General features: G+C 72.8%; 42 protein-coding genes and 1 tRNA gene. 30 read left to right on the forward strand and 13 right to left on the reverse strand.

Features of this window, described 5'->3' with window-relative positions:
- Positions 1 to 136: 136 nt before the first annotated feature.
- Together acs and ACPA54_RS07160 are read right to left on the reverse strand one after the other, a co-directional pair.
- Positions 137 to 2,146, reverse strand: a complete 2,010-nt coding sequence (gene acs / locus ACPA54_RS07155) for an acetate--CoA ligase (RefSeq protein WP_423527844.1) — start codon at positions 2,144 to 2,146, stop codon at positions 137 to 139.
- Between the two features lie 248 nt (positions 2,147 to 2,394).
- Positions 2,395 to 4,818 (reverse strand): SulP family inorganic anion transporter, encoded by a 2,424-nt coding sequence (locus ACPA54_RS07160; RefSeq protein ID WP_423527845.1) that lies wholly within the window; start codon positions 4,816 to 4,818, stop codon positions 2,395 to 2,397.
- Between the two features lie 473 nt (positions 4,819 to 5,291).
- On the opposite strand from ACPA54_RS07160, the gene ACPA54_RS07165 reads away from it, so the two are divergent.
- Positions 5,292 to 6,605, forward strand: coding sequence for a polysaccharide deacetylase family protein (locus ACPA54_RS07165; RefSeq protein WP_423527846.1), 1,314 nt, complete (start codon positions 5,292 to 5,294; stop codon positions 6,603 to 6,605).
- 79 nt (positions 6,606 to 6,684) lie between these two features.
- Here the strand turns inward: ACPA54_RS07165 and ACPA54_RS07170 are convergent, their stop codons facing one another.
- Positions 6,685 to 7,686, reverse strand: coding sequence for an ATP-binding protein (locus ACPA54_RS07170; RefSeq protein WP_423527847.1), 1,002 nt, complete (start codon positions 7,684 to 7,686; stop codon positions 6,685 to 6,687).
- 311 nt (positions 7,687 to 7,997) lie between these two features.
- On the opposite strand from ACPA54_RS07170, the gene ACPA54_RS07175 reads away from it, so the two are divergent.
- Entirely contained in the window at positions 7,998 to 8,834 is an 837-nt protein-coding gene (locus ACPA54_RS07175; protein WP_423527848.1) for a Fic family protein, read from the forward strand.
- 481 nt (positions 8,835 to 9,315) lie between these two features.
- Here the strand turns inward: ACPA54_RS07175 and ACPA54_RS07180 are convergent, their stop codons facing one another.
- Entirely contained in the window at positions 9,316 to 10,134 is an 819-nt protein-coding gene (locus ACPA54_RS07180; protein WP_345678174.1) for an HAD family hydrolase, read from the reverse strand.
- Between the two features lie 935 nt (positions 10,135 to 11,069).
- Between ACPA54_RS07180 and ssd the strand changes: the two genes are divergently transcribed.
- The 7 genes from ssd (at position 11,070) to ACPA54_RS07215 (ending at position 16,836) form a co-directional block, all read left to right on the forward strand.
- Positions 11,070 to 12,176 carry a septum site-determining protein Ssd gene (gene ssd / locus ACPA54_RS07185; RefSeq protein WP_423527849.1) on the forward strand — a complete coding sequence of 369 codons (1,107 nt, stop codon included), beginning with the start codon at positions 11,070 to 11,072 and terminating at the stop codon, positions 12,174 to 12,176.
- A 685-nt stretch (positions 12,177 to 12,861) separates the two neighbouring features.
- Complete coding sequence (locus tag ACPA54_RS07190; protein ID WP_423527850.1) at positions 12,862 to 13,998, forward strand: TadA family conjugal transfer-associated ATPase; 1,137 nt, start codon at positions 12,862 to 12,864, stop codon at positions 13,996 to 13,998.
- Positions 13,999 to 14,003: 5 nt separating this feature from the next.
- Positions 14,004 to 14,882 carry a type II secretion system F family protein gene (locus tag ACPA54_RS07195; protein ID WP_423527851.1) on the forward strand — a complete coding sequence of 293 codons (879 nt, stop codon included), beginning with the start codon at positions 14,004 to 14,006 and terminating at the stop codon, positions 14,880 to 14,882.
- A complete protein-coding gene (locus ACPA54_RS07200) occupies positions 14,870 to 15,634 on the forward strand; it encodes a type II secretion system F family protein (RefSeq protein WP_423527852.1) in 765 nt (254 codons plus the stop codon). The genes ACPA54_RS07195 and ACPA54_RS07200 overlap by 13 nt, the downstream gene beginning before the upstream one ends.
- A gap of 56 nt (positions 15,635 to 15,690) precedes the next feature.
- Positions 15,691 to 16,080 (forward strand): DUF4244 domain-containing protein, encoded by a 390-nt coding sequence (locus ACPA54_RS07205; RefSeq protein WP_423527853.1) that lies wholly within the window; start codon positions 15,691 to 15,693, stop codon positions 16,078 to 16,080.
- Positions 16,067 to 16,468 carry a TadE family type IV pilus minor pilin gene (locus ACPA54_RS07210; RefSeq protein ID WP_423527854.1) on the forward strand — a complete coding sequence of 134 codons (402 nt, stop codon included), beginning with the start codon at positions 16,067 to 16,069 and terminating at the stop codon, positions 16,466 to 16,468. The genes ACPA54_RS07205 and ACPA54_RS07210 overlap by 14 nt, the downstream gene beginning before the upstream one ends.
- Positions 16,465 to 16,836: an Rv3654c family TadE-like protein gene (locus tag ACPA54_RS07215; RefSeq protein WP_423527855.1), complete on the forward strand. Its 372-nt coding sequence runs from the start codon at positions 16,465 to 16,467 to the stop codon at positions 16,834 to 16,836. Before ACPA54_RS07210 ends, ACPA54_RS07215 begins: the two co-directional genes overlap by 4 nt.
- A 526-nt stretch (positions 16,837 to 17,362) precedes the next feature.
- Here ACPA54_RS07215 and ACPA54_RS07220 read toward each other — a convergent pair.
- A complete protein-coding gene (locus ACPA54_RS07220; RefSeq protein WP_423527856.1) occupies positions 17,363 to 19,708 on the reverse strand; it encodes a DEAD/DEAH box helicase in 2,346 nt (781 codons plus the stop codon).
- Between the two features lie 126 nt (positions 19,709 to 19,834).
- Between ACPA54_RS07220 and ACPA54_RS07225 the strand changes: the two genes are divergently transcribed.
- The 5 genes from ACPA54_RS07225 (at position 19,835) to ACPA54_RS07245 (ending at position 26,126) form a co-directional block, all read left to right on the forward strand.
- Positions 19,835 to 20,176: an STAS domain-containing protein gene (locus ACPA54_RS07225; RefSeq protein WP_345678108.1), complete on the forward strand. Its 342-nt coding sequence runs from the start codon at positions 19,835 to 19,837 to the stop codon at positions 20,174 to 20,176.
- 124 nt (positions 20,177 to 20,300) lie between these two features.
- Positions 20,301 to 20,753, forward strand: coding sequence for an ATP-binding protein (locus tag ACPA54_RS07230; protein ID WP_345678107.1), 453 nt, complete (start codon positions 20,301 to 20,303; stop codon positions 20,751 to 20,753).
- 387 nt (positions 20,754 to 21,140) lie between these two features.
- Complete coding sequence (locus ACPA54_RS07235; protein ID WP_345678106.1) at positions 21,141 to 23,525, forward strand: sodium-translocating pyrophosphatase; 2,385 nt, start codon at positions 21,141 to 21,143, stop codon at positions 23,523 to 23,525.
- A 229-nt stretch (positions 23,526 to 23,754) separates the two neighbouring features.
- Positions 23,755 to 24,525, forward strand: coding sequence for a hypothetical protein (locus tag ACPA54_RS07240; RefSeq protein ID WP_423527857.1), 771 nt, complete (start codon positions 23,755 to 23,757; stop codon positions 24,523 to 24,525).
- A gap of 122 nt (positions 24,526 to 24,647) precedes the next feature.
- Positions 24,648 to 26,126 (forward strand): DUF7059 domain-containing protein, encoded by a 1,479-nt coding sequence (locus tag ACPA54_RS07245; RefSeq protein WP_423528294.1) that lies wholly within the window; start codon positions 24,648 to 24,650, stop codon positions 26,124 to 26,126.
- A gap of 93 nt (positions 26,127 to 26,219) precedes the next feature.
- Here ACPA54_RS07245 and ACPA54_RS07250 read toward each other — a convergent pair whose 3' ends face one another.
- Positions 26,220 to 27,887, reverse strand: a complete 1,668-nt coding sequence (locus ACPA54_RS07250; RefSeq protein ID WP_423527858.1) for an MDR family MFS transporter — start codon at positions 27,885 to 27,887, stop codon at positions 26,220 to 26,222.
- A 404-nt stretch (positions 27,888 to 28,291) separates the two neighbouring features.
- On the opposite strand from ACPA54_RS07250, the gene topA reads away from it, so the two are divergent.
- The 7 genes from topA (at position 28,292) to ACPA54_RS07285 (ending at position 41,272) form a co-directional block, all read left to right on the forward strand.
- Positions 28,292 to 31,105 (forward strand): type I DNA topoisomerase, encoded by a 2,814-nt coding sequence (gene topA / locus ACPA54_RS07255; RefSeq protein WP_423528295.1) that lies wholly within the window; start codon positions 28,292 to 28,294, stop codon positions 31,103 to 31,105.
- A 220-nt stretch (positions 31,106 to 31,325) separates the two neighbouring features.
- Positions 31,326 to 34,691 carry a dTMP kinase gene (gene tmk / locus ACPA54_RS07260; RefSeq protein WP_423527859.1) on the forward strand — a complete coding sequence of 1,122 codons (3,366 nt, stop codon included), beginning with the start codon at positions 31,326 to 31,328 and terminating at the stop codon, positions 34,689 to 34,691.
- 105 nt (positions 34,692 to 34,796) lie between these two features.
- Positions 34,797 to 35,984 carry a DNA polymerase III subunit delta' gene (locus tag ACPA54_RS07265; RefSeq protein ID WP_423527860.1) on the forward strand — a complete coding sequence of 396 codons (1,188 nt, stop codon included), beginning with the start codon at positions 34,797 to 34,799 and terminating at the stop codon, positions 35,982 to 35,984.
- A 281-nt stretch (positions 35,985 to 36,265) separates the two neighbouring features.
- Complete coding sequence (locus tag ACPA54_RS07270; RefSeq protein ID WP_423527861.1) at positions 36,266 to 37,696, forward strand: alpha/beta hydrolase; 1,431 nt, start codon at positions 36,266 to 36,268, stop codon at positions 37,694 to 37,696.
- A 107-nt stretch (positions 37,697 to 37,803) separates the two neighbouring features.
- Positions 37,804 to 39,456, forward strand: a complete 1,653-nt coding sequence (locus ACPA54_RS07275; protein ID WP_423527862.1) for an alpha/beta hydrolase — start codon at positions 37,804 to 37,806, stop codon at positions 39,454 to 39,456.
- A 155-nt stretch (positions 39,457 to 39,611) separates the two neighbouring features.
- A complete protein-coding gene (locus tag ACPA54_RS07280) occupies positions 39,612 to 41,144 on the forward strand; it encodes an alpha/beta hydrolase (protein WP_423527863.1) in 1,533 nt (510 codons plus the stop codon).
- Between the two features lie 54 nt (positions 41,145 to 41,198).
- Positions 41,199 to 41,272: transfer RNA gene (locus ACPA54_RS07285), tRNA-Thr, on the forward strand.
- Between the two features lie 78 nt (positions 41,273 to 41,350).
- Here the strand turns inward: ACPA54_RS07285 and ACPA54_RS07290 are convergent.
- The gene (locus ACPA54_RS07290; RefSeq protein ID WP_423527864.1) at positions 41,351 to 42,505 is read right to left on the reverse strand and encodes a YeiH family protein; all 1,155 of its coding nucleotides are present in this window, start codon (positions 42,503 to 42,505) and stop codon (positions 41,351 to 41,353) included.
- A 70-nt stretch (positions 42,506 to 42,575) separates the two neighbouring features.
- On the opposite strand from ACPA54_RS07290, the gene ACPA54_RS07295 reads away from it, so the two are divergent.
- Positions 42,576 to 43,499: a LysR substrate-binding domain-containing protein gene (locus ACPA54_RS07295; RefSeq protein WP_423527865.1), complete on the forward strand. Its 924-nt coding sequence runs from the start codon at positions 42,576 to 42,578 to the stop codon at positions 43,497 to 43,499.
- Between the two features lie 69 nt (positions 43,500 to 43,568).
- On the opposite strand, the gene ACPA54_RS07300 is transcribed toward ACPA54_RS07295, so the two are convergent.
- Entirely contained in the window at positions 43,569 to 43,949 is a 381-nt protein-coding gene (locus tag ACPA54_RS07300) for a hypothetical protein (RefSeq protein ID WP_423527866.1), read from the reverse strand.
- A 302-nt stretch (positions 43,950 to 44,251) separates the two neighbouring features.
- On the opposite strand from ACPA54_RS07300, the gene ACPA54_RS07305 reads away from it, so the two are divergent.
- Together ACPA54_RS07305 and ACPA54_RS07310 are read left to right on the forward strand one after the other, a co-directional pair.
- Positions 44,252 to 45,139 (forward strand): TIGR03854 family LLM class F420-dependent oxidoreductase, encoded by an 888-nt coding sequence (locus ACPA54_RS07305; protein ID WP_423527867.1) that lies wholly within the window; start codon positions 44,252 to 44,254, stop codon positions 45,137 to 45,139.
- A 221-nt stretch (positions 45,140 to 45,360) separates the two neighbouring features.
- Positions 45,361 to 46,035, forward strand: a complete 675-nt coding sequence (locus tag ACPA54_RS07310; RefSeq protein WP_423527868.1) for a L,D-transpeptidase — start codon at positions 45,361 to 45,363, stop codon at positions 46,033 to 46,035.
- A gap of 72 nt (positions 46,036 to 46,107) precedes the next feature.
- Here ACPA54_RS07310 and ACPA54_RS07315 read toward each other — a convergent pair whose 3' ends face one another.
- Complete coding sequence (locus ACPA54_RS07315; RefSeq protein ID WP_423527869.1) at positions 46,108 to 47,028, reverse strand: TIGR03619 family F420-dependent LLM class oxidoreductase; 921 nt, start codon at positions 47,026 to 47,028, stop codon at positions 46,108 to 46,110.
- Positions 47,029 to 47,125: 97 nt separating this feature from the next.
- Complete coding sequence (locus tag ACPA54_RS07320) at positions 47,126 to 47,995, reverse strand: SDR family NAD(P)-dependent oxidoreductase (protein WP_423527870.1); 870 nt, start codon at positions 47,993 to 47,995, stop codon at positions 47,126 to 47,128.
- Positions 47,996 to 48,113: 118 nt separating this feature from the next.
- Here ACPA54_RS07320 and ACPA54_RS07325 point away from each other — a divergent pair, with 118 nt between their 5' ends.
- Both ACPA54_RS07325 and ACPA54_RS07330 read left to right on the forward strand, forming a co-directional pair.
- On the forward strand, positions 48,114 to 48,599 hold the full coding sequence (locus ACPA54_RS07325; protein ID WP_423527871.1) for a MarR family winged helix-turn-helix transcriptional regulator: 486 nt from the start codon (positions 48,114 to 48,116) through the stop codon (positions 48,597 to 48,599).
- Positions 48,600 to 48,731: 132 nt separating this feature from the next.
- Positions 48,732 to 49,712 carry an LLM class flavin-dependent oxidoreductase gene (locus ACPA54_RS07330; RefSeq protein WP_345678088.1) on the forward strand — a complete coding sequence of 327 codons (981 nt, stop codon included), beginning with the start codon at positions 48,732 to 48,734 and terminating at the stop codon, positions 49,710 to 49,712.
- Positions 49,713 to 49,776: 64 nt separating this feature from the next.
- On the opposite strand, the gene ACPA54_RS07335 is transcribed toward ACPA54_RS07330, so the two are convergent.
- Positions 49,777 to 50,511 (reverse strand): hypothetical protein, encoded by a 735-nt coding sequence (locus ACPA54_RS07335; RefSeq protein WP_345678087.1) that lies wholly within the window; start codon positions 50,509 to 50,511, stop codon positions 49,777 to 49,779.
- A 110-nt stretch (positions 50,512 to 50,621) separates the two neighbouring features.
- Here ACPA54_RS07335 and ACPA54_RS07340 point away from each other — a divergent pair, with 110 nt between their 5' ends.
- Entirely contained in the window at positions 50,622 to 51,512 is an 891-nt protein-coding gene (locus tag ACPA54_RS07340; protein ID WP_423527872.1) for an alanyl-tRNA editing protein, read from the forward strand.
- A gap of 31 nt (positions 51,513 to 51,543) precedes the next feature.
- Positions 51,544 to 52,488, forward strand: a complete 945-nt coding sequence (locus tag ACPA54_RS07345; protein ID WP_423527873.1) for a YncE family protein — start codon at positions 51,544 to 51,546, stop codon at positions 52,486 to 52,488.
- A gap of 13 nt (positions 52,489 to 52,501) precedes the next feature.
- On the opposite strand, the gene ACPA54_RS07350 is transcribed toward ACPA54_RS07345, so the two are convergent.
- Both ACPA54_RS07350 and ACPA54_RS07355 read right to left on the reverse strand, forming a co-directional pair.
- A complete protein-coding gene (locus ACPA54_RS07350) occupies positions 52,502 to 53,743 on the reverse strand; it encodes a C40 family peptidase (protein WP_423527874.1) in 1,242 nt (413 codons plus the stop codon).
- Positions 53,744 to 53,978: 235 nt separating this feature from the next.
- Complete coding sequence (locus ACPA54_RS07355; RefSeq protein ID WP_281470982.1) at positions 53,979 to 54,470, reverse strand: inorganic diphosphatase; 492 nt, start codon at positions 54,468 to 54,470, stop codon at positions 53,979 to 53,981.
- Between the two features lie 312 nt (positions 54,471 to 54,782).
- Between ACPA54_RS07355 and dacB the strand changes: the two genes are divergently transcribed.
- Positions 54,783 to 56,249 (forward strand): D-alanyl-D-alanine carboxypeptidase/D-alanyl-D-alanine endopeptidase, encoded by a 1,467-nt coding sequence (dacB, locus tag ACPA54_RS07360; RefSeq protein WP_423527875.1) that lies wholly within the window; start codon positions 54,783 to 54,785, stop codon positions 56,247 to 56,249.
- A 233-nt stretch (positions 56,250 to 56,482) separates the two neighbouring features.
- Positions 56,483 to 57,616, forward strand: coding sequence for a zinc-dependent metalloprotease (locus tag ACPA54_RS07365; protein WP_345678081.1), 1,134 nt, complete (start codon positions 56,483 to 56,485; stop codon positions 57,614 to 57,616).
- Positions 57,617 to 57,671: the final 55 nt, after the last annotated feature.

The following is a 57,671-nucleotide window of genomic DNA, read 5'->3' on the forward strand; positions in this document are numbered from 1 at the left end:
CCCTCCCCGCCCCCCCCCCCCCAGTGGCCAACCCCCCCCCCCTCCCCCCCCTGGGCCCCGCCCCCCCCGCCCCCCCGCCCCGGCACACCCGGTCGGGGCCCGCGGCGGCCGGCCCGTGCGGCGGGCACGGGCCGGCTCAGTCCTCGGAGGCCGCCGTGGGCAGCTTGGCCTGGATCAGCGACATCACGGACGCATCGGTCAGTGTCTGGACGTCCCCCAGCTCACGGTTCTCCGCCACGTCGCGCAGCAGGCGGCGCATGATCTTGCCGGAGCGCGTCTTCGGCAGCTCCTCGACGATCATGACCTTCTTGGGCTTGGCGATCGGGCCGAGCGTGGCGCCGACGTGGTTGCGCAGCTCGTCGACGATTCCCGGCTCCTCCGCGGCCGACCCGCGCAGGATGACGAACGCGACGATGGCCTGGCCGGTGGTGGCGTCCGCGGCGCCGACGACCGCCGACTCGGCGACCTTCGGGTGCGACACGAGCGCGGACTCGACCTCGGTGGTCGAGATGTTGTGGCCGGACACCAGCATCACGTCGTCGACGCGGCCGAGCAGCCAGATGTCGCCGTCCTCGTCCTTCTTCGCGCCGTCGCCCGCGAAGTACAGGCCCGCCCAGCGCGACCAGTAGGTGTCCTTGAACCGCTCGTCGTCGCCCCAGATCGTGCGGAGCATCGACGGCCACGGCTCGTTCAGCACCAGGTAGCCGCCCCCGCCGTTCGGCACCGGCGCCGCGTTGTCGTCGACGACCTCGGCGGAGATGCCCGGCAGCGCGCGCTGCGCGGAGCCCGGCTTGGTCGCGGTGACGCCCGGCAGCGGGCTGATCATCATCGCGCCGGTCTCGGTCTGCCACCACGTGTCGACGATCGGGCAGCGGTCGCCGCCGATGTTCTTGCGGTACCAGATCCACGCCTCGGGGTTGATCGGCTCGCCGACCGAGCCGAGGACGCGCAGCGACGACAGGTCGAACTTCGCGGGGATGTCGTCGCCCCACTTCATGCAGGTGCGGATCGCGGTGGGGGCGGTGTAGAGGATCGACACGCCGTACTTCTGCACGACCTCCCACCAGCGGCCCTGGTGCGGGGTGTCCGGGGTGCCTTCGTACATGACCTGGGTGGCGCCGTTGGCGAGCGGCCCGTAGACGATGTACGAGTGGCCGGTGACCCAGCCGATGTCGGCGGTGCACCAGTAGACGTCGGTCTCCGGCTTGAGGTCGAAGACCGCCCAGTGCGTGTACGACGCCTGCGTGAGGTAGCCGCCGGAGGTGTGCAGGATGCCCTTCGGCTTCCCGGTGGTGCCCGAGGTGTAGAGGATGAACAGCGGGTGCTCGGCGTCGAACGCCTCGGGGGTGTGCGTGTCGGACGCGTTGCCGACGGCGTCGTGCCACCACACGTCGCGGCCCTCGGTCCACGCCACGTCCTCGCCGGTGCGGCGGACCACCAGGACGTTGCGCACGTCCGGGCAGGACGCGAGCGCGTCGTCGATCGCCGGCTTGAGCGCGGACGGCTTGCCGCGCCGGTAGCCGCCGTCCGCGGTGATGACCACGCGGGCGTCGGCGTCCTGGATGCGCGATGCGACGGCGTCCGCGGAGAACCCGCCGAAGACGACGGAGTGCGGGGCGCCGATGCGGGCGCACGCCAGCATCGAGACGACCGCCTCGGGGATCATCGGCAGGTAGATCGCGACCCGGTCGCCCGCCTGCACGCCCATCTCGGTGAGGGCGTTCGCGGCCCGGGAGACCTCACGCTGCAGCTCGGCGTAGGTGACCGCGCGGCTGTCGCCGGGCTCGCCCTCCCAGTGGATCGCCACGCGGTCGCCGAGGCCGGCTTCGACGTGCCGGTCGACGCAGTTGTACGCCACGTTGAGTTTGCCGTCGGCGAACCACTTGGCGAACGGCGCGTTCGACCAGTCGAGCGTCTCGGTGGGCTCGACGGCCCAGCTCAGCCGGTCGGCCTGGGTCTTCCAGAAGCCGAGCCGGTCGGCGTCGGCCTCGTCGTACGCGGCGGCCGTGACGTTCGCCGACGCCGCGACGGCAGGCGGCGGCGGGAACCGGCGCTCCTCCCGCAGCAGGTTGGACAGCGCGTCCCGGGTCTCGGGGGTCTCGTTGCTCACGCCATTTCCTCCGTCGTACAGGCTTTTGCGTGACATGTTCTATCGGCGTTCCGGTGCATCTTCTATCGCCTGTAGCGAATCAGTGACCCGGCGCGGCTGACAAGAGGGGTCCAAAAATTGGTTTAGACCTCTTGCGGGCGGCCGGCGGGCATGCGGCGAGAGGGCGAAAACGGGCGAAACGGCGCCGCGCCCGCCCCGGATCGGGACAGGCGCGGCGCCGTCGGCAAGGACCCCGTGGGACCCGTTGGTCCGCGTGGGACCGGGCAGGTCCGGGGCCCAGCGGGTCAGACCGGCACGGTCTCCGGGTGGCCCGGCTCGGGAGGCGCCGCCTCCGCGGCGGCGTCCCGGTCGGCAGCCTCCCCGGTCGGCGCGTCGACCGGCTCGAACCGGCCGGTCGCCGTGTCGTGCACGTACATCTGCGCCCCGGCCAGATCGAAGTACAGGCCGAACAACCGCAGTTGGCCGTCCTCCACGGCCCGGTGCACGACCGGGTGCCCGAGCAGGTTGTCGAGCTGCTGCAGCACGTTGGCCAGGCACAGCTGCTCGGCAGGCGGCGGCACGCGCCCGGACAGCGTCGGCGCGGGGCGCTCCGCGAAACGCGCCAGGCTCGGCACGCCGTGCGCGAGCCAGCGGCGCAGGTGCGGGGTGGGCTCCGGGAGCCCGTGGCCGTCCGCGGGCTCCGCGTCGGCGGGGTCCGCGTCGCGGCTGTCGAGCAGCGCCGCCATCGCGCCGCAGCCCGAGTGCCCGCACACGGTGATGCTGCGCACACCCAGGACCGAGACGGCGTACTCGATCGCGGCACCGACCGAATCGTCGGCACCGTCGCCGCCTGCCGCATCCGCACAGCACGCCCCTGCGCCGCCGCCCGTGGTGCGCGGCGGTACGAAGTTGCCGACGTTCCGCACGGTGAACAGGTCGCCGGGCCCGCTCGCGGTGATCAGGTTCGGCACGATCCGCGAGTCGGCACACGTGATGAACAGCTGAGCCGGGTTCTGGCCCTCGATGGCGAGCCGCTCCAGGAACGGCTGGACGAGCGGTGCCGTCCGCAGCTGGAACTCCCGGGTCCCGGCCACCAGCGGGTGCGCGGGCGGTCGGCCGCGCCGCGGCTGGAGGCGCTGCCAGTGCCACCACGGGGCGAACCAGCGCGGCGACGGGGTGGGGCCGACGCGTCCGGCGCCGGGCTGGCCTTCCGCGGCGCGCACGTAGTGGTCGTCGTGGATCTCCTCGATCTCCACCTGGCCGCCTCGGGCGATGTACCCGGTGCGCCAGTTGTGCACGGTGTCGAACGCGGCGTGGTCGAGGTGGTCGACGGTCAGGTCGAGGACGACGTGCTCGCCGGGCGGCAGCTTGTCGAGCGCGCGCGACAGGCGCGGCACCGACAGGAACGTCAGCGACCCGTGCACCTCGACGTGCAGCACGCCGTCGCGGACGGACGTCCGCACGGTGCTGCGGCTCAGCCGGAACAGCGCGGTCGCCGCGGCGACCAGCACGCCGAGCGCGACGCCTTCGAGGACCCCCGCGGCGACGACGCCGACGACCGTCGCGACGTACGCCGGGAACTCGCGGTGCCGGTGCACGTGCCGGATGTGCGCGCGGTTGACCATCTGCAGGCCGACCACCATGACCAGTGCGGCGAGTGCGGCCAGCGGGATACGTTCGACGACGCCCGCCAGCAGCCCGGCGAAGACCAGCACCCAGACGCCGTGCAGCACCGTCGAGGCCCGGCTTTCCGCGCCCGCGCGGATGTTCGCGGTCGTGCGGATCGCCCCGCCGGACACCGGGAAGCCGCCGAGCATGCCGGAGACCACGTTGCCGGCGCCCTGCGCGGTCAGTTCGCGGTCCAGGTCGGCGCGCTTGCGGTCGTGGAGCCGGTCGGTGGCCACCGCGGACAGCAGAGTCTCGACGCCGCTGACGACCGCGACCGTGACCACCGCGGTGATCAGGCCGGTCGTACCGAAGCCGGTCGGCAGCGCCGGCAACGTGACGGCCGCGTGCGGGAGTTCGACGCGGCTCACGTCGAGCCGGAATCCCGCGGCGAATGCCGTCGCCAAGGCCACCGCGGCGAGAGGCGCGGGCGGCTTGCGCACGGGGCCGAGGCGTTCCGGCACCCACGGCCACGCGGCCAGGACCGCCGCGGTCACCGCACCGACCGCCAGCTCCGGCGAATGCAAGGACGCCAGTTGCCCGGGGAGCTGGTGGAGGTTGGCGCGTGCGGTGCCGTCCGGCGACCCGCCCAGCACCACGTGGAACTGGGCGAGGGCGATGACGATTCCGATGCCGGCGAGCATGCCGTGCACGATCGCGGGCGACAGCGCGAGCGCTGCCCGGGCGACCCTGCTCAGCCCGAGCAGGATCTGCAGGACGCCGGCGAGCACCGTGATGGCGCACGTCACGCGCCACCCGTAGGTCGGGATCAATCCGGCGACGACGACGGTGAGTCCGGCGGCGGGTCCGCTGATCTGCAGCGGAGCGCCGCCGAGGGTGCCGACGACGATTCCGCCGACGACGGCTGCGACGATGCCCGAGGTCAGTGGGGCGCCGGCGGCCAGGGCGATGCCCAGCGACATGGGGATCGCGATGAGGAAGACGACGAACGAGGCGCCGAGGTCGGGGCGCAGCTTCCCGAGGCGGGAGCGGCGCGGAGGGGGTGCGGACGGCCGCAGGTCAGCGTGGTCCGCGGTGGGCGAAGGGGGCGCGGGGAGGGTCATATCCCGTCTCCTCGGTGGTCAGCCGCGGTCGCCGCAGGGCGGCGCGCGGTTGGTCAGGCGGGGACTGGCGGGGTGGCCGGAAGAGGGGTGCCTTGTGGGCAAAGCCCCAAGGTTGCGCTAAGTAGTCTTTACGCTACCTTCAGTTTCTCATCGAGAAACGGTAAAAAGCCCATCCGAATGGGTGAAACAAACGGTTTGAGGCAACCCGTGTCCTTCGCGGCGGGCGCGAGTTGACCATTGCGGCGGTGGGTGAGGCGCTTTCGAGCGGCAGCCGAGCATTGACTGAAAGACTGCTGCGGATGTGTGTCTCGCTTCACATGCCCTGTCCGCTATGGATCGCTTTGGTCCGGGTAGGTGGGCGTGGTCGTTGGGAGGCACATGCAACCGAGCGGCCCTGTGGTGCGTGTGTTTGGACAGGTAGTCGCACCACATCCGTCCCGGACCGTGCGGTCCCGTCTGCTTTGAGGTGAACTGTGCGTTCTGTCCGAGGTGCCGCCGTCCTGGTCGTCGTTGCGGTACTGGCAGCCATAGGCTTCGTGGTCTTCGCGAAGAGCGGTGACGACAAAGGCGCCTCGTCGAGCAAGAACCAGAGTTCGGCCTCCGGCGATCCCTCGGGCACACCGAGCGAGGGCAGCAAGCCGGGCAAGCCGATCGGCGACGGATCCACCAGCGATACCGGCCCGCAGCCGCACCAGCCCAAAGTCGAGAAGCTGAAGCCCGGTGAGAAGCCGCCGCAGTTCGTGGTGTTCTCTTGGGACGGCGCGGCGGAGATGGACGGGGTCAGCCTGGTCTCCCGGTTCCGCAAGGTGGCCCGCGAGAGCAACGCCAACATGACGTTCTTCCTCTCCGGCATCTACGTGCTCCCCGAGTCGCAGAAGGCCAAGTACCAGGGTCCGAAGCACGGACCCGGCGCCTCCGACATCGAGTTCCTCTACGACAAGAACGAGCGCGCCACCATCACCCAGCTCGGTCAGGCCTGGCTGGAAGGCGACGAGGTCGGCACGCACTTCAACGGCCACTTCTGCAACTCGTCCACCAGCGGCAAGAGCTGGTCGGTCGACGACTGGAAGAAGGAGATCGACCAGGCCTACTCGTTCGTCGAGAACTGGCGCACCAACTCCGGCTGGACCGACATCCCGTCGCTGCCCTTCGACTACAAGAAGGAACTCATCGGCGGCCGCGCCCCCTGCCTGGAAGGCCAGAAGAACCTGATCCAGGCGGCCAAGCAGTACGGCTGGCGCTACGACGCCAGCTCGCCGGGCGGCCTCCAGGTGTGGCCGCGCAAGATGGACGGCCTGTGGGACCTGCCGCTGCAGTCGCTCCCGTGGCCGGGCAGCGCGACCAAGTCCCAGCTGTCGATGGACTACAACATCATGGCCGAGCAGACCAACGCGAACTCCAAGGCGCCGCAGTCGCAGTGGCCCGCGCTGGAGAAGCAGGCGACGGACTTCTACATGGGCGGCTTCAACCGCGCCTACACGACCAACCGCGCCCCGCTGTTCATCGGCAACCACTTCGAGACGTGGAACGGCGGCGTCTACATGACCGCCGTCGAGAACACCATGCGCGCGGTGTGCAAGAAGGACGGCGTCCGCTGTGTCTCGTTCCGCCAGTTCGTCGACTGGATCGACGCGCAGGACCCGGCGGTCGTCGCCAAGCTCCAGGGCCTCAACGTCGGCACGGCGCCCGCCGACTGGGCGACCGTGACCGGCGGCGGCAACGCCCCGGTGCCGCCGGCCGGCTCGGCGCCCTACACGCAGCAGCCGCCGGTGCGGAAGGAAAACTGACCGGCCGTACGACAGCACCGGGCGGGCCCGCTTTCGCGGGCCCGCCCGGTGGCGTTTCCGGCGCCTGGCGCCGCGGTGGTCAGCCGCGCGGGGCCGCCGCTCCTTCGGCCTCCAGCGCCGCCGGGCCGAGCACGAACTCCGGGTCCACCTGCGCGGTCAGGTCCACACCCGCGCGGGCGTTCGCCCAGCTGTGCGCGTTCTTCACGTGGAACTCGACCATCTGCTCGGTGTAGCGGGCCCAGTCGCGGTTCTCGAACGTCGCGTCGACCGCCTCGCGCATCCGCTCCAACGCGGCGGTGTTGTCCGGCTCCAGCGCCGCGAAGTCCGGCGTACGGCCCTTCTCGACCTCGCGGACGAACTCCGACTGGCCCACCCAGGTCAGCAGGTCCGCACCCACGTGCTCGCGCAGGAACGCCAGGTCGTCCGGCCCCTGCACCTTGTTGCCCACCATCGCGAGGGCCACGCCCCAGTCGCGGGCGTAGTCGCGGTACTGCCGGTAGACGCTCACGCCCTTGCGGGTCGGCTCAGCGACCAGGAATGTCATGTCGAAGCGCGTGAACAGCCCGGACGCGAACGCGTCGGAGCCCGCGGTCATGTCCACGACGATGTACTCGTCGCGGTCGTCGACCAGGTGGTTGAGCAGGAGTTCGACCGCGCCGACCTTCGAGTGGTAGCACGCGACGCCCAGGTCGCCTTCCTGGAACGGGCCGGTCGCCATGATCCGCATACCGCTGCAGCAACTGCCGACCGGGCGGCGGCAGGCGTCGTAGACCGGGTTGTCCTCGTCCAGCCGCAGCAGCCGCGACCCGCGGCCGGGCGGCGTCGTCTTGACCATCTCGTCCGCGGAGCCGATCCGCGGGTTGGTGCCGCGCAGGTAGTCCTTGATCAGCCCGAGGTTGCCGCCGAGCGGCGGGATCGCCGCGGCCTTCTCCTCGCTGAAGCCCAGGGCCACCGCGAGGTGCTGGTTGATGTCCGCATCCACCGCCAGTACCGGCAGCTGTGCCGCGCCGAGGTGGCGCACGAAGAGCGAGGAGAGGGTGGTTTTGCCGCTGCCGCCCTTGCCGACGAACGCGATCTTCACCGGTGCCGTCCTTCCAGTTGCCGCTTGCCGCATCGCTGCCGCCTCCCGTCTTCTCGGGAGTGACAATCGTTTTCGACAAGGATCCTCCGTTGCGGTGCGTGTCCGCGTCAAGTCGGAGGGTGATCGGCGCGGCCTCGCGGTCGGCTTTCGCCTTGTGCGGTGCCGGGGCCGGGGGGGCACGCCAGACTCGGCTCCCGCCTCGCATCGCTCGGCGCGGCTGCTTCCCTGCTTCCGGCCGTGCCGTGTCCTGTCCGTCACCCTGGTGCGGGCCCGGCGGACCCCGGCGGTGCGGGGCGCGTAGGGTCGGCCGCGTGAGTACCGCATCCTCGGGTCAGGACCCGTTCGCCGCCGTCGCCGCGCTGCCCGGCGTGCCCGAAGCCGTCGAATCCGCCCGCAAGGCCGTCGACGGCCTGCTGCGGCACCGCACGATGCGCCGCAAGAGCCCGGAGATCAGCGCCGAGTCCGCCCTGCGCGGTGCCCGCGCGAGCGCCGCGCTGGAGGGCGCGGACTGGTCGCTGGAGGAACTCCGCCGCCGTACCGACTACTCGCGCGGCGCGGCCGACCGGGAGGCCGGCATCGTCGGCGGCGCGCTGCGGGTCTCCGCCGAGTACTCCACGCTCGTCGACGTGTGGCGGCGCAGCCCGCTCCAGGTCCTCGCCCGGCTGCACGTGGTGGCCGCCGCCGACGTGGTGGACCACGACGCGCTCGGCCGCCCCCGCCTCGCCGGCGAAGCCGTCGAGGTGCGCCCCGACCCGGGGCCGCTGCCCGCCGCCGACGAGGTCACCGCCCGACTCGACGGCCTCGCCCGGCTCCTGCTGGCCCCCAGCGACGCCCCCGCGCTGGTCGTCGCGGCGCTCGTGCACGGCGAGATCCTCGCGCTGCAGCCCTTCGTCTGGGGCAACGGCCTGGTCGCGCGCGCCGCGCAGCGTCTCGTGCTCATCACCCGCGGCCTCGACCCCAAGTCGGCGGTCGTGCCCGAGGTCGGGCACCTCGACCTCGGCCCGGACACCTACGAGAAGGCCCTGCGCGGCTACGTCTCCGGAACCCCGGAAGGCGTCGCCGCGTGGATCGAACACTGCGCGGAAGCCGTCACGTTGGGCGCACGCGAGAGCGTCGCGGTCTGCGAGGCGGTCATGCGCGGCATCTAGGCCGAGTCCGGCCGCCGTCCGCGAGCAGCCTGCGCGAGCGATTTCCGGACACGAAAGGGGCGGCGTCCACGGGGGAGGGACGCCGCCACTCGGCACGTTCATCGGGGTACCAGTGCGTGCACCTTGGTGACGGCCGGCCCGGGGCCGCGAAGTCCCGGTCGTCCGGCGCGTGCGGCCCGTACGAGGGTCGGTCGCGCGTGGGTTCCCGGTGTCGTGCTGGGTCCGTAGGGCCGCCCGCCTCGGAAGTGTCGCCACTTCGCCCGGCGGTCGTCTGCGGGCCGCTGATGCCTTTCTACTTCGTTACCGGTACACACGGAACCCTTCGCCCAAGATCTTTACTTTTTGGGCGGGTTGGTTCCGGGCGTGATCCGACCCTGCTCCGGCCGGATTCCGGAACTGTCCGGACGGTTGCGCACGGTGTGCGTTTCGCCGCGGACGTGTCCGGATCCGGCCGGTGATGTCCCGGTGGCGTCCAGGCGGGTCAGCGCCGGCGCTTGGCCGCGTACCAGACGAGTCCGGCGGCGGTGGCCCCCGCGGCGATCGCCGTGGCCGCCAGCACCGACCGGGACGGCACGGGCAACGAGGGGACGCGCTGCCGCAGTTGCACGGGCCGGTCGAACGTCAGGACCGGCCAGCCGCGCGCCACCGCCTCGCGGCGCAGCCCGCGATCGGGGTTCACGACGTACGGGTGCCCGACCTCCTCCAGCATCGGCAGGTCGGTGACGGAGTCGCTGTAGGCGTACGAACGCGACAGGTCGTAGCCCTCGCTCGCCGCGAGGTCGCGCACGGCCGCGGCCTTGTTCTCCGCGTACGCGTAGAAGTCGATCTCGCCCGAGTAGCGGCCCTCCTCGACCACCATGCGGGTCGCCACCACCCGGTCGGCGCCCAGCATCTCGCCGATGGGCTCCACGACTTCCGCACCGGACGAGCTGACGATGACGACGTCGCGCCCGGCCGCGTGGTGCTCCTCGATGAGCGACGCGGCTTCGTCGTAGATGATCGGGTCGATCATGTCGTGCAGGGTCTCCGCGACGATCTCGCGCACCTGCTGCACGTCCCAGCCGCGGCACAGCGCGGACAGGTACTCGCGCATCCGCTCCATCTGGTCGTGGTCGGCGCCGCCGACGAGAAACACGAACTGCGCGTACGCGCTCTTGAGCACGGCACGGCGAGTGATCAGGCCGCCCTGGTGAAACGGTCTGCTGAACGCCATCACGCTGGACTTGGCGATGATGGTCTTGTCGAGATCGAAGAACGCTGCGGTCCGCTTGGCTCCGTGGTTTTCCACGTAGTCGAGGATAGGCGCCGCCATTCGGCGTAAACTCAGGCATGCGGGTTTGCCCGAGAAGGCTCTCGGGTACATCCTGGAAGCCACGGATCGTTCTGCGACCGTGCTAACCCGGTCCGACTCCTCCCCCCCCCGAGTCGGCCGTGGAGACGACCCCCGCTCTCCCCCCCGGCGGGGGTCGTCGCTTGTCCGGCCGCGGGTCCGCGGCGATTCCTGCGGGGGTCCTACCCCGCGGCGGTAGGTGCAATGCCTCGTTCCGGTTGAGTTCCGACGGGGGTGGGCGGCTGGGGTGCGGGCGGTGCTCCGGCTCCCTTGTCCGGCCGTCTCCCGCGGCTGCTTCGGCGGCCTGTTCCGGGGCTCCCGCCGCCCGCGGTGTTCCCGGCCAAAACCCCCGGCACGTCTGCCTCTTCGGGCTTCGGGACGCACATCCTCACCACCACACCCACGTCTGCCGGATGCTGTGCGCAAGGTCACGCGGTGCGAGGCCGCGGGGGCCGGCGGCGCGCGAGGAGGCTCCGGACCTCGGACTCGTCCCCTCGTGGCGCCCAGCTCGCTCCCTTGCCCCGCCCTGTCCCGATCCGCGACGTGCCGCGCCACGGGGCCTTCGTGTGCCCGTGCGGTGCCGTGGATTCCGAAGGCGGGTGCGAGGGGGTGTCCGTACTTCGTGCCAACTTCCGGGGGGTTTCTTCGAGTTCAGGTGCCAATCGGGTGTGCTCCGGAAGACGGGTGTTTTCCGGTTCGCCGATCGCCGATAACCACTCGATCGCTACGCAACCATCCTTCGTACGGGTGATTTCGTTATCCACAAGCGGGAGTTATCCACAACTTTCCGGTGGTTGCCGCTTCTCGGCCTCGCGGCTCGCGGCGGATCGGCCATGGTGGTGCCCGGCCCTTCCGGAGCTGCGCACAGGGGCGCGGCCGGGGACCGGAACCTCGGGGGAGTTCTCATGTCGGCACTGTCGCCTGTCTGCCCGCCGGGCCTCGGCCGGCCGCTCGTCGTCACCGCGGACGTGCGGCTGCTGGACGAGCTGCTGCGGATGTGCGCGGTGGCGAACGTCGAGCCCGAGGTCGTGCCGCAACCGCAACTCGCGTGCGAGGGGTGGGTGGTGAGCCCGCTCGTCGTGGTGGGCGCGGACCTCGCCGACGGCGTCGCGTCGTTCGGGCTGCCGCGCCGCAAAGACGTCGTGCTGGTCAGCGCCGACCTGGACGATGCGGACGTGTGGCGGCGCGCTGTCGTGGTAGGCGCCGACCATGTGGTCTTCCTGCCGGATGCCGAGGCGTGGCTGACCGACCGGTTCGCCGACCTGGCGGACGGCACCGGGGCCGCCGCGCTCGGGATCGCCGTGGTCGGCGCCCGTGGCGGCGCGGGCGCCAGCACGCTGGCCTGCGCGCTCGCCGTCACCGCGGCACGCGACGGCGGAACGGCGGCGCTGGTGGACGCGGATCCGTTCGGCGGCGGCATCGACATCCTGCTGGGCGGCGAGGCCGAGCCGGGGCTGCGCTGGCCGGACTTGGCCGGCGCTCGCGGCCGGGTGGACGGCGGCGCGCTGTCCGCCGCACTGCCGCGGCTGCACGGCCTCACCGTGCTGTCCTGGGACCGCGGCCCGGGGCCCGGAGTGCCCCAGGAGGCCACGCGGGCGATCGTGTCCGCGCTCCGGCGGCGCCACGACCTGACCGTGGTCGACATACCCCGCAGACCGGACCCCGCGGCCGAGGAAGCCTTCGGCCAATGCGTGCTCGGGCTCGTCGTCATCCCCGCCGAACTCCGTGCGGTGGCCGCCGCGGTGCACGTCGCCGAGTGGCTGCGGCCGGTGGTGGCCGACCTGCGCGCGGTCGTCCGTGGACCTTCGCCGTCCAGGCTGCCCGCGGACGAGATCGCCGCGAACGCCGGTCTCCCGCTGGCCGGCGAACTCCGCCCCGAACCGGGACTGACCGAAGCCGTCGAGGAAGGCGCGGTACCCGGCGGACGCAAGGGGCCGTTGAGCCGGTTCTGCCGCGAGTTCCTGGCGGCGGAGGCTGCGGCGGTGGCGGCGGAGCGGGGGTGGGCGGCGTGAGGGGGGCTGGGGTGAGGGTGCGGGTTGTGTGTGGCGGTGGGTTGACCCGCTGACCCGCTGACCCGCTGACCCGCTGACCCGCTGACCCGCTGACCCGCGGCGGTCGCGGCATCCGCGATAGGCCGGTGTGGGCACCGTTTGTCGGCGGTCTTGGCGACCCACGTCGGCTTCGTGCTGCCCGCGCTCCGCGATGCCGCAAGCAACTCCGGGCACGGCAGAAGGCGGCATGCCGAGTGCCCTTCAGAACTCTCCGAAGCATCTCCGCCGCAGCGCGGCGGAGATCCCGAATCTCCTGCGTGACCGCAGTTGTGCGGGCGCGCTTCCTTCCAACCAATCTCGGAGTCTCCCCATGACTGCTCTGCCCGGCCTCGTTCTGCCCACTCCCACTCCCACTCCCACCCCCACTCCCAGTCCCGTTCCCGTTGCCTCGGCGGCGGTTCCGTCCGGGCTTCGGCCACCGTGCGCGGCATCGGTCTTCCCCGCGCGGTCCCTCGCCGTTCCGCCGCCACCCGCCGCGGCCGTCGGCCCAGGGACGGCGGGTGAGCCGCCGCCGGGTTCGGGACCGCCGCTCGGGGCGAATCCCGAACCGGTCGGCGGCCGACCGCCGAGGCCGGGCGCGCCGCCGCGGGTCGGCAGTCCGGTCTTCGCCGAAGCCGCCGCGGAACCCGCGCTCGATCCACAGCTTGTGGACGACGTTCGCGATCGGCTCGCGGCCGACGGACGCGACCCCACCCACGCCGCCGTCGCCGAGGTGCTTCGCGCCGACGGCCGGGTCCTCGGCGACGCCACGGTCCTGGCGGTGCTCCGCACGCTGCGTTCGGAGATCACCGGCGCCGGACCGCTGGACGTCCTGCTGGCCGATCCCGACGTCACCGACGTCCTGGTCAACGGCCCGGACGAGGTCTGGGTGGACCGCGGCGCGGGGCCGCAACGCGCCGCCGTCAGTTTCCCGGACGACACCGCGGTGCGGCGGCTCGCGCAACGCCTGGCGACCGCGGCGGGGCGCCGTCTCGACGACGCCGCGCCGTACGTCGACGCCCGACTCCCGGACGGAACCCGGCTGCACGCCGTCCTCCGGCCGGTCGCGGTACGCGGCACCTGTCTGTCGCTGCGCGTCCCGCGTCGCACCGCGCTCGGCCTCGGCGACCTGGTCGCGTCCGGGACGCTCTCGCCGGCGTGTGCCGAGCTGTTGCGTGCGGTGGTGTCGTCGCGGGTGGGCTTCCTGGTCTCGGGCGGCGCGGGCACCGGGAAGACCACGTTGCTCGGCGCGCTGCTGGGCACGGTGCATCCGGCGGAACGCGTCGTGGTGGTCGAGGACTCCACGGAACTCGACCCGCGCCACCCGCACGTCGTGCGCCTGGAGGCGCGGCCGCCGAACGTCGAGGGCGCGGGTGCGGTGACCCTCCGCGACCTGGTCCGTCAGACGCTCCGCATGCGCCCCGACCGGGTCGTGGTCGGGGAGGTACGTGGTGCCGAAGTCACCGACCTGCTTGCCGCGTTGAACACCGGCCACGGAGGCTGCGGCACCGTCCACGCGAACTCGCCGCACGACGTCCCGGCCCGGCTCGAAGCACTCGGTGCGCTGGCCGGACTCAGCCGCGATGCCCTGCACAGCCAACTCGCGGCGGCGCTGGACGTGGTCGTGCACCTGACCCGGGCCCGCGACGGCCTTCGGATGGTCGCGGAGATCCACGTCCTGGAACGGGACACGCGGGGCTGGGTGCGCTCGGTCCCGGCCGTCGTCTACGACCGCAGGAGTGAGCACCGCGGAGCCGGATTCCCGCAGTTGCGGGCGCTGGTGGACGGGTGGTGGCGGGGGTGAACGGGATGTCGGAGCCGGTGCTGTTCGCGGTGGTCCCGCCGGCGGTGGCCGGGGCGGTGATGCTCGGCGGGGTGCGCCTGGGACGGACGCGTATCGAGGCTGTGCACCGTGCGCAGGTGCCGGTGGCGCAGTCGTCGATTCCGGCGGGGCGCCGAGCGCGGCTGGCGGCCATACGCGGACACCCGGACGTGCGGATGCTGGCCGGGATTCCGGCGCTCGGCGTGGCCGCCTCGGTGGTGCTGGGCGGCGTCGTGCCCGTGCTGGTGGCGGTCCCGGTCGCCGGGTTCGTGGCGCGGTTGCGGCGTCAGGCCCGGGAGGCGCGGCAGGAGATCGAAACCCGCTGTGCCGTCGCGGAGTTCGCCACCACGATGGTGGGTGAACTGCGTGCCGGGCACCCGCCGGGGGAAGCGTTGTGCACCGCGGCGGAGGCGGCGGACGGTGCGGGGGCCCGACTGTTCGGCGAGGTCGCGGCGGTGGTTCGGACGGGCGGGGACGTCCCCGGCGCCCTGGCCGCCGCAGCGCGGGAGCCCGGCGGCGACGCGCTCGCGCGGATCGCGGCGTGCTGGCGTATTGCCGCGGAACGCGGGGCCGGCTTCGCCGCGGCCCTCGACCGCATCGCCGCGGGGCTGCGGAACGACGACGAGGGCCACCGCGAGCTGGAAGCCGAACTCGCCGGTGCCCGGGCCACGGCCCGGCTCCTCGCCGGACTGCCGCTGCTCGGTGTGCTGCTGGGCACCGGTATGGGCGCGGCGCCGCTCGACGTGCTGGTGCGTACCCCGCTGGGGGCCGCGGTGCTGTGTGCCGGGCTGGCGTTGCTGGCCGGGGGACTGGTGTGGACGGAGCGGATCGCCGAGGACGCCCGGAGGTCGCCGTGTCCGGGGTGATGGTGGCCGGCGCGGCCGTGGGATTGACGGCGGCAGCTGTGCTGCTGGCGATACCCGGTGCGGATGCGGCTGCGGCGCGTGGTGGTGGGGAACGGGCGCCGACCGGTTCGACGACCCGTGCGGGTCCGCCGCATTGGCGGGATGATGCGCGTGTACGCCGCTATGCGACCTGCGCCGTGCTCGGTCCGGTGGTCGGACTGTTCGTCGGCGGGGTACGAGGCTGTGCGGCGGCCCCGGTGGTCGCCTGCGTCGCCAACGCCTACCTGGCGAAGGCGGAGGCGCGGGCGGCAGCCCGGCAACGCCGTGCCCGGCTGGTGGCCGATCTGCCCACCGCCGCGGACCTGCTGGCGGCGTGTCTGTTGGCGGGTGCCTCGCCGGTCGACGCCGTGGCGGCGGTCGCGACCGCCGTCGGCGGACCGCTCGGTGCGGAGCTGCGCTCCGCATCCGCGGCGATCCGGCTCGGAGGTGATCCGGCCAGGTGCTGGATGGCGCTTGCCGAGCACCGCGAACTCGCGCTACTCGCCCGAGCCTTGGCCCGTTCCGGAGTCGGCGGGGCGCCGCCCGCCGAGCGGATCGCCCGTATCGCGGACGACTACCGCTCCCGGCGCCGCCGCGACTTCGCCGCGGCCGCCCGGCGGGCGTCGGTACGCGCCACGCTGCCGCTCGGCGTGTGCTTCCTGCCCGCGTTCCTGCTGATCGGCGTCGTCCCCGTCGCCATCGGCCTCGCGGGACCCCTGCTGTCCGGGACGTGACGCGCGCCCGCGGAGTCCCGGATCACTCGATGCGTTTCGTTCACAAGGAGAAAGCCATGTCTGCAAACCCTGCCGACCCTGCCAACCCTGCCAACCCGGTGAAGACCACGACCGGTACGGCGAGCCTGCCCGGCACGTCGACCACGGGTGGGAAGGCAATCACCGGAGCCCGCCGCACGATCCGCGCCGCCCGACGGCGGCTCGGCAGTCCTGCGGAGGCGCCGCGGCGACGGCTCGGGGTGACGTTCGTGGGACGGCGGCGTCTGCGCGGTCCCTGTGCGGTGCGTCGCCTCCGGGGCGACGACGGCATGTCCACCGCCGAGTACGCCGTCGGCACACTCGCCGCGGTCGCCTTCGGCAGCGTGCTGTTCAAGGTCGTCACCGGCGACTCGGTCGCGGCCGCCCTGGCCGCGGTGATCACCAAGGCCCTCAATGGCACGTTCTGACCGGCCTCCGGCGCGCCGTCGATTCCGGCTCCCTGGCGGTGGATCGTCGGCCGGCTACGTGACCGCGGAGACCGCTATGGCGCTCCCTGCCCTGGTCGTCCTCGTCTTCGGTCTCACCACGGGCATCGTCGCCGCCGCGGCCCAAGTCCGCTGCATCGACGCCGCCCAGACCGGTGCCCGCGCGGCGGCCCGGGGCGACTCACCCGACGCCGCGCGGGCCGCCGCGGCGGCCGTGGCACCGAAGTCCGCCCGCATGGTCGCGACGAACGAAGGAGGAAAGATCAGCTTCCGCGTAGAGACCGTCATTCCCCTGCCGGGACCTCTTTCCCGACTGCGGATCCCCGTGTCCCACACCGCGGTTGCCGCCGAGGAGGCGACGACGCCGTGACCCGCCCGCCGCGGGACCGCGGCTCCGCGACCGTGTGGCTGGCGGTGTGGTCGCTGCTGCCGCTGCTCGTGGCGACGGGTGCGCTGGGCATGGCCGCGGCCGTGGCGACCCGTCATCGCGCGGCGGCGGCCTCCGACGCGGCCGCGCTGGCCGCCGCGGCGCGCCTCGACGAGGGCACGTCGCGGGCGTGCGCCGTGGCTGCGGATATCGCCGCGCGGCAGGGAGCGAAGCTGACCGCCTGCGTCATCAACGGCGAATTCGTCGACGTCGTAGCCGAGTTCCCGCCGCCCCCGATGCTCGAGCCGTTCGGCGCACCCCGCGCCGCGGCACGCGCCGGGCCGGCCTGGTCCCGCCCCGGCCCGCCCTAGTCCCGCACTGATCCGTCTGGAGGTGAACCGGTGATCGACACACGAAGCGCGCGACCGTCTCGCGCGCCCCCGCAAGCTCCGGCGCACACATCCCGGCGCGCGCCGGGGGTGAGGGTTGCTTTTCGGAATCGGCGACAACTCGCGTGTCCTTCGGAGGCGTTGCGTCGTTGCCATGGCGTTGCCCCGCACAGACCGGCGAGTTGGCGCCGAGTCCGCGGACGACGACCACGCGCTCATGGCCGCACGGGGGAGGGCCTAAAAGCGCAGCCGAGCCGGGAACACGGCATATCGGGGATGCCCCCCGGCACGCGTGGCCCCACCTCCGGGTGGGGCCACGCACCCCGCCCTCACAGAACCTGTCGCCGCACCGGCGCCAGACGCATCGGCACGCGCCGCCGATCGCACGCGACAAACGGCGGAGGGGGTGGGGGTGGGGCTCTCCCGGCCGAAACTCAACCTGGTTGGGGGTTGGGGGGTGGGCCCGAAGTCTGTCCCGACAGCAACCGGGTCGCCAGGCGCGTCGCACCTACCCCACCCCCTCCAACAACCCCCCCAACAACCGCACAGCCCCGCCCTTGTCCAGCGGATGGTTCCCGTTCCCGCACTTCGGCGACTGCACGCAACTGGGGCACCCCGACTCGCACTCGCAAGCCGAGATGGCCTCGCGCGTCGCCCGCAGCCACCGCGGTGCCGTCGCGTACGCCCGTTCCGCGAACCCCGCGCCCCCCGGGTGCCCGTCGTACACGAACACCGTCGGCAGTCCCGTGTCCGGGTGCAGCGCGGTCGACACACCGCCGATGTCCCACCGGTCGCACGTCGCGAACAACGGCAGGAGCCCGATCGACGCGTGCTCGGCCGCATGCGCCGCCCCCGGCAGATCGGCCTCGTCGATCGATGCTTCGGCGACCTGCTCGGGCGTCACCGTCCACCACACCGCCCGGGTCCGCAGCGACTGCGTCGGCAGGTCGAGCCGGTGCTCGCCGAGAATCTGCCCGGTGAGGATCCGCCGCCGCTGGTACGACACCACCCGCGATGTCACCTCGACCGACCCGAAGCACAGCCGGGCCCGACCCCACGCTTCCGACCGCACCTCGTCCAGCACCCGGATATCGGTCTTCTCCCGCGCCGACGTCGTCCAGTCCGGGTTGGCCCGCCGTACGAGCGCCACCGCGTCGTCGAGGACGAGTTCGCGTACGAGGTACGTCTCGCCCTGGTGCAGGTAGACCGCCCCGGTGTGCACCGCGCTGTACGCCGCGGACCCGTCCACCGTCCCCAGCACCCGCCCCGTGCCGTCCTCCACCACCCGCACCGCGGCGCCCGCCGCTCCGCGGATGTCCGTGAGGTCGGTGGCCCGCTCCGGGCTCGTCCAGTACCAGCCCGTGGTCCGCCGCCGCAGCAGCCCGCGCTTGACGAGCCCGGGGAGCAGCGGCGCCGCCACCGGTCCGAACAGCGGCAGGTCGTCTTCCTCCAAGGGCAGTTCGGCCGCAGCCGCGCACAGGTGCGGGGCGAGCACGTACGGGTTGTCCGGGTCCAGCACGGTCGCCTCGACCGGCCGGTCGAACAGCGCCTCCGGGTGGTGCACCAGGAACGTGTCCAGCGGATCGTCGCGCGCGATCAGCACCGCGAGCGCTTCCTGACCGGCCCGCCCCGCGCGCCCGGCCTGCTGCCACAGCGACGCCCGCGTCCCCGGGTACCCGGCGATCAGCACCGCGTCGAGCCCGGAGATGTCCACGCCCAGCTCCAGCGCCGTCGTCGCCGCGACGCCGCGCAACCGGCCGTCGTGCAGTGCCTGTTCCAGGTCCCGCCGTTCCTCCGGCAGGTATCCCGCACGATAGGTGGCGACCTGGTCGGCGAGCCCGGGGTCGACGCGTTCAAGCTGGTCCCGCGCCATCACCCGCACGACTTCGGCGCCGCGCCGCGACCGCACGAAGGCGACGGTGCGCACGCCGTCCAGCACCAGATCCCCGAGCAGGTCGGCGGCTTCCGCGGTGGCGGTACGCCGAACGGGTGCCCCGCGTTCGCCTTTGAAGTCGGTCAGCGGCGGCTCCCACAACGCGAACGTCAGCCCGCCCCGCGGGGACGCGTCGTCGGTGACTTCCTCGACGTCCGCCGGCTCGCTGCCGATCAGCCGCGCCGCTGCCGCGGCCGGGTCGGAGACCGTCGCCGAGGCCAGGACGAACACCGGGTCGGCGCCGTAGCGCCGGCAGATCCGCCGTAGTCGGCGCAGGACTTGCGCGACGTGCGAGCCGAATACTCCGCGGTAGGTGTGGCACTCGTCGATCACGATGTACTTGAGTGCCTTGAGGTACGCCGACCACGCGCGGTGCGCCGGCAGGAGCGACCGGTGCAGCATGTCCGGGTTGGTGAGCACATAGGCGGCATGCGCACGGACCCACCGGCGGACTTCCGCGGGCGTGTCGCCGTCGTACGTCGCGGTGCGGACCGCGTCAAGGCCGGTTTCCGCGGCGCGCAAGGCGTCCACGGCGCGAAGTTGGTCGGCCGCAAGGGCCTTCGTGGGTGACAGATACAGCGCGGTGGCGCCCCGGCCGTTCCGAGCCCGGGTACCCTCCAAGAGGGCGGTGAGTACCGGCAGAAGGTAGGCCATGGACTTGCCCGAGGCGGTGCCGGTCGCCAACACCACGGACCGGCCCGACGCGGCTGCCGATGCGGCACGTGCCTGGTGTTCCCACGGGTGGTCGATACCGGCCGCCCGGAAAGCGTCCACGACTTCGCGGCGCGCCCATTCGGGCCACTCGGTCGGACGTCCCCGCCGTGCGGGGATCCGCCGGACGTGTGTCACTCGATCGGGTCGCCCGTGGACCGCGAGCAAGCGGTCCAGCAGGTTGTCCTGGGGGCGTGGAGTGGGCGGCATCGGGCATCAGTCTTGCATCCAATGTCGTGGGATTCATCGTCCTGTAGCGCCCATAAGTGGTTGAATGCCTAGGCGGCTGCCGATCCTTGGGGGGCGACCGCTCGATAGCAAGGTGCTGGAGGATCCGTGGACCTGTCCCTGTCGACCCGAACCGAGGGCGGCCGTACGGTCGTCGAGGTGGGCGGCGAGATCGATGTGTACACCGCCCCCAAACTGCGCGAGCAATTGGTGGAGCTTGTCAACGACGGCAGCTACCACCTGATCGTGGACATGGAGGGCGTGGACTTCCTGGACTCTACGGGTCTGGGTGTCCTCGTGGGCGGTCTCAAGCGCGTGCGTGCGCATGAGGGTTCGCTGCGTCTGGTGTGCACTCAGGAGCGCATCCTGAAGATCTTCCGCATCACCGGTCTCACCAAGGTGTTCCCCATCCACGCGTCGGTGGCCGAAGCGGTCGCCGCGACGGACTGAGGGCGGTGGCGCCGTCCGCCCGTCGGTGGGCGGCGCTTCTTCCTTCCGCCACCGCTCATCCAGGTAGCGCTTCGAACCGGACAGCCCACCGGTCGGATCGTCGGCACGTACGGCTGGGGGATCTATGGCCATCGTCGAGCTGCGCTTCACCGCGTTGCCCGAGCACGTCCGAACGGCGCGGCTTGTCGCCGCGGCCGTGGCCCGCCGGGCGGGTGTCGCCGAGTCCGTGCTGGACGAGGTGCGTCTCGCGGTCGGTGAGGCGTGCCTGCGCGCGGTGGGCCTCACCCAGCAGACCGGCAGCGACGAGCCGGTCACGGTGATGCTCGACGACGGCGACGGGCGTTTTTCCATCGAGGTGCGCGATGCCGTCCCGCAGCAGGCCGAAGGCGCGACCGGCGACCTGCTCGGCTCCGGGAACGGTGCGGCGGCGGATATCGGGGAAAGCGATCTGGGCTTGGCCGTGATTCTCGGCCTGGTGGACGAACTGGATGTGCGGGCGGGTGCCGACGGCGGCCGGATCCGTATGTCGTGGCCGTCCGAGAAGGGGAAGCCGGGAGACCAAACGGCGGCACCCTGACGAGTGAATTTCCCGCTGCGGCGGATCGCCCGAATGAGGGCGGTCCGCCGTTCGCGTTTGTCCGGAAGTCCCGTGTGCAACCCGCGTGGGGGCGGGCTTCGGCGCGACCAAACCTCGGTGTTCGGCGTAATGCCCGATACGCCGGAAAGCGCGCCTATTTTATAGGGAATTTGATATGATCATGAAGATTCCAATGGTGTGTTCTTGATCATTTGCTTACACTCCATTCGTTACAAAGATCGTTACAAAGATCGTCTAGCGCCTGTCTGAGCAGCCTGTCCGAAACGTCCCTCGCGATGCGCCCGCTGCCGGGTCCGAGTTCTCCGGGTCGGATCACCGAAGGCCTGCCCCCTCCGGTACGGACGTGTCCGTCGTCTAGGAGGACGCATGTCCGGGCTCCAACAACTGTCCGCCACCGTCACCGCCGCGAACTCGCCGGAAGTCGCCGGGAGTGATCTGACGTACGTCGTGGTGGTCGCGGTCATTGCGCTGGGCGCCCTCGCGGTCGCGGCCGGCCTGGTCCGCCAGGTCCTCGCCGCCGACGAGGGCACCGACACCATGAAACGCATCGCCGGCGCCGTCCAGGAGGGCGCGTCGGCCTATCTGACCCGGCAGTTCCGCACCCTGAGCGGCTTCGCCGTCGGGGTGTTCTTCCTGCTGATGCTGCTGCCGGCCGACACCATGAACGAACGCATCGGCCGCTCGCTGTTCTTCCTCGTCGGCGCGGTCTTCTCCGCGGTGACCGGCTACACCGGCATGTGGCTCGCGGTCCGCAGCAACGTGCGGGTGGCCGCGGCGGCCCGGGCCGGCCACGGGCCGGAGGGCTCGCACAACGCGATGCGCATCGCGTTCCGCACCGGCGGCGTGGCGGGCATGTTCACCGTCGGGCTCGGCCTGTTCGGCGCCGCGCTGGTGGTGATCATCTACCGCGAGGACGCGCCGAAGGTGCTGGAGGGCTTCGGCTTCGGCGCCGCGCTGCTGGCGATGTTCATGCGTGTCGGCGGCGGCATCTTCACGAAGGCCGCGGACGTCGGCGCCGACCTGGTCGGCAAGGTCGAGCAGGGAATCCCCGAGGACGACCCGCGCAACGCCGCGACGATCGCGGACAACGTGGGCGACAACGTCGGCGACTGCGCGGGCATGGCCGCGGACCTGTTCGAGTCGTACGCGGTGACGCTGGTCGCCGCGCTCATCCTCGGCAAGGCCGCGTTCGGCGACGCGGGCCTCGTGTTCCCGCTGCTCGTCCCGGCGATCGGCGTGATCACGGCGGTGCTCGGCATCTACACGGTCGTGCCGCGCAGCGGCGACCGCAGCGGGATGACCGCGATCAACCGCGGCTTCTTCATCTCCGCGGTGGTGTCGCTCGCGCTCGTCGCGATCGCCGCGTTCGCCTATCTGCCGGACTCGTTCGCGAAGCTCGACGGCGTCAACGAGACCACCGCCACGGGCCGGGCGATCCTCGACCACTCCGGCGACCCGCGGGTGTTCGCGCTGGTGTCGGTGCTCATCGGCATCGTGCTGGCGGCGGTCATCCAGCAGCTCACCGGCTACTTCACCGAGACGTCGCGGCGCCCGGTGAAGGACGTCGTCAAGACGTCGCTGACCGGCCCGGCGACGGTCATCCTGTCCGGCATCTCGCTCGGCCTGGAGTCCGCGGTGTACGCGGCGGTGCTCATCGCGATCGCGGTGTACGGCGCGTACCTGCTCGGCGGCGGCATCATCATGCTCGCGCTGTTCGCCGTCGCGCTGGCCGGCACCGGCCTGCTGACCACGGTCGGCGTGATCGTCGCGATGGACACGTTCGGCCCGGTGTCGGACAACGCGCAGGGCATCGCGGAGATGTCCGGCGACGTCGAGGGCGACGGCGCGCAGGTCCTGACCGACCTGGACGCGGTCGGCAACACCACGAAGGCGATCACCAAGGGCATCGCGATCGCGACCGCCGTGCTTGCCGCGACGGCGCTGTACGGGTCGTACCGGGACGCGGTGGAGACGGCGCGGGCCCAAGTCGGGGTCCAGGCCAACGAGAGCATGTCGCTGCTGACCGGGCTGTCGTTCAACCTCGACATCTCCCAGCCGAACAACCTCGTCGGGCTGATCCTCGGCGCGGCCGTGGTGTTCTTGTTCAGCGGTCTCGCGATCAACGCGGTGTCGCGGGCGGCGGGCGCGGTGGTGTTCGAGGTGCGCGAGCAGTTCCGCACCCGGCCGGGGATCATGGACGGCTCGGAGACCCCCGAGTACGGCCGGGTCGTCGACATCTGCACGCGCGACTCGCTGCGGGAACTCGCGACGCCCGGTCTGCTCGCCGTGATGGCCCCGATCGCGGTGGGCTTCGCCCTCGGCATCGCCCCGCTGGGCGCGTACCTCGCCGGAGCGATCGGTGCGGGCACGCTGATGGCGGTGTTCCTGTCGAACTCCGGCGGCGCCTGGGACAACGCGAAGAAGACCATCGAGGACGGCACGTTCGGCGGCAAGGGCTCCGACGCGCACGAGGCGACGGTCATCGGCGACACGGTCGGCGACCCGTTCAAGGACACCGCGGGCCCGGCGATCAACCCGCTGCTGAAGGTGATGAACCTGGTGTCGCTGCTGATCGCTCCCGCGGTGGTGAAGCTGACGCTGGGCGAGCACGCGAGCGGCCCGCTGCGGGCGCTGATCGCGATCGTGGCGATCCTGGTCATCGTCGGCGCGGTGTGGTGGAGCAAGCGCAAGTCGATCGCGGTCGGCAGCTCCGATCACGAGACGAAGGAGGCCGAACCGGTCGCGAGCTGACCGGTCCGGCGGCGCTCCACGGGAGCGAAATCCGGTAGCGGGAAACGGTGTCGGGCCGCGGTGGCGGCCTGGCGCCGGGGTGGCGGAGAAGGGCGGCGCGGGACACCGCGTCGCCCTTCGTCGTCGCCGTGTGCCACCCTCGTCGTGCCCGGGCGGCAGGAGCACCGGGCGGGTTCCGCGGCCCTGCGCGGCGTGCGGGCCCCAGGCGGAGCGACACACGGAGATACGCGTGGCGAGGACGACCCCGGCGAAACTGGCCGCCTGTGCGGTGCTGGCCGCGGTGCTGACGGCGGCCGCCGGATGCAGCAGCGGCGGCGACGGGGACAAGAACGAGAAGGAACTCGCCGCCTGGGCGAACAAGGTGTGCACGGCCGAGGTCACCGGCAAGATCGACGCGTCGCAGGGCGCGCTCGCGGACATGGCGAGCGTCGTGAAGGGCGAGACGCCGGACGCGCTCAAGGCGCGGCTCGCGGCGGATGTCACCAAGCTCGCCGAGGCGGACACCGCGCTCGCCAACACGCTCGACCAGGCGGGCGACCCGAAGGTGAAGAACGGCGGCGCGCAGCGGGCCGCGGTCAGCGCCGAGCTGCGGGCCGCGGCGACCGGCTGGATGAGCCTGCGGTCGGCGTTCGAGAGCCTGCCGACCACCGACCAGAAGACCTTCGCGGAGGCGCTGAAGGCACTGGACCCGGAGATCACGAAGTACGGCACGAGCACGCGGACCGCGCTGGAGAACCTGCACCGCGGCGATCTCGGCAAGGCGCTGGGCAAGGTCCCGGGCTGCGCGGCGACCGTGCCGTCGCCCGCCCCGGCGCCGTCCGAAGGTGCGTCGTCCCCGGCGCCCGGGCAGGCGGCTCCGGCGGGCGGGGCGTCGGGCAGCCCGGCGGCGTCGGGTTCGGCGTCGCCGTCCGGTTCGGGTTCGCCGGCGCCGAGCGGATCGGCGTCGTCGTCGGCCTCCGGGTCGGCCTCGCCGACCGGATCGGCGAGCCCCACGTCCTGAGCCCGGCCTGAACCGGCGTCCCGTGCCGCACCCCTGAGGCACCGTCATGCGCCGCCATGCGCCGTCCTCCTGCGTCGCCGTCCGGAAACCGGCGGCGCAGGAGGCAGGATGATCCCGTGACGATGCACGACTCCTCTCAGGTGGCCCGGCTCCGCGACGCCTTGGCCGATGCCGAATACACCGTCGACGGATGCCTGGACGCGCTCGGGCCGCAGGCGTACGGGGCACTCTCGCGCAGTGAGACCGTTCCGGCGCTGCGGTCGCTGCGCGGCGACGGCGGCCCGCTGGCGACGCTCATCCGGCTGTTCCTGCTCCAGGCCCCGGTGCCGTATGCGCAGGCGCGGGCGGCGTTGCCGTTCGACGAGGCGGTGGCCGGAGGTCTGCTGGAGCGCACCGGCGACGAGGTCCGCGCGGCGGTCGACATCCGGCCCTACGGCGAGGCGGACACCGACTGGTGGGTGGTGTCCGACCTGGGGAGCGGGATCGGCGGCGTGTCCGGGCCGGTGCGCCCGGACCACGTGCTGGGCATCGGCGGGGCGTCGACGACGCTCGCCGGGATCACCGTGCGCGAGCCGGTCGGCCGGGCGCTGGACCTGGGCACGGGCTGCGGGGTGCAGGCGCTGCACGCGTCGCGGCACGCCGGTGCGGTGACGGCGACGGACGTGAACCGGCGGGCGCTGGACCTGACCCGGCTGACGATGGCGCTGTCCGGGGTGTCCAACGTCGGGTTGGCGGAGGGCAGCCTGTTCGATCCGGTGGAGGGCGAGAAGTTCGACCTGATCGTGTCGAACCCGCCGTTCGTGATCTCGCCGAAGGGCCGGTTCACGTACCGGGACGCGGGCATGCCCGGGGACGAGATCTGCCGCCGGCTGGTGGCGCGCGCCCCGGAGTACCTGAACGACGGCGGCTACTGCCAGCTGCTCGCGAACTGGCAGCACGTGAAGGGCGAGGACTGGGAGGACCGGCTGCGTGAGTGGCTGGCGCCGACCGGCTGCGACGCGTGGGTGGTGCAGCGCGAGGTGCAGGATCCCGCGCAGTACGCCGAGTTGTGGCTGCGCGACGCGGGCGACCACCACGACGCGGGCTACGCGGCCCGCTACGACGCGTGGCTGGATGCGTTCGAACAGGACGGTGTCGAGGGCGTCGGCTTCGGCTGGATCACGCTGCGCAAGTCGGGTGCGGAGCGGCCGGTCGTGCACATCGAGGACTGGCCGCACGCCGTCGAGCAGCCGCTCGGTGCGGAGATCGCGGCGTGGTTCGGGCGCCAGGAGCGGCTGCGCGGCCTGGACGACGCGGCGCTGCTGGACACCGCGTTCACGCTCGCGTCCGCGGTGCTGCAGGAGCAGACCGGGCAGCCGGGCGCGGAGGACCCGGAGTACGTGGTGCTGCGGCAGCAACGCGGCATGTGCCGGGCGGACCGGGTGGACACCGTCGGCGCGGCGCTGGCCGGGGCGAGCGACGGGCGGCTGACCGCGGGCGCGATCGTCGATGCGATCGCGGAACTGCTGGGCGAGGAACGGGTGGCCCTGCGCGACGCGGTGCCGGGCACGCTGCGGTCGCTGGTCGCGGACGGCTTCCTGCTGTTCCCGGGGCAGGACTGACCCGCTACGACTGACCCGCTACGACTGACCCGTTACGACTGACCGGCACAATCGACTCCGCACGACTGACGCTGCGCGGCCGAAGGGGCGCGGTCAGGGCGCGGTGCGTACTCCCTTGTCCGGACCCGCGCCCGGGCCGGCCCCCGGGTCGGCCTCGGTCCCGGCGCCGGTGCCGTCCGCCTGCCGCGGCTTCACCGGGAGCCGGGTGTCGCGCATGACCGCGGTGGCGGCCAGGCCGAGCAGGACGCACGGCACGACGACGAGGTAGACGGCGCTCATGCCGTGTGCGTAGGCGTCCTCGAAGGCGTGCCGCAGCGGTGCGGCGTAGTGGCGCAGGCTTTCCGGGTCGGAGAGCGCGGAATCGGCGCCGCCGGGCGGGACCTGGTCGGCGGGCACCCGATGGTCGGCGAGGGTGCCGGGCAGGGTGTCGGTGAAGCGGCGGGTGATGATCGCGCCGAACGCGGCGGTGGAGATGGTGCCGCCCAGGGTGCGGAAGAACGAGATCGACGACGTGGCGATGCCCAGGTCGCGCTTCTCGACGGTGGCCTGCGCGGCCAGGATCAGCACCTGCGAGGTGAAGCCGATGCCGATGCCCGCGACGACCATGGCCGGCCACAGGGCGTAGGCGGGCTGGTCGAGCACCTGCCAGGCCATGACCGCCGCGGAGACCGCGGACAGGGTCATGCCGATCATGGGGAAGAGCTTGACCCGTCCGGTGCGGGCGATGAGGCGTCCGGACACCGTCGACCCGGCGAAGTTGGCGGCGATGAACGGCAGCATCAGCAGGCCGGCCTGGGTGGCGGTGAAGCCGCGGCCGAGCTGGAAGAACTGCGGCAGGTAGACCATCGAGACGTACATGCCGGTGCCCATGAGGAACGCGGCGGCGCACTGCGCGGCGAACGACCGGCTGTGGAACAGCCGCGGCGGCCACAGCGGTTCCGCGGCGCGCCGTTCCCACAGCGCGGTCGCGGCGAGGAGCACGAGTGCGGTGGCGGCGAGGCCGCCGGAGGTCGCCGACGTCCACGCGAAGCGCCGCCCGCCGAAGGACATGAGCAGGAGCAGCGCGCTGACGCCGGACACCAGCAGCAACGCGCCGAGGTAGTCGACGGACACCCGGGAGCGTCTGACCGGGATGGTGAGGCTGCGCTGGATGACCGCGAACGCGCCGACAGCGAACGGCAGCATGGAGAAGAAGCACCAGCGCCAGCCGACGGTGTCCACGAGGACGCCGCCGAACAGCGGGCCGAGCGCGGTCGACGACGCGAACGCCGCACCGATCCAGCCTTGGTACCGGCCGCGTTCGGCGGGGGAGATGATGTCGCCGATCACCGCCTGGCACAGCGTGATCATGCCGCCGACGCCCGCGCCCTGGAGCGCCCGGAAGCCGATGAGCTGCCAGATGCCGGTGGCAATTCCGGCCAGTGCGGTGCCGGCGGTGAACACGCCGATGGCGACGAGCAGGAGCGGCTTGCGGCCGTACAGGTCGGAGAGCTTGCCCCACAGCGGGGTGGTCGCGCAGTTGGTGAGCAGGTGCCCGGCGACGATCCAGGAGACCTTGTCGAGACCGCCCAGGTCACCGGCGATGTCGGGCAGGCCGGTGGTGATGACGGTGCTGGCGAGCGCGGCGACGAACATCGCGGTGAGCAGTCCGGCGAACACGGTGCGCCGCTGCGCGTCGGTGATCGGCGGGGTGGTGTCGGCGTCGGCCGGGGCGGCTGTGTCGGCTGTGCCGGCCCGTTCGCGGTCGTCCCGATGCTCCATGTCCTGCGGACCCGCCTTCCGGCTCGTCCGGCCGGCGACCGGATCTGACGCTCCATCAGAGACTACGGGCGGGCGTGGAGGATTCAAGATGTAGAGGACACCCATCCCGCGCCGGGCCCTCGGGCACGGGCTTGACGGGCTTCCGGCGCGTTGCTGCCGCCGTTCGGGAGCGGCCAGGGTTAGCGGCCCGGGAAGCGGGAACGGTTGGGTGCGCGTTACCGTTCGAGTGGCACCCTGCCGTTCCGTGTCGTATACCGGGCAGGGCCGGTTTGACATCGGGGGCTGGGATACGGTCACACTCCGCCACACGGCAGCTACCGTCCCGGCCCGGCAGCCGTACCGCACGGATGCCGACAGCCACCCGGCAGAAGCACAGCAGCAGCAACCTGGAGAGAAGAGCGAAGGTGTCCCCGAGCAGCGAGACCGCGCGCGAAGGCAGTCGACTCGTCATCGTCGAGTCGCCCGCCAAGGCGAAGACGATCAAGGGCTACCTTGGGCCCGGTTACGTGGTCGAGGCGAGCGTCGGACACATCCGCGACCTGCCGAACGGGGCCGCGGAGGTCCCGGCCGCCTACGAAGGCCAGCCCTGGGCCCGCCTCGGGGTCAACGTCGACGCCGACTTCCAGCCCATCTACGTCGTCAACGCCGACAAGAAGGCCCAGGTCGCCAAGCTCAAGAAGCTCCTCAAGGAAGCCGACGAGCTGTTCCTCGCGACGGACGAGGACCGCGAGGGAGAGGCCATCGCCTGGCACCTCCAGGAAGTCCTCCAGCCCAAGGTGCCGGTGCGTCGCATGGTGTTCCACGAGATCACCAAGGACGCCATCCGCTCCGCCGTCGCCAACCCGCGCGAACTCAACCAGCGCCTGGTCGACGCCCAGGAGACCCGCCGCATCCTCGACCGCCTCTACGGCTACGAGGTCTCGCCGGTCCTGTGGAAGAAGGTCGGCCCCAAGCTGTCCGCGGGCCGCGTGCAGTCCGTCGCGACCCGCCTGGTCGTCGAGCGCGAGCGCGAGCGCCGTGCCTTCCGCTCCGCGTCCTACTGGGACGTGCTCGGCACCTTCGACACCGGCCGCCCCGGCGATGCCAGCGACCCGCGCACCGTCAACGCCCGCCTCGTCGTCCTCGACGGCAAGCGCGTCGCGACCGGCCGCGACTTCGGCCCGGACGGCAAACTCAAGGGCCGCGACGTGCTGCACGTCGACGAGGCCGGCGCCCGCGCGCTCGCCGCCGCCCTGGAGTCCGCCGCGTTCTCGGTGCGCGCCGTCGAACGCAAGCCGTACCGCCGCTCGCCGTACGCGCCGTTCCGCACCACCACGCTCCAGCAGGAGGCCTCGCGCAAGCTCGGCTTCGGTGCCAAGGCGACCATGCAGGTGGCCCAGAAGCTGTACGAAAACGGCTTCATCACCTACATGCGTACCGACTCCACCACGCTGTCCGACACCGCGATCACCGCCGCCCGCGCCCAGGTCCGCGAGCTGTACGGCGCCGAATACCTCCCGGACGCGCCCCGGTCCTACACCGGCAAGGTCAAGAACGCGCAGGAAGCGCACGAGGCGATCCGCCCCTCCGGCGACCGCTTCCGGACGCCCGCCGAGACCGGCCTGACCGGCGACATGTTCCGCCTGTACGAACTCATCTGGATGCGCACCGTCGCCTCCCAGATGAAGGACGCCGTCGGCCAGTCCGTCACCGTCCGCATCGGCGGCACCGCGGCCGAGGCCGAAGGCCTGCCGGGCCGCGACGCCGAGTTCACCGCGTCCGGCAAGATCATCACCTTCCACGGCTTCCTCAAGGCCTACGTCGAAGGCTCCGACGACCCCGACGCCGAGCTGGACGACCGCGAGCGCCGCCTGCCGATGGTCGACGAAGGCGACGCGCTCACCGCCGGCGAGCTGACCCCGGAAGGCCACGCCACCAAGCCGCCCGCCCGCTACACCGAGGCGTCGCTGGTCAAGGAGCTGGAAGAGCGCGAGATCGGCCGCCCGTCGACGTACGCGTCGATCATCGGCACCATCCTCGACCGCGGCTACGTCTTCAAGAAGGGCACCGCGCTCGTCCCCTCCTTCATCGCGTTCGCCGTCGTCGGCCTCCTGGAGAACCACTTCGGGCGCCTGGTCGACTACGACTTCACCGCGAAGATGGAAGACGACCTCGACCAGATCGCCCGCGGCGAGACCGCGGCCGTGCCGTGGCTGCGCCGCTTCTACTTCGGCGAGGACACGCCCGGCGGCGGCGACCACCTCGAAGGCCTCAAGGACCTGGTCACCGACCTGGGCGCGATCGACGCCCGCGAGGTCAACTCGTTCCCGGTCGGCGAAGGCATCGTGCTGCGCGTCGGCCGCTACGGGCCGTACGTGGAACGCGGCGACCAGCGCGCCGACGTCCCCGCCGACCTGCCGCCGGACGAGCTGACCGTGGAGAAGGCCGAAGAGCTGCTCGACCAGCCCAGCGGCGACTACGTCCTCGGCACCGACCCGGTCACCGGGCACCTGATCGTCGCCAAGAGCGGCCGCTACGGCCCGTACGTCACCGAGGTCCTCCCCGAGCCGGAGGCTGCGGCCCCCGCCGCCGAGGCACCCGCGGACACCGGGGCCGCCAAGCAGACCGCGAAGAAGACGACGGCCAAGAAGACCGCGAAGAAGGCCGCCGCCAAGGGGCCGAAGCCGCGCACCGCGTCGCTGTTCGCGTCGATGTCCCTGGACACCGTGACGCTGGAGGAGGCGCTCAAGCTCTTCTCGCTCCCGCGCGTCGTCGGCGTCGACCCGGGCAGCGGCGAGGAGATCACCGCGCAGAACGGCCGGTTCGGGCCCTACCTCAAGAAGGGCACCGACTCGCGCTCGCTGGCCACCGAGGACCAGCTCTTCTCGGTGACGCTCGAAGAGGCGCTCGCGCTCTACGCCCAGCCCAAGGCACGCGGCCGCGCCGCCGCGAAGCCGCCGCTCAAGGAACTCGGCACCGACCCGGTCAGCGGCAAGCCCGTCGTCGTCAAGGAAGGCCGCTTCGGCGCCTACGTGACCGACGGCGAGACCAACGCGACCCTGCGCGTGGCCGACAGCGTCGAGGACATCACCCCCGAGCGCGGCTACGAGCTGCTCGCCGAGAAGCGCGCCAAGGGACCCGCGCCCAAGAAGCGCGCGGCCGCCAAGAAGGCCCCGGCGAAGAAGGCGCCCGCGAAGAAGACGGCGGCCAAGAAGACCACCACGAAGAAGACGACCTGAGCCTTCGGTCAGGCAGCACCGCGGCCGCCCCCTCCGGCACGGAGCGGGCGGCCGCGCCGCGTTCGTCCGGAGTGCGGCCTTCGGTGCCGGGCCGCGAAGGGGCGAACTGACATAGACGCCGCATCCCGTGCCGGAACCGGACCCGGCAGCCGGGTACGAGGCGGGGAAACGCCGGTGGAACGGCGCTTGCCTTGCACCCGACCCGGCTAGGGTTGACGGCATGTCGCACGCCGAGCAGCAGAAGTCCGAGGCGGCCATACCGCCCCGGACCACGGAATCCGCGCACGGTATCGGAGGCGTTCTCAAGATCGCCCCGTACCGGCGGTTCTGGACCGCCATCGCCGCATCCGCACTCGCGGACTGGCTCGGTCTGCTCGCCCTCACCTCCGCCGCCCTGTGGACGGTCGACGGCGACTACATGGACCACGCGGCAGCCGTCGCCGCGGTCTTCGTGCTGCGCCTGCTGCCCTCCGCGCTCGTCGCGCCGCTGGCCGGCCAGATCGTCGACCGCCTCGACCGGCGCTGGACGATGGTCGCCTGCGACGTGCTCCGGCTCGGCCTGCTGGTCTCCGTGCCGCTCGTCGACGAACCGTGGTGGATCCTCGCGGCCACCGCGCTCGGCGGCATCGCCGGCGCCTTCTGGGGGCCGGCCCGCGACGCCACGGTGCCCAACCTGGTGCCGCGTCAGCGGATGGCCACCGCCACCCAGTTCAACCTGGTGACCGGCTACGCCGCGGCCCCGGTCGCCGCCGTGGCCTTCATCGTCCTCGCGCTCGTCACCCGGCTCCTCGCGCCGTCCGTCGACACGCTCGACAGCCACCCGGCCGACCTCGCGCTCTACGCGACGGCCGCCGTGCACCTGCTGTCCGCGCTGTACGTGTACCTGCTGCACATGCCCACCCGCGGCCGCTCGGTCAGCGCCCGGCGCCCGAACCCGCTCGTCGTCCTCGCGGACGGCCGCCGCGTCTTCGGGCACAGCTCGACCTCGCGCGGCCTGGTCACCGGCATGCTCGCGCTGTTCCTCGCAGGCGGCGTCCTGGTCGGCCTCACGCCGCTCTACACGGCGGAACTCGGCGCGGGCAACGCCGCCTACGGCACCGTCTTCCTCGCCCTCCTCGCCGGTGTCGCGCTCGGCCTGCTGTGGGGCCCGAAGGTCGTCCCGGCGTTTAGCCGCCGCCGGCTGTTCGGCCTCGCGGTCATCACCGCCGGGCTCGTGCTGCTCGTCGTCGGCCTGGTCCCCAACGTGGTCGTCACCGTCGTGCTCACCGCGCTGCTCGGCCTGGTGTCCGGCGTCGCCTGGGTCACCGGCTACACGATGTTCGGCGTCGGCGTCGGCGAAGAGCTGCGCGGCCGCGCCTTCGCGTTCGTGCAGGCGTCCGTGCGGCTCACGCTCCTGGTGGGCGTCGTCGCCGGATCGCTCGTCGCGGGCGCCATCGGGCTGCACACCTGGACCGCCGCGGACCGCTTCGTCTTCACGTACAACGGCTCCGCGCTCACCCTGGCCGGCGCCGGCCTGCTCGTCGCCCTCATCGGCTTCGGCGTGCTCCGCTCGATCGACGACCGCCGCGGTATCCCGCTGGCCCGCGACCTCGTCGACTCGGCCCGCAACGTCGACCACGTCGCCGGCCGCCCGGCCGCCGCCACCGGCTACTTCATCTCCCTCGAGGGCGGCGAAGGCGTCGGCAAGTCCACCCAGGTCGAGGCGCTCGCCGCGTGGATCCGCGGCAAGGGCCACGAGGTCGTCGTCACCCGCGAGCCCGGCGCCACCGAGATCGGCAAGCGGCTCCGCGCCATGCTCCTGGACGTCGAGAACACCGGCATCGACCCGCGCGCCGAGGCCCTGCTGTACGCGGCCGACCGCGCCGAGCACGTCGCCACCGTGATCCGCCCGGCGCTGGAGCGCGGCGCGATCGTCATCACCGACCGGTACGTCGACTCGTCGGTCGCCTACCAGGGCGCCGGCCGTGAACTCGGTGCCCGCGAGATCGCCCGCGTCTCCCGCTGGGCGACCGACGGCCTCCAGCCCGACCTCACCGTGCTGCTCGACCTCGACCCGGAGATCGGGCACGCCCGCTTCACCGAGGCCCCCGACCGGCTCGAGTCCGAACCGCAGAGCTTCCACCACCTGGTGCGCGGCGCGTTCCTCGACCTGGCCGCCGCCGACCCGGACCGCTACCTGGTCGTCGACGCCGCGCAGGAGCCGGACGCCGTCACCACCGCGATCCGCCACCGCCTCGACCGCGAACTGCCGGTGTCCGAGCAGGAGAAGCGCCAGGCCGAAGAACTGGCCCGCCGCGAGGCCGAGGAAGAGGCCCGCCGCCAAGCCGAACGCGCGCAGGCGGAAGCCGAGAAGCAGGCCCTCATCGCCCGGCTGCGCGCCGAGAGCGAGGAGCGCCAGCGGTTCGCCGAGCAGCAGCGCCTCGCCGAGGAGGCCGCCCGCCAGGCTGAGGTCGAGCGGATCCGTGCCGAGGAAGAGGTGCGCCGCCGCGCCGAGGAGCAGGAGCGGCTGGCCGCCGAAGCGCAGCGCCTCGCCGACGAGGCCAAGGCCCGGGCGGAAGCCGAACGCGTGCGGCTCGAGGAGGAAGCGGCGCGGCGCGCCGCCGAGCAGAAGCGTCTCTCCGAGGAAGCCGAGCGGCGTGCCGAAGAGGCGCGCGTCAAGGCCGAGGAAGAAGAGCGCGTCCGCGACGAGCAGCGCAAACGCATCGAAGAGGAGACCGCGCTGCGCGCCGAGCGCGACCGCGAGGAGGCGGAGGCCGAGCGCAAGGCCGAGGCGGAGCGCCGCAAGCGCGCCGAGGAGGAGCGCAAGCGCCGCCGCGAGGAGGCCGACGCGGAGACCGCTCGGCGCCGCGAGGAGGCGGCCGCCCGCGAGGCGGAGGCCAAGCGCAAGGCGGAGGAGCGGGAGAAGGCCGAGGAGGCCCTCCGGCTGGCCGAGGCCGAGCGCCGTGCCGCCGAGGCGGAAGCGTCCCGCGCGGTGGTCGCCGCGGCCGCCGCGAAGGCCCGCGCGGCCAAGGAAGCCGCGGCGCTGGCGAAGGACGACGACGAGCAGTCGCCGTCGGGGCCCCATCCGACACACGGCGACGGGCCGGACGACCGCAACGGCCACGGCCGCGGCCACGACGGCAAGGGGCGCAACGGCAGCGGCGGCGGGGCGACCGGTGCGGTGTCGGCGTTCGCGGACACCGCCGAACTGGCGATCGTCCGGGCCCGCGCGGTGACCGAGCCGGTGCCCGGCAGCGAGGACGACACGCAGCAGATCCCCAAGATCACCCTCGACACGCCGCGCCCGGCGGGCGCCGGCGCGGACGCCGCCGAGACGCGGGCCCTGCCGACCGTGGACCCGGCGGCGCATGACGAGACGCGGGCCCTGCCGGTTGCCGACCTCGGCGCGGCGCACCGGGACGGCGCGGCCGACACGGCCGACGCGCAGAGCCTGGCCGACGACTTGCTCGGCCCCTGGATGGGCGGCGACAGTGCGGACGGTGCCGGCGCCGGTGCCGCCGACGGCGATGGCAATGGCGACGGCGATGGCGGCGAGCAGGCGACCCCGGAGCCCAAGCGCAGCCGCTGGCGGCGGAGCAAGTCGTAGCGGCCGGGTACCGTCGTAGCGGTGGGGCGTGCCCGGTCGGCCGGATGGCCGCGACCGGGCCGCACCGCAGGGAACGACGGCCGTGAGGAAAGCGAGGCACCGCGGGTGACCGTGTGGGACGACCTGGTGGGCCAGGACCGCGTGGTCGACCGGCTGCGGGTCGCCGCCAAAGCCGCGCGGGACGGCCTCGACGGGCGCGATGCGACCGGCATGACGCATGCGTGGCTGTTCACCGGCCCGCCCGGGTCCGGCCGTGCCACCGCGGCGCGGGCGTTCGCCGCGGCGCTGCAGTGCGTCAGCCCCGACCTGGCGCTCGGCGGCGAGCCGGGCTGCGGGCACTGCGACGGCTGCCACACCGCGCTCACCGGCACGCATGCCGACGTCGACGTGGTCAGCACCGAGCTGCTGTCCATCGGGGTGAAGGAGACCCGCGACCTGGTGCGCCGCGCGGCGATGTCCCCGGCGGGCGGCCGCTGGCAGGTCATCGTCCTGGAGGACGCCGACCGGCTCACCGAGGGCGCGGGCAACGTGCTGCTCAAGGCCATCGAGGAGCCCGCGCCGCGGACGGTGTGGATGCTGTGCGCCCCGTCGGTCGAGGACGCGCTGCCGACGATCCGGTCCCGCTGCCGCCACGTCTCGCTGCGGACCCCGCCGGTCGACGCGGTCGCCGACATGCTGATGCGGCGCGACGGCATCGAACCGGCGATGGCCGCGTATGCCGCACGCGCGACCGGCGGGCACATCGACCGCGCGCTGCGTCTGGCCACCGACGAGCAGGCCCGCACGCGCCGCGCGGAAGTCCTGCGGATGCCGCTCCAGGTCGCCGACATCGGCAGCTGCATGTCGGCCGCGCAGCGGCTCGTCGACGCGGCCGCAGCGGACGCCAAGGAGATCACCGCGGAGATGGACGTCCGCGAGACCGAGGAACTGCGCAGCGCGCTGGGCGCGTCCGGGCCCGGCGGCCGCCTGCCGTCCGGGACCGCGGGTGTGGTCAAGGAGCTGGAGAACCGGCAGAAGAAGCGGGCCACGCGCATGCAGCGCGACTGCCTGGACCTCGCGCTGGTCGACCTGACCGCGTTCTACCGCGACGTGCTGGCCGTGCAGCTCGGCGCGGGCGTGCACTTGGACAACGAGGACATCCGCCCGTCCGTGGAGGACATCGCCCGGTCGGGGCCGCCGGAGGCGACGCTGCGCCGCATCGAGGCGATCCTGGCGTGTCGGCAGGCGATCGACGCGAACGTGGCCCCGCTGCTGGCCGTCGAGGCGATGGCGCTGACGCTGCGCGCCGGGTGACCCCGGGTACGGGCGTGCTCGCCCGCGGGTGTCTCGAACACGCGTGCGTCGAACGTGTATTCCTCGAACAGGCTGGCCCGGCAATATGCCCTGAACCCGATCGAATGCCGCGGCGGCGTCGTCGATCGGGTTAACCGCGGGAACCCGGAACGCCTGCTTGTGCGTCGACGTGGGAGAGTTCCCAAGGCGCCACGTCCGCGCCTGTGGTCACTTCACGCCCTGTGGGCACTGCAAGAACAGCAAGTCTTCTCTGCCGAGGATGGTGCACGTCGGTGCGACCGATGACGCGAAAAGCCGTCAAGCTCCTGCTGATCGCAGCCACTCTCGGCGTGGCGGTCGCCCTGTTCGTCCGCTCGCGTCCGCGGCCCGGCGCTCCCGCGGCGGACGCGACCGAGCCGGAACCGGTGCGGCCGGTACGGCACTTCCCGCCACGCCAAGCCGAGTCCGCGCCCCGCGCGGCGCTGCCCGCAGGCCCGTCGGCGCCGGACGGAACGCGCGAACTCCCGGTGGTGGAGGCCGAGGCGGAACCGGAGTCGCCGTTCGCGCCGGTCCCGCCGGCCGCCGTCGTCGTCCCGCCGGGGACGGCGCCCGGTGTGGTCGAGATCGACCCCGACCGGCTGCCGCCGCTGCCGTCCGAGCCCGAGCCGTCGGGTGCTCCGGCGAAGCGGCGCCGTTCGCAGCGGGTGCTCGGCGGAGTGGTGGCCGCGTTCGTGGTGGCCGCCGGGGCCGTGTCGGTGCTTGCGTACCGCGCCGTCGACGGCGGGGACGACAAGGCGCCGGCCGGGGCCGCGGTCTCGCCCATGCCGTCGGTCGCGGTGGGGTCCCGGCCGCCGGCTTTCGGGCCGCTGGCCCCGCAGAACTTCACCGCGGTGGGCGACCGTTCCGGCGGTTCGCTGAGCCGGATCACGCTCGACGGGCGGCGGTCCGGGGTGCGCGCCGACGTGTGGGTGTGGCTGCCGCCGCAGTACAAGCGGGCGGACTTCCAGACGAAGAAGTTCCCGGTGCTGATGCTGCATTCGGCCTACCCGGGGGTGGGGGAGAACTCGCTGCTGTCCGGCCAGACGAGCGCCCTCGCGAAGATCGCCGACGGCATCGCAAGGGGCACGCTGCCGCCGTTCGTCGTCGTCGCGCCGGAGCTGACGCCGTACACGCAGGCCGAACTGGACGCCGCCGCCGACCCGTCCGTGCTCGATACCGAGTGCAGCGACATCCCCGGCAAGGCGAAGATGGCGACCTTCCACAACGAGGACGTGCGCGAGGCCGTGGCCGCGACGTTCCGGGTCACGAACGACCGCAACGGCTGGGCGCTCCTCGGCGAGGGCGCGGGCGGCCTGTGCGCGGCGAAGTACGCGCTGCAGTACCCGCAGTACTACGTCGCGGGAGCCAGCCTGTCCGGCCCCACCACGCTGAAGTCGCCGCTGTGGGGTGCCGCGCAGGCCGCCCGCGACGGCCAGTCGCTCACGACGCTGCTGGCCGCGCACCCGGACGTCAGCCTCTTCCTGTCCGACAACACGTCCGACACCGTGGGACGCCAGGCCTCCAACGCGCTCAAGGCGGCCGCGGCCAAGCCCACCGACGTCGAGACGGCGAACGCGGGCGGCGGCACGGTCAAGCAACTGCCTTCGGCGCTGTCCTTCTTGGCGGACACGGTGACGGACAGCTCGGGTGCGCGTCCGCCGACGGGCACGAACGGCAAATCGGGCAACCGCTGACCGCTGTGTCACCGAACGGCTGCGGATAGCCCACAGAACGGCCCGCACGGCGGGACGGCACCACGCCGCCGCACGTCAGAGGGGTGGCGCATGGTAGGCATGACCGGGTGAACACCCTCCTCCGCCGCTCGGCGCTCGTCCGCCGCGCGCTGCCGGCCGCCTTGGTCGCGACCGCGCTGATATCCGGCTGCTCGACAGGTGCGGCCGGGAAGGTGAAGGACGCGGAGTCGTCCGCGCCGTCCGCGGCGGCCGACGGCTCGGCAGCCGGTCCGCTCAAGCCGGTGTCCGGCGGCAAAGGGCAGGACGACCCGGCGCTGCAGTCGTTCTACACGCAGAAGCTCGACTGGGCGGCGTGCCCGGACGACCCGAAGACGGACGGCGACGAGACCGAGCTGGAGTGCGCCAAGATGCGCGTGCCGCTCGACTACGCGAACCCGGGCGCGCGGAGCATCGACATCGCGGTCATGCGGTACAAGGCCGGCGACGGCGGCAGCCGCATCGGCTCGCTGCTGACCAACCCGGGCGGCCCGGGGGCGTCCGGGCTCGAATACCTGGAGAACACGGTCCAGGACCTGTCCCCGGGCGTGCACCGCAGCTTCGACGTCATCGGGTTCGACCCGCGCGGCGTCGGAAAGAGCACGGCGGTGCGGTGCCTCACCGACGCCGAGCGCGACAAGCGGAACTCCGAGGACGGCCCGGACCCCAAGGACCAGGCGGCCTCCAAGGCGTTCAGCGAAAAGCGCGCCAAGGACTTCGCGGCCGGCTGCCAGGCCAAGTCGGGCGACCTGCTGAAGTTCGTGGGCACCCGCAACGTGGCGCGCGACATGGACGTGCTGCGGTACCTGGTGGGCGACAAGAAGCTCAACTACCTCGGCTTCTCCTACGGCACCTACCTCGGCGCGCTGTACGCCGAGGAGTTCCCCGGCCGCACCGGCCGCCTGGTGCTCGACGGCGCGGTCGACCCGGCCGCCGACCAGCTCGACGAATCGGTGGGCCAGCAGGTCGGCTTCGAGCAGTCGTTCACCCGCTTCGCGAAGGACTGCGCGACGCGCGCCGGCTGCCCGCTGGGCAGCGACCCGGCGAAGGCCGCCACCAACGGCGTCGACTTCCTCGACAGCCTGCGCACCAACCCGCTGCCGACCGACGACGCGCGCCGCAAGCTCACGTCGTCGCTCGCCTGGACCGGCATGATCCGGCTGCTGTACGCGGACGAGTCGCAGGGCTGGAAGGCGCTGCGCGAGACGTTCGCCGCCGCGATGCAGCGCGGCGACGGCTCGCTGTTCCTGCGGTTCGCCGACGACTACAACGGGCGCGACGAACGCGGACGCTACGACAACTCGATGGACGTGCTGACCGTGGTCGGCTGCGCCGACAGCATGGCCGACGCGCCGTCGCCGGCGCGCGTCCAGGAGACGCTGGCGAAGCTGCGCGCGCAGGCGCCGCTGTTCTCGCGCGACGCGAGCGCGGACGACTTCGACGGGCCGGGCTGCGAGTTCTGGCCGTTCCGCACGCCGGAGAAGCCGCACACCGTCAAGGCGGCGGGGAGCGCCCCGATCCTGGTGGTCGGCACGACCGGCGACCCGGCGACCCCGTACGCGGCCTCGCAGAAGCTCGCGCAGGGCTTCGAGAAGGCGACGCTGCTGACCTTCGAAGGCGAGGGGCACACGGCCTACTCGCGCGGCAACCAGTGCATCGACGACGCGGTGGACGCGTACCTGTTGGAGGGCACGATGCCCGCGCAGGGGACCCGCTGCAAGTAAGCGGCGCGGGGACCGCGCCGACCGGTGCACGGCGCGTGCCGGGCGCCTCGGCGGGCCGACCCGCCGGGCCGTGCCGCCGTACCGCCAACCGCCTGCCCGCCGGTTAACCTCGTGTCACGGGCGGCGCCGACGCCCCGCGGAAGTGAGGGTTTGTGGTGCGGGTGAAGCGACTGCGGGGGATCGGCGCGGTGCTGGCGGGCGCGTTGCTGCTGGCGGGCTGCTCCGACGCGGGCAGCGCCAAGGGCAGCAAGGACGCGGCCGGTCCGTCGAAGAGCGGATCCGGCCCGGCGGACCTGGTGCCGATGCCCGCGGCCGGGTCGATCTCGTGGTCGCGGTGCGACGATTCGTCGTTCGAATGCGGCACGCTGTCGGTGCCGATCGACTACGGCGCCACCTCCGGCCCCAAGATCAAGATCGCACTGATCCGCCAGAAGGCGACCGGCCCGGACCGGATCGGGGCGCTCGTGGTGAACCCCGGCGGGCCCGGCGGCTCGGGCATCGCCTTCGCCCGGTACGCCGCCAGTGCCTTCCCCAAGTCGGTGCTCCAGCGCTACGACATCGTCGGCTTCGACCCGCGCGGTGTCGGCGAGAGCGCCCCGGTGCGCTGCCTGACGGACAGCCAGATGGACACGTACACCCAGCTCGACCCGACCCCGGACGACCCCGCCGAGGAACAGGCCCTGGTGACCGGGTTCACCGACTTCGGGAAGGGCTGCGAAGCGATGTCGTCGCAGCTGCTCGGCCACGTCAGCACCGCCGAGGCGGCCCGCGACATGGACCAGATCCGTTCCGCGTTGGGCGAGCCGAAGCTGAACTACGTCGGGGCGTCGTACGGCACCTTCCTCGGCGCCGCCTACGCCGAACTGTTCCCCGGCAAGGTCGGCCGCTTCGTGCTGGACGGCGCGGTGGACCCCAGCCAGCCCGCGGTCACCGCGAACCGGCTCCAGGGCGGCGGCTTCGAAACGGCGCTGGACGCCTACGTCGACGACTGCGTGGCGGGCGGCTCGTGCTTCCTCGGCGCCACCCGCGACGAGGCCCTCACCCGGATCCGCACCCTGCTCGCCGACCTCGACGCACACCCGCTGCCCGGCGACGGCAAGCGCACCGTCAACGAGGCCATCGCCACCACCGGCGTCCTGTCGCCGCTCTACTCGCGCGACCAGTGGCCCGACCTGACGGTGGCTCTGAAGGCGGCGTTCCGCGGCGACGGGCTGCCGCTGCTGGAACTCAACGACGTCTACTACGAGCGCGGCTCCGACGGCCACTACGCGAACCTGATGTACGCCAACGCCGCCGTGAACTGCCTCGACGGCCCCGCCGCGGCGAGCAGCCCGGACCAGGTCAAGACGCAGGTCGACGAGTTCCAGCAGACCTCCCCGACGTTCGGCCGCGCCCTCGCCTGGGCGGGCCTGTCCTGCGGCGAGTGGCCCATCACGCCGAGCGGCAAGCCGCACGAGATCCACGCCCCGGGCGCCGCCCCGATCCTCGTCGTCGGCACCACCCGCGACCCGGCCACCCCCTATGCCTGGGCCCAAGCCCTCGCCCAGCAACTCGACTCCGGCCACCTCCTCACCTACGACGGCGACGGCCACACCGCCTACCTCCGCGGCAGCGCCTGCATCGACACCGCCGTCGACACCTACCTCCTGACGGGCCAGACCCCGCCCGACGGCAAAACCTGTAATTGATCACCCCGTCGGCTGTGTATGCTTATCGCCGTCGCCACCACGCGGTGGGGGCATGCCGCCTTAGCTCAGTCGGCCAGAGCGACGCACTCGTAATGCGTAGGTCAAGGGTTCGATTCCCTTAGGCGGCTCCGCACGAAGGCCAGGTCAGACAGTGTCTGACCTGGCCTTCTGTTTGTACTGGGAGTGTCGGCCAGGCCGGTTCGGCCTCAGGCCGTCAGCAGCACCCCCGCGTAGGCCGTGGCCCCCACGACCAGCCACGACCCCAGGCCCAGCAGACCGAGCTTCAGGCCGCCCGAGCGGGCCAGGGTCGGCAGGTGGACGGCGCTGCCGAGGCCGAAGAGGGCGGCGGCGAGGAGGAGTTCCTGGGCGGTGTCGGCGGCGTCGAGGACGCCGGTGCCGAGCCATCCGGTGGTGCGCAGGGCGACCATCGCCAGGAAGCCGGCGACGAACAGCGGGAGGATCGCCGGTCGGCGGCCGTCGGCGGCCGCGGGCTGTCCGGCGGTCTTGCGGCGGCGGCTCAGGGCGACGCCGGCGACCAGCGGGGCGAGCATCGCGACGCGGATCAGTTTGACGAGGACGCCTTCGGTGAGTGCGTCGGGGCCGGCGGTCTGGGCGGTGGCGACGACCTGGCCGACGTCGTGCACGCTCGCGCCGACCCAGCGGCCGAATTCCCCGGTGTCCAGGCCGAGCGGGTGCTGGAGCAGGGGCAGTACGGCGATGGCGAGGGTGCCGCAGAGCGTGACCAGGGCGACCGACGAGGCGACCTCGGTCTCGTGCCGCTCGTCGGCCTTGTCCTTGCCGAGGACGCCGCTGACCGCGCCGATCGCGGAGGCGCCGCAGATCGCGTAGCCGGTGGCGACCAGCAGCGACAGGTCGCCGGAGAGGCCGATCCTGCGGCCCAGCCACCGGGTCCCGAAGAACGTGACCAGGACGACCCCGACCACCATGACCAGGGGCTCCCAACCGAGCGCGGCCACGTCGCCGAGGCTCAGTTTCAGGCCGAGGAGCACGATGCCGAGCCGCATCAGCCGCTTTCCGGCGAGGGACAGGCCGGGCCGGGCGGGGCCGCGCACCAGCCCTGCGGCGCCCGGCAGGTGGGCTGCGACGACGCCGAGCACGACGGCCGCGGTGAGCATCGGCACCGCGGGCAGCAGCCGGTGCACGCCATAGGACGCGGCCACGCCGACGGCGGCGAGGACGAGCCCCGGCGCGATACCCGTTCGGCGCGGAGTGGTCGGAGGAGTCGCCGGAGCACCCGCCGAAGGCGCCGCAGGCGGCGCTGCGGGCGGCGCCGCGGAAGCTGCGGCGGGCGGCGGGGTGCGGCGCGCGGAAGTGCGGCGTTCGGGACCGGCGAGAACCATGGATCCAGCCTCCGCCGGGCGGCCCGGGCCCGGTAGACGCGATCTTGGTACCAGGACATAGAGTCGCTCTATGGCCTCTGACCCCGACAACCGTGACCTGCGGCCGCTTCCCGACCTGCACGCGCTGCAGCTGCTGGTCTGCGTCGCCGAGACCGGGAGCCTGGGGCGGGCCGCCGCGCGGCTGCGCATCAGCCAGCCCTCCGCGAGCGCCCGGATGCGCACCCTGGAGCGGCGCCTGGGCCTGCGGCTGCTCGACCGGTCGACGTCGGGCTCCCGGCTCACCCCGGCCGGGGCCGTGGTCGGCGACTGGGCGCGGTCGCTCCTCGAACAGGCCGAGGCGTTGGTCGAGGGCGCCGCCGCGCTGCGGTCCCGGCAGGACCACCGGCTCGTCGTGACGGCGAGCCTGACCATCGCCGAGGAACTCATGCCGGGCTGGCTGGTCGCCCTGCGCGAGCAGGAGCCCGACACGCACGTCGGGCTCACCGTCACCAACAGCGCCGGCGTCATCGAGGCGCTCCGCCGCGGGGCCTGCGACCTGGGCTTCGTCGAAGGCCCGTGGGTGCCGGACGACCTGCACCGCACGGTCGTCGGCAGGGACCGCCTCGCCGTGGTGGTGGCGCCCGGCCACCCGTGGGCCCGGCGCCGCCGCCCGCTGAGCGGCCGTGAACTCGCCGATACGCCGCTGCTGCTGCGCGAACCGGGCTCCGGTACGCGCGAAACCCTGCAGAAGGCGCTGCGCCCGTACGACGGGCCGGCCGTGCCGGTCCTGGAACTCGGCTCCACCGCACCCCTGCGCAGCGCGGTCGCCCGGGGGCTCGCCCCCGCGGTGCTCTCCGCGCTGGCCGTCCACGAGGACGTGGACCACGGGCGCCTGGTCGAGGTCGAGGTCGACCCGGCGGTCCCGCTGCGCCGACTGCTGCACGCCGTGTGGCTCAAGGGCCACGAACTCCCCGAAGCCGCCGTGCGCTTGCTCCAGGTGGCACGGACCTCCTGAACCGCGGCCGACGGGCGGCCGCGGTGTCGGCGGACCGGGAAGGACTCGCAGGTGCGCGAGGGCAGGCGATCAGGCGGCGCGCAGGCCGCGGCGGTGCTTCGCGGGGCGGCGCAGGCGGTGCCGGTGCGGCGCGGTGCGGACGGGCGGCGGGACCGGTTTCAGGGGGGTCGGCGGCGTGCGGTCCGTGTCGGGGCGCTCGGCCGCGGCGGCGATCGGAGTGACGGTGGCGGCTGCCGGCCCCGTGGGCAGGGTGGGCACAGCGGGAGTTTCGGCGGAGGCTTCGGCGGCGGGGGCGGTGTCGGCGGGCGTGCCCGTCGTCTTCGCTTCGGGTTCGGCACCCGGGAGGCTCCGCGGGAGCCCCGGCCCCAGCATGCGTTCCTCGAACCAAGCGAGGCCGGGCAGGAGGCCGAACAGCGCTATCGGGGCCAGGAGGGCGAAGACGAGGTACATGTGCGCCGCCTGAGGGTCGAGAATGAAGGCCGCAGGACGACATCCGGCACGTGTCGCGTGCCGACGGTGACGTCCGGTGACGCAGCCTCGGAGCCAAGCCGTACTTCTCAGCCGTTACTTCTCACGACTAACCGCGCGGGACTAGGCCAAACGTGTCGATTGGGCAACGATCCTTCGCGGATAGCGCTCATGTGCGATCTGTTTCGATCGTAAGTGGGCGGGCGGAAAGCCGCCTGCCGAGCGGCTCCCGACGCCCCGAACACGGGTTGACGCACCGTCAGTTCCGGGGTGACGGTGGTCCGGTGAAGATTCGGGTGGGTATTGGTGCCGGTCCTCGCGGGGACGGCGACAGTCTGACGTTCGGCGGGCTCGTCGACCGTGCGGAGAAGCTCGGCGTGGACTCGCTGTGGCTGCCCGACACGGTGACGGCGGACCTGCCCGATCCGCACGTCGGGATGGCGTTCGCGGCGGGCCGCACCACGCGGCTCAAGCTCGGCACGGGCGTCTCCGTGCTGCCCGGGCGCAACCCGGTGGCGGTGGCGAAGGAGCTGGCCACGCTGGCCGACCTCGCGCCCGGGCGGATCCTGCCGGCCTTCGGCGTCCAGCACGCGCGGGCCTTCGAACGGCAGCTGTTCCCGGTACCCGGCCGCCGCGGCGCCGTCTTCGACGAGGCGCTGGCGCTCCTCCGGCTCCTGCTGGACCGGGAAAACGTCACCTACGCGGGCGAGTTCTACCAGTGCGAGGGCATCACGATCCGCCCCCGCCCGGCCCGGAAGCTGGACCTGTGGCTGGGCGGCAGCGGCCCGGCCGCGCTGCGCCGGATCGGACGCCTCGCGGACGGCTGGCTGGCCGCCGCCGTGACCCCCGACGAAGCGGCCCGCGGCCGGCGGACGATCGAGGCGGCCGCGGCCGAAGCCGGACGCGTGGTCGAGGACGACCACTTCGGGCTCAGCCTGCCGGTGGCGTTCGGCGACTACCCGGCCGAGCTGCTGCGGGCCCTGCGGGAACGGCAGCCGGATGCCGACCCGGCCGATCTGGTGCCGGTCGGGTGGGAGGCCGCGCGCCGCATCGTCCGCGCGTGCATCGACGGCGGGATTAGCAAGTTCGTGATCCGGCCCGCCACCGCGCCGGCGTCGTGGGCGGACTTCGTGGACGAGTTCGCGCAGGAGATGATGCCGCTCGAAACGTGAGGCACGGCGATGCCCCACACCCTCGGCCGGAAACGGCCGCTCCCGCCGGGACACGGCGATGACATTTCGGTGACACACCTGAGACCTGCCGGAGTGCAACCCCAATCGGGTCCGATCGCGTCAATCGGGCAGAACGTACTCGGGGTCGGTCGTGCTGGGCACAGAAGGGCTGGCAGGAATTGAAGAAGTCGCGCATACGCATACCCGTCACCGTGGCGGCGGTGGCCGTGGTGTTGGCCGCGTCGGCCTGCTCGTCCGGTTCGGACGGGAAGCCTGCCGCCGCGTCCGCCAAGCCTGTCGCGGCCACCACCGCGGCGCCGGCAGACCCGTCGTCGGCACCCGCCACCACGGCCGCGCCGAGCCCGACGGACCTGCCGACCACGGCTGTTCCGAGCGCGACGCCCAGCGAGTCCTCGGCCTCGAAGTCGGCCTCGGCCAAGCCGTCGACGTCCAAGCCGACCAGTGCGAAGCCGTCGACCAGCAAGCCCGCGACGACCAAGCCGCCCGCCAAGCCGGCCGGCAACCTCGACCCGCGCTGCATGACCGGCCGGGCGATGTGCGTGGACAAGACCACGCGCAAGCTGACCTGGGTCGTCGACGGCGTCCCGCAGTACTCGTTCGAGGTGCGCTTCGGCTCGGCCGAACTGCCCACCCGCGAGGGCGCGTTCTCGGTCTTCCAGAAGTCCCGCGACCACGTGTCGACGCTGTACCACACGTCCATGCCGTTCGCGATGTTCTTCAGCGGCGGCCAGGCCGTGCACTACTCGCCGGACTTCGCCAAGAACGGCTACAACGGCGCGTCGCACGGCTGCGTCAACGTCCGCAACAAGGCGCTCATCACGCAGCTGTTCGACACGGTGCGCATCGGCGACAAGGTGATCGTGTACCGGTCGTAGCGGCGGCCGCACACGACGAAGGGCGGCACCCCGGCCGGGGTGCCGCCCTTTCGCGCGCCGGGCGCGGTTGCGTCAGCTGCCGACGACCGTGTCGAAGGCGCGGCGGGCCGCGGCGAAGAACGCCGGGGCGTCCTTCGCGTTCGAGCAGAACGCCTGGATGGGCAGCTGCACCGTGGTGGCGCCGGCTTCGATCACCGCGGGGGCGTTCTCCATCGTGCGGGCGAGGTCGAACGCGCCGTCGTCGCCCTTCGTCATCGGGATCGGGCCCTGGACGCGCAGCGCCGCCGGGTCGCGGCCCGCGTCGGCGAGCGCCTGGCGGATCGTCGCGACGTCGCGCGCCATGTCGGGGGTCGACAGGCCCATGATCGGGATCCAGCCGTCGCCGGACTCCACGATGCGCTGGAGGTTGCGCTTGTTGAGCGAGCCGCCGATCCACAGCGGGACGCCGCCCTGCTGCACGGGACGCGGCATCAGGTAGGTGTCGGTGAAGTTGACCGTCTCGGACGCGAACGCGGCCGGGGTCTGCGTCCACAGGGCCTTGCACGCTGCGAGCGTGTCGGTCAGCAGTTGGCCGCGCTGGTTCCAGTCCAGGCCGGCCGCGTCGTACTCCTCGCGCTGCCAGCCGCAGGCGACGCCGAGTTCGAGGCGCCCGTTGCTGATCTGGTCGAGCGTGGCGGCCTGCTTGGCGAGCAGCGTGGCGCCGCGCAGCGGGGCGATGAGGATGCCGGTGGCGAGCTTGACGCGCTCGGTGACCGCGGCCATCGCGGCGAGCAGCGTGAGCGGCTCGGCCCACGGCGCCTCCGGCGGGGTGGGGAAGCGGCCCCACACGTACTTGTCGGTGTGCGGGCCCATGACGACGTGGTCGACGAGGACGACGCGGTCGATGCCCGCGTCTTCCGCGGCGCGCGCCACGTCGACGAAGCCGCGCCAGTCGTCGCCGGGCCACGGGCCGAAGTTGGGCAGGCCGATCGAGAGCTGGACGTCCTGGGTCATGGTGTTCTCCGTCGTGGGGAGTCGGGGCGGGACCGGCGGTGTGGCCGGGCCGCGGGTCGGGCGGTGCGGGCGGGGGTGCGGTCCGCGCCCGCGGGGGTCACTCCGGGATGCGTCCGGCGAGGGCGGCGTCCACCACCGCGTCGCCGACCGTGCGGCGGGCGAGCTTTTCGAACGAGGGCGCGGCGCGCAGTTCGTTGCCGCCGTCGACCGCGATGCTCTGGCCGGTGGTCCACGACGCCTCGGGTCCGGCGAGGTAGCGCACCGCGCCGGCGATGTCGTCGGGGACGCCGGTGCGGCCGAGCGGCTTGTTGGCGAGGTAGGCCGCGATGAGTTCCTCGTCCTTGAAGATCCGCGCGTCCTCCTGGGACTTGACCAGGCCGGGGCGGACGGCGTTGACGCGCACGCCGAGCGGCGCCAGTTCGTCGGCGGCGCAGCGGACCAGGGCTTCGAGGCCGGCCTTGCCGGAGGCGTAGCCGGACAGGTAGGGCCACGAGAGCTTGGCGGCGTTCGTGGAGATCATGACGATCGAGCCGCCGCCGTTGGCTGCCATCGGCGGGGTGGCGTACTTGATCGCCAGGAAGCCGCTGATCACGTTGCGGCGCAGGTCTTCCGCGAACTGGTCCTCGTCGATGGCGAGCAGCGGCGAGACCTTGCCGCCGCCGACGGTGGCGACGCAGATGTCGAGGCGGCCGCCCGGGTGCACGGCGGCGTCGACGGCGGCTTTGACGCCTTCCGCGGTGCAGCCGTCGGCCGCGATGTAGCGGACCTCGGCGCCTTCCGGGGCGAGGGGGCGCAGGCGCTCGGCGGTCGCGGCGAGTTCGGACTCCCGGCGGGCGCTGAGCGTCACCGAGCAGCCGTCGCGCAGCAGGCGCGCGGCGCTCGCCGAACCGATGCCGCCGCTGCCGCCGATGACCAGCGCCATGCGGCCGGCCAGGGGGAGTGCGGGCGGGGTGGGGGTGTCGGGCATCGCAGGGTGCCTTTCTTGCGCGACCGAAGACTTCTGACGGATAGTCAGATCGACGGATCCGTTATACCGCAAAATATTCGAGCAATAATCATTCGTGCTCGAACGATAGGGTGAGACCATGGACACGCGGGACCGCGGCCGCCGGACGGCCGTATCGGGGGACTCGGGGGACTCGGGGGAAGGCTCGCTGCCCGGGTTGACCCCGCTGCTGTACGAGGCGACGGCGCGGCTCGACGCGCATTTCGCGGCCTGCGCGACCGCCGTCGGCCTGACCGCCGCGCAGGCCAACGCGGTGTACGAGCTGGCCGAGCCGGTCGGCATGCGCGAGCTGGGCCGCCGCATGTGCTGCGAGCCGCCCAACGTCACCTTCGTCGTGGACCGGCTCGAAGAACGCGGCCTCGTCGTGCGCGGCCCCCTGCCCGGCGACCGCCGCGCCAAGCAGGTCGCGCTCACCGCCGACGGCCTGGCCCTGCGTGCCGAGCTGCTCGCCAAGCTCGCCGAGGACCCGCCGCTGCGCGGCCTCGGCGACGCCGACCGGCGTACGCTCCGCACCCTGCTGGCCCGCGCCCTGGCCGAATCCGATCCCGCGTCGGCGGACGCCTAGGACACCGCCCGGCGGGCCAAAAGATGGATTGTGTCCTGGACCTGGTTCTCTACGCCGCGCGACACTAACCTGACGCTCCATCAGGCACGGGGCGCACCGCGGGCAGCGGGCGTCGGATCCAGGAGATACCGCATGGCTGTGTTCGCGCTTCGCTTCGACTTCCGCAACCCGTCCTTCGCGGGCACCACGATGGGCGAGCGGTACGCGGCCGCGCTGGACATGGTCACCTGGGCCGAAGAGCGCGGCTTCATGATGGCCGTGCTGTCCGAGCACCACGGCTCCGAGGACGGGTACCTGCCGCGCCCGCTGCCGATGGCCGCGGCGATCGCGTCCCGTACCAAGAACATGATGATCAACATCGCGGCGATACCCGCCCCGCTGCACGACCCGCTGCACATGGCCGAGGAACTCGCGGTCGTCGACCTGATCAGCCAGGGCCGGGTCAGCGTGGTGCTCGCCAACGGGTACAACGAGCCCGAGTTCGACATGTTCGACCGCTCGCTGCGCGACCGCGCGAAGCTGACCACCGAGATGGTGCACACGCTGCGCGCGGCATGGACCGGCGAGCCGTTCGAGTTCCGCGGCCGCACCGTGCGGGTCACCCCGGCGCCGTTCCAGGCGGGCGGCCCGGCGATCGTGCTCGGCGGCAGCGTGGAGGCCGCCGCCCGGCGCGCGGCGCGGATCGCCGACGGCTTCATGCCGTCCAACCCGGGCCTGTGGGAGTTCTACCGGGACGAGAAGATCAAGCTCGGCCAGGAGGACCCGGGTCCGTACTTCGGCGGCGACACCGGCTTCCTGCACTTGTCGAAGGACCCCGAGGCGGACTGGGAGCGGATCGCCCCGCACGCGATGCACGAGGTCAACGAGTACGGCGCGATGATGGCGGCGGCCGGCACCTCCGGCATCGGCGGCTACGAGACCGTCGACAGCGTCGAGAAGCTCAAGGCCACCGGCCAGTACCGGGTCATCACGCCCGAGCAGTACGTCGACGAGCTGAAGGCCATGGGCGACGCCGCGTTCGGCATGTTCCACCCGATGATGGGCGGCATCCCGCCGCAGCTCGCGTGGGAGAGCCTGCGCCTCCTGGAGACGGACGTCCTCCCGCACCTCTGACCGGTTCGCCGGTCGACCGGCATCCCGCCCCCGGCCGCGTCCGCGCGCCGGGGGCGGCGCCGTCTCACCGGCTCGGCGCGCCGCCGAGCAGGTCCTTGAACCGGTCCCAGTGCGTCCGCCGGCCCGGCGGGAAACGCCGCAGCGACCGCTGCCGCTTGCGCGAGCCCTCCGGGTAGCGCCAGCGCGCCCACGGCGAGTCCGGCTTGGCGATCCGCACCGCGGCGATCCACGCCACCGTCGGGACGAAGATCCCGATCAGGCCGGTCGCCACCTTCCCCTTGAAGATCGCCGCGAACGAGAACGCCAGGTCGACCACCACCACCGCGAAGATCGCCGGCTTGCTGTCCCCGCTGCCGATGTCGAACGGGTTGGCGCCGAACAGCAGCAGGATGCCGATCGCCGCCGCGATGAGGACCGCGTCCACCGACTTGCGGCCGTTCGCCGACCAGTACACGTCGTCGAGGTGGAACCACAGCGCGAACTCGTCCAGCGTGAGCGCCGCACCGGCGCCGAAGACCGCCGCCAGGATGTCGCGCGCCAGGGTGTCCGGCTCGTAGGCGAACTGCGCGGCACCGGAGACCAGCATGAGGAAGATGCCGTAGACCTGGTGGTGCACGTGCAGGCCGCCCGGCAGCTTCATGTCCCGGAACGGGCCCTTGCCCGCGCGGATCATGCGCGTGACGAAACGCGTGGCCAGGAAGGTCAGGACGAAGGACGCGAGCATCCAGCCGACGCCCCGCTTCACTTCGTCGGGATCGCCCTGCGCCGCCATCCCGGCGGCCAACTCGTACACGTGCATGCTCGCCTTGTCCGAACTTTCCGATTCCCTGTGCTTCAGTACATGATCGAGCCTCCGGCCGCCGATCCGGTCGGGCGCACCGGTCGCACACAGCACGAAGGAGTGCCGGCATGCCCCTCCCCACCACCTCGACGATCGTCGGCTACCCGGCGGGCGACGTGGCCGGAAAATCCCCGGTGCTTGCCGTCCGGGTGCTGCCGGACGGCCGCTGGGCCGTGGTGGTCGCGGAGACCCCGTTCCACCCGCTCGACCACACCTGGCCCGACCAGCCCGCGGACACCGGCACGCTCACCGTCGCCGGGCACGAACTGCCCGTCGTCGACTGCCAGACCGGCGGCGTCGGCCCGGACGGCGCGTTCGCCGTCGCGGCCGGCATCCCGGTCCGCCGCGGCGACGAGGCGTGGGCGTGGCTCGTGCTGCACATCGTCGACGCGGTCGACGGGCTCGCGCCGGAGGCACTCGTCGGCGAGGAGGCCGTGCTCGCCGTCGACGCGGACCGCCGCGCCGGACTGAGCGCCGCGCACACCGCCTGCCACCTGATGGCGTTCGCCCTCAACGAGGCCCTCGCGGCGCGATGGCGCAAACCGGGTGTGCGCACCGACGCCCTCGGCCGCCCCGACTTCGACAATCTTGCGATGGACGCGTCGCGCATCCTCGACCGGGCCAGCCGCGACGACTACCGGATCGGCAAGTCGCTGCGCAAAAAGGGCTTCACCGCCGACGACTTGGCCGCCGACCTCCCGGCGATCCGGGACCGGGTCAACGCCACCCTGGCCGGCTGGCTCGCGACCGGTGCGCCGGTGCGGATCGAGGTGCCGGACCCCGCACTCACCGCGCGGCGTGTCTGGCACTGTGCACTTCCCGAAGGGGACGCACACATTGCGTGCGGCGGCAGCCACGTCCGCAGTCTGGCCGAACTCGCTTCGGTATCCGTGGAGTTGGACTTGTCCGAGGACGGCACCGAGTTCACCGTGCGGACCGCGGTCGTACCGGCAGGCTGAAGCCCGGGCCCGGCGGCGGTACCGTCTGCGCATGCGTCCTCACCTCGTCGCGCAGACCTCGCTGCCGCCCCTGTGGAGTCTCGACCGGGTCCCCGGCGCGTCCGTATGGCTGGCGCACACCGAGGAAGGCGAACTGCTCGTCCTCGACGACAAGCTGGCGGTCCTCCGCACCGTGGCGCTCCCGCAGGAGTGGAAGGGCGGCCACGCGGTCGCGCCGGACCTGTCGTTCGTCGCCGCGTCCGGACCCGACCGGGTCAGCGTGCTCGACATGACGGGCCGCCAGGTGTGGTCGCACCCGCACGCCGACTGGGTGTTCGAGGAGTCCGGCTCCTGCGTCGTGACGACCGACGCCCGCGGCGTTTGGGCGGTTGCCCGGACCGAGGACGGCGACGCGTGCATGCTGTTCGACGCGCAGGACGGGTCGGTGCGGCGCACCGCGCTGCTGCCGTCCGAGACCGTCGGCTCCGAGCTGCTGCCGCACCCCGACGGCATCCACGTCGGCGTTGCCGCCGGGCATGGCGACGACGCCTACCGGATCTTCCTGGTCGCGTCCGACGGGACCGGCCCGGCGGCGGAGGTGCCGCCGGGGGACACCCGGATCCTCATCGACATCCAGCCGGGCTCGGGGCTCATGCTGACCACGCCGTACGGCGAAGGCCCGATAGCGCTGCTGCGCTCGCCCGACGGCGGGATAGTGGCCGCCCGCCAGCCGGCGCAGCTGTTTCCCGGCCAGGACGAGCAGTTCGACTTCTACGCCGGCTTCCTCGGCCCCGACCGGGTGCTTGCCGCGTCTTCGGCCCAGCGGCACCTGGTGTTCTCGGTGCCGGACCTGCGGCCGACAGCCGAGATCGAGTACCCGGACGACGAGGAGCGCGCGTGGCTGATCGTGCGGCACGACGGCACGTGGGTGACGGCGGACCCGGACACCGGCCGCGTGCAGCTGTGGCGGCTCGGCGGGGGACTGCTCGGCGGGTAGCGCGTTCGGGTGCCTACGGACGGGCGTAGAAGTCCGGGGTGCCCATGGAGAAGAGGTTGCTGATCTTGACCACGTCGCCGGTGCGCGGCGCGTGGATCATCTTGCCGTCGCCGAGGTACATCGCGACGTGGTGGATGTCGCGGGCCCGGGGGGTCTCCGTCCAGAACACCAGGTCGCCGGGGCGCAGGTCGCGGTAGGCCACCGGGTGGCTTTCGGCGTACTGGGTGGCGGCGAAATGGGTGAGTTTGACGCCCGCGCGGCGCCAGGCCTGCATGACGAGGCCCGAGCAGTCGAAACCGTCGGGGCCTTCGCCGCCCCACACGTACGGCTTGCCGAGTTGGGCCTTGGCGTAGGCGATCGCCGCCGCGGCGCCCTTGGCGGGCGCGGCCCGCTTCTGCCGGGCACCGTCGTCGGGGCGGTCGCCCGGGGCGAGGCGCGACGGGGTTTCGGCGGCTTGGGCGGCGGCTTCGGCTTGGCGCCGGGCCTCGTCCTCCGCGCGCCGCTGGGCCTCGGCGGCCAAGCCGTCCTGGCGTTGGCGTTCCAGCGCGACCGAGGTGCTGCGGGCGGCGGCGAGTTCGACCACGAGCGCCTCGTGGCGGGCGGCGACGTCGCGGACCCGAGCCTCCTGTGCCGCGACCGCGGTCGCGGCCGCCTGGCGGCGTTCGGCGGCGTTCTCCTCCGCCTCGCGTGCGGTGCGGGCGGCGGCGTCCGCGCTGCGGCGGGCGTCGGCGGCGTTCTTCGCCGCCGCGGCGCCGCGCCGCACGGTGTCCTCGCGCTCGCGCACCACCCGGCGCACGGCTTCGGTGCGCAGCAGGGCGTCCGCCGGAGTCGGCGCGTCGAGGATGGCGCGCAGTTCGCCCAACCCGGCGGAGCCGCCCTGCCGGTAGGCGTCGGCGGCCACCCGGCCGAGGTCCTCGCGGGCACGGTCGACGGCGGCCCCGGCGGCGTCCGCGCGTTCCCGGGCCGCGTCGGCCGCGAGCGCGGCACCGCGGGCGCCGACCCGGGCGCCGTTGTAGGCCTCGACGGCCAGGCCCGCATCGGCGGACAGCCGGTCGAGATCCGTGCGGGACCGGTCGAGTTCGGCCTGGATGCGGTCGACCGCGGTGCCCTTCGCCTGCGCGTCGAGCTGCGCGCGGGCGACGTCGGCGGCATCGGGGTACCCGGCGGGATCGTCGCCGCGCGCCGCGGACGTACCGGCGGCGAGCAGCGCGAGAGCCAGAAGGACGGAAGGCGCGAGGGTCCGAGTTCGGGTCACATCCGTCACATTAGGTGCATATTGCAGCAGGATTATCACCTGGCGTGATTTTCCACCGCATGGCCCAGGCGCGGCTGCCTGCGCGCCTGCGTGCCTGCGTGCGTGCTTGCGGGCGTGCGCGGCCGGAAGCCGGCCGCGGGCGACCCGGGACGCGGGCATGCGAAAGGGGCGGCTCCGTGTCGGCAGCCGCCCCTCTGCGGGTCAATCTCCGCGAACTCCGTCCGGAATCCGCAGGTCAGTGGTGACCCGATTCCTTGAGTCGCTTGAACGAGGCCTCGACCTCGGCTTCGGCCTCGGTGCGGCCGACCCAGTCCGCGCCCTCGACCGACTTGCCGGGCTCCAGGTCCTTGTAGACCTCGAAGAAGTGCTGGATCTCCAGGCGGTCGAACTCCGGCACGTGGTGGATGTCGCGGAGGTGCTCCATGCGCGGGTCGGTCGCCGGGACGCACAGGACCTTGTCGTCGCCGCCGGCCTCGTCCGTCATACGGAACATGCCGATCGCGCGGCAGCGGATCAGCACACCCGGGAACGTCGGCTCCTCGAGCAGCACCAGGGCGTCGAGCGGGTCGCCGTCCTCACCCAGGGTGTCCTCGATGAAGCCGTAGTCGGCCGGGTACCGCGTCGAGGTGAAAAGCATGCGGTCGAGCCGGATGCGACCGGTCTCGTGGTCCACCTCGTACTTGTTCCGCGAACCCCGAGGGATCTCGATGGTGACGTCGAACTCCAAGGCTCCTCCATCCATTGTTCGGCCGGGATTGTTAGGGTCTGTCCGTGAAGTCCGCGGTGCATCCGGGCGAAATCCCCGGTCTGTCCCGTGGACTTTGCGGCATGCGGACACCCGGCCGCGCAACGCAGCACGGCGCACGGTTCTACGGTGGGAGCGTCCCGGCACCCCCATGAGGGTGACAGGAGTCCTGCCGGAGTCCCGAACAGAACCTAGTCTGCTGACAGTGTCTCGCATGCCCGTCGGGCGTGCCGAAGTGGATCTGCTGGAAACACCTTCGAGAGGGGTTGGTCACGCGTGCCCAGGGTGAGGACGGTGGCCCTGGCGGCGACCCTCGCGGGGATCCTCGTGGCCCTTCTGGCCGTCTACGCCGCAGGTCCGTGGCGCGACGGCTACCGCGTGGCCGAGCACCACGGCGAACACCGCGGCACCGCCGAGGCGTCCGCGGGAGGTTCCGCGGGCGGCGACTCCGCACCACAGGGCGGTATCCCGGGTGAGACCCGGATCACACCCGCGCTGCTCGCCCCCGTGGAGGGCAATCCGACCGGACCGGCGCCCACCGACGCGGGCGTCCAGGCCGCGCTGACGCCCCTGCTGGCCGACCCGATCTTCGGCGGCACCGGCAAGGTCGCGGTGTCCGTCGTGGACGTCGCCTCCGGACGCGTGCTCTACAGCGTGGACGCGGGCCGCGCGGCGACCCCCGCGTCCACCACCAAGATCACCACCGCGGTCGCGGCGCTGGCCTCGCTCGGTGTGGACCACCGGATCACCACCCGCGTGGTGGCCGGTGCCGACCCCGGCACCATCGTCCTGGTCGGCGGCGGCGACCCGACGCTCACCGCGCTGGACGGCAGCCAGTACGCCGGCCAGTACGCACCCGCCCGGCTCGACCAACTCGCCGCCGCCACCGCCGCGTCGCTGCGCCGCAACGGCGTCACCGGGGTGAAGCTGACCTACGACGTGTCGCTCTACAGCGGCCCGGTCAGCCACCCCATCGGCGCGAACGAGAACATCGCCCCGGTCGTCCCGCTGATGGCCGACGAGGGCCGGGTGACCGCCAAGACCGTCGAGGCCCCGAGCCAGCGGCTCACCGACCCGGCGGGCAACGCCGCCCAGCAGTTCGCGCAGGCGCTCGCCCAGCAGGGCATCGCGGTCAACGGCAAGCCCGCGGCGGGCCAGGCACCCGCCGGGGCGGCGGAACTCGGCGCGGTCCAGTCGCCGCCGCTCACGTCGGTCGTCGAGCAGATGCTGACCGCCAGCGACAACGACATCGCCGAGGCGCTGATCCGGCAGATCGCCCTCGCGAAGGGGCAGCCGGCGTCGTTCGAGGGCGGCACCGCCGCGGTGCGCGAGGTGCTGACCGGCCTCGGCGTCGACCTGGGTGCGATGGACCTCAAGGACGGCAGCGGGCTCAACCGCAACGACAGGCTGCCGCCCGCGGTGCTGACCCGCGTGCTCGCGCTCGCCGCGTCCGCCGACCACCCGACGCTGCGGCCCGCCCTGACCGGCATGCCGATCGCCGGCTTCACCGGCACCCTCCAGGAGCGCTTCGACGAGACCGCGTCCCGCGACGCGGCCGGCCTGGTCCGTGCCAAGACCGGCTCGCTGACCGGTGTGAGCACCCTGGCCGGCATCGTCCGCGACAAGGACGGCCGGCTCCTCGCCTTCGCTTTCCTCGCCGACCGCATCCCGACCTCCAACAACGCCGAGAACGCCCGCGAACCCCTCGACGCGATGGCGGCCACCTTGGCCGGCTGCGGCTGCGGCACCCCGGGAACCTAAGCCGGGACGCCGGGAACCTGAGCCGGGACGCCGGAACCGGGGGCGGGGCGCGGTCGGCGCCCCGCGGCCCGGTCCGGCCTCCGGTGCCCTCCGCCGCCGTGCCGCGGCCCCCTCCATCACCCGCGTCACCTCCGCCCCACCATGCCCCCCACCTCGGTTTCCGTTGCCCTTTGCCTCACTCTGCGGGGGAGTTCCGGCAGCGCGGGGCCCGGGATTGCACGTACCGTGGCCGTATGACGAGCGGTGCGGACATGATCGACTGGGAGTTGGCCGTCACGACGGCCACCAAGCTGGTACGCCCGGGGCCGGAGGTGACGCGCGAGGAGGCCCGTGCCGCGGTGGCCGAACTGCGCGCGTACGCCGCCGAATCCGAAGGCCACGTGCGGACCTTCACCGGACTCGACACCCGCGGCAACGACACGCCGGTCCTGATCGTCGACCGGACCGGGTGGGTGCGTGCCAACGTGCAGGGCTTCCGCCACGTGCTGCGGCCGCTGCTCGACAAGGTGAACGACCGCCGCGAGACCATGCCGGGCGGCAACGCGCTGTCCGGCGTCGGCAGCAAGGTCACCGGGATCGAACTCGGAACCCTGCTCTCCTTCCTCTCCGCCCGCGTGCTCGGGCAGTACGAGACCTTCGCGCCGCTCGGCGACGCCGCCCCGCCGGACACCGCCGACGCCGCGCAGCCCGCCGGACGCCTCCTCCTGGTGGCCCCGAACATCGTCCAGGTCGAACGCGAACTCGACGTGGACCCCCGAGACTTCCGCCTGTGGGTGTGCCTGCACGAGGAGACCCACCGCACCCAGTTCACCGCCGTCCCCTGGCTGCGCGACCACTTGGAGCAGGAAGTCCACGCCTTCCTGACCGAGACCGAGGTCGACCCGGCCGCGATGCTGCGGCGCGTCCGGGAAGCCGCGCAGACGCTGCTGCCCGGCCGCAAGGACGACGAACCGGCGGCGGAGAACTCCTCCCTCGTCGAACTCGTGCAGACGCCCGCGCAGCGGGAGATCCTCCAGCGGATCACCGCCGTCATGTCGCTGCTCGAAGGCCACGCCGACTACGTGATGGACGGCGTCGGCCCGCAGGTCATCCCGACCGTCGGGGAGATCCGCGAGAAGTTCCAGCAGCGCCGGGCGCGCGGCACGGGGCGCATGGACCTCGCGCTGCGCAAGCTCCTCGGCATGGACGCCAAGCTCCGCCAGTACCGGGACGGCGAGCGGTTCGTCCGCACCGTCGTCGAGCAGGTCGGCATGGCCGGGTTCAACCGGGTGTGGACGTCGCCGAACACGCTGCCCACACGCGGCGAGATCGCCGCGCCGCAGACCTGGGTCGACCGCGTGCACGGCACGCGCTCCGGCACGAACTGAGCGCGGGCGCCCGCGGGTCGGGGCGCGAAACGGAACGAACAACCGCATACGCCGC

Origin of the sequence: Uniformispora flossi, assembly GCF_049534875.1 — a bacterium.
Lineage (GTDB): Bacteria > Actinomycetota > Actinomycetes > Streptomycetales > Streptomycetaceae > Yinghuangia > Yinghuangia aomiensis.

What these genes read in the sequence shown, in the direction of transcription:
- ACPA54_RS07250 (WP_423527858.1), bottom strand. Translation starts at nt 27,887, where the DNA reads ATGGAGCATCGGGACGACCGCGAACGGGCCGGCACAGCCGACACAGCC.
- ACPA54_RS07345 (WP_423527873.1), top strand. Translation starts at nt 51,544, where the DNA reads ATGCGTCCTCACCTCGTCGCGCAGACCTCGCTGCCGCCCCTGTGGAGT.
- ACPA54_RS07290 (WP_423527864.1), bottom strand. Translation starts at nt 42,505, where the DNA reads ATGGTTCTCGCCGGTCCCGAACGCCGCACTTCCGCGCGCCGCACCCCG.
- ACPA54_RS07320 (WP_423527870.1), bottom strand. Translation starts at nt 47,995, where the DNA reads ATGCCCGACACCCCCACCCCGCCCGCACTCCCCCTGGCCGGCCGCATG.
- ACPA54_RS07365 (WP_345678081.1), top strand. Translation starts at nt 56,483, where the DNA reads ATGACGAGCGGTGCGGACATGATCGACTGGGAGTTGGCCGTCACGACG.
- tmk (WP_423527859.1), top strand. Translation starts at nt 31,326, where the DNA reads ATGTCGCACGCCGAGCAGCAGAAGTCCGAGGCGGCCATACCGCCCCGG.
- ssd (WP_423527849.1), top strand. Translation starts at nt 11,070, where the DNA reads ATGTCGGCACTGTCGCCTGTCTGCCCGCCGGGCCTCGGCCGGCCGCTC.
- ACPA54_RS07330 (WP_345678088.1), top strand. Translation starts at nt 48,732, where the DNA reads ATGGCTGTGTTCGCGCTTCGCTTCGACTTCCGCAACCCGTCCTTCGCG.
- acs (WP_423527844.1), bottom strand. Translation starts at nt 2,146, where the DNA reads ATGTCACGCAAAAGCCTGTACGACGGAGGAAATGGCGTGAGCAACGAG.
- ACPA54_RS07230 (WP_345678107.1), top strand. Translation starts at nt 20,301, where the DNA reads ATGGCCATCGTCGAGCTGCGCTTCACCGCGTTGCCCGAGCACGTCCGA.
- ACPA54_RS07315 (WP_423527869.1), bottom strand. Translation starts at nt 47,028, where the DNA reads ATGACCCAGGACGTCCAGCTCTCGATCGGCCTGCCCAACTTCGGCCCG.
- ACPA54_RS07270 (WP_423527861.1), top strand. Translation starts at nt 36,266, where the DNA reads ATGACGCGAAAAGCCGTCAAGCTCCTGCTGATCGCAGCCACTCTCGGC.
- ACPA54_RS07210 (WP_423527854.1), top strand. Translation starts at nt 16,067, where the DNA reads ATGGCACGTTCTGACCGGCCTCCGGCGCGCCGTCGATTCCGGCTCCCT.
- ACPA54_RS07335 (WP_345678087.1), bottom strand. Translation starts at nt 50,511, where the DNA reads ATGCACGTGTACGAGTTGGCCGCCGGGATGGCGGCGCAGGGCGATCCC.
- ACPA54_RS07340 (WP_423527872.1), top strand. Translation starts at nt 50,622, where the DNA reads ATGCCCCTCCCCACCACCTCGACGATCGTCGGCTACCCGGCGGGCGAC.
- ACPA54_RS07160 (WP_423527845.1), bottom strand. Translation starts at nt 4,818, where the DNA reads ATGACCCTCCCCGCGCCCCCTTCGCCCACCGCGGACCACGCTGACCTG.
- ACPA54_RS07235 (WP_345678106.1), top strand. Translation starts at nt 21,141, where the DNA reads ATGTCCGGGCTCCAACAACTGTCCGCCACCGTCACCGCCGCGAACTCG.
- ACPA54_RS07245 (WP_423528294.1), top strand. Translation starts at nt 24,648, where the DNA reads ATGCACGACTCCTCTCAGGTGGCCCGGCTCCGCGACGCCTTGGCCGAT.
- ACPA54_RS07300 (WP_423527866.1), bottom strand. Translation starts at nt 43,949, where the DNA reads ATGTACCTCGTCTTCGCCCTCCTGGCCCCGATAGCGCTGTTCGGCCTC.
- ACPA54_RS07325 (WP_423527871.1), top strand. Translation starts at nt 48,114, where the DNA reads ATGGACACGCGGGACCGCGGCCGCCGGACGGCCGTATCGGGGGACTCG.
- ACPA54_RS07195 (WP_423527851.1), top strand. Translation starts at nt 14,004, where the DNA reads ATGTCGGAGCCGGTGCTGTTCGCGGTGGTCCCGCCGGCGGTGGCCGGG.
- ACPA54_RS07295 (WP_423527865.1), top strand. Translation starts at nt 42,576, where the DNA reads ATGGCCTCTGACCCCGACAACCGTGACCTGCGGCCGCTTCCCGACCTG.
- ACPA54_RS07220 (WP_423527856.1), bottom strand. Translation starts at nt 19,708, where the DNA reads ATGCCGCCCACTCCACGCCCCCAGGACAACCTGCTGGACCGCTTGCTC.
- ACPA54_RS07205 (WP_423527853.1), top strand. Translation starts at nt 15,691, where the DNA reads ATGTCTGCAAACCCTGCCGACCCTGCCAACCCTGCCAACCCGGTGAAG.